At 71.4% G+C, this 48,461-nt stretch carries 54 protein-coding genes and 1 pseudogene (1 of these 55 running past the window's edge); 30 read left to right on the top strand and 25 right to left on the bottom strand.

Annotated features, from left to right (window positions below):
• Positions 1–881 precede the first annotated feature (881 nt).
• Positions 882–1,343: a VOC family protein gene (locus tag ACZ7CF_RS09125; RefSeq protein WP_470369328.1), complete on the top strand. Its 462-nt coding sequence runs from the start codon at positions 882–884 to the stop codon at positions 1,341–1,343.
• Positions 1,344–1,562: 219 nt separating this feature from the next.
• Positions 1,563–2,249, top strand: coding sequence for a nitroreductase (locus tag ACZ7CF_RS09120; protein ID WP_470369327.1), 687 nt, complete (start codon positions 1,563–1,565; stop codon positions 2,247–2,249).
• A 6-nt stretch (positions 2,250–2,255) separates the two neighbouring features.
• Here ACZ7CF_RS09120 and ACZ7CF_RS09115 read toward each other — a convergent pair whose 3' ends face one another.
• Complete coding sequence (locus ACZ7CF_RS09115) at positions 2,256–3,158, bottom strand: AraC family transcriptional regulator (protein ID WP_458432183.1); 903 nt, start codon at positions 3,156–3,158, stop codon at positions 2,256–2,258.
• Positions 3,159–3,170: 12 nt separating this feature from the next.
• A complete protein-coding gene (locus tag ACZ7CF_RS09110; protein ID WP_360396566.1) occupies positions 3,171–3,464 on the bottom strand; it encodes a putative quinol monooxygenase in 294 nt (97 codons plus the stop codon).
• Between the two features lie 189 nt (positions 3,465–3,653).
• Between ACZ7CF_RS09110 and ACZ7CF_RS09105 the strand changes: the two genes are divergently transcribed.
• Positions 3,654–4,022, top strand: coding sequence for a MerR family transcriptional regulator (locus tag ACZ7CF_RS09105; protein ID WP_360396568.1), 369 nt, complete (start codon positions 3,654–3,656; stop codon positions 4,020–4,022).
• A 6-nt stretch (positions 4,023–4,028) separates the two neighbouring features.
• Here the strand turns inward: ACZ7CF_RS09105 and ACZ7CF_RS09100 are convergent, their stop codons facing one another.
• A complete protein-coding gene (locus ACZ7CF_RS09100) occupies positions 4,029–4,955 on the bottom strand; it encodes an NADP-dependent oxidoreductase (RefSeq protein ID WP_470369326.1) in 927 nt (308 codons plus the stop codon).
• Between the two features lie 316 nt (positions 4,956–5,271).
• Here ACZ7CF_RS09100 and ACZ7CF_RS09095 point away from each other — a divergent pair, with 316 nt between their 5' ends.
• Positions 5,272–5,508, top strand: a complete 237-nt coding sequence (locus tag ACZ7CF_RS09095; protein ID WP_360396571.1) for a hypothetical protein — start codon at positions 5,272–5,274, stop codon at positions 5,506–5,508.
• Positions 5,509–5,758: 250 nt separating this feature from the next.
• On the opposite strand, the gene ACZ7CF_RS09090 is transcribed toward ACZ7CF_RS09095, so the two are convergent.
• From ACZ7CF_RS09090 to ACZ7CF_RS09075, 4 genes are read right to left on the bottom strand one after another with little or no spacing between them, the layout of a single operon-like run.
• Positions 5,759–6,751, bottom strand: a complete 993-nt coding sequence (locus tag ACZ7CF_RS09090) for a serine hydrolase domain-containing protein (RefSeq protein ID WP_470369325.1) — start codon at positions 6,749–6,751, stop codon at positions 5,759–5,761.
• 47 nt (positions 6,752–6,798) lie between these two features.
• Complete coding sequence (locus tag ACZ7CF_RS09085; RefSeq protein ID WP_470369324.1) at positions 6,799–7,458, bottom strand: response regulator; 660 nt, start codon at positions 7,456–7,458, stop codon at positions 6,799–6,801.
• Positions 7,455–8,690: a sensor histidine kinase gene (locus ACZ7CF_RS09080; RefSeq protein WP_470369323.1), complete on the bottom strand. Its 1,236-nt coding sequence runs from the start codon at positions 8,688–8,690 to the stop codon at positions 7,455–7,457. Before ACZ7CF_RS09080 ends, ACZ7CF_RS09085 begins: the two co-directional genes overlap by 4 nt.
• A complete protein-coding gene (locus ACZ7CF_RS09075; RefSeq protein WP_360396578.1) occupies positions 8,687–9,805 on the bottom strand; it encodes a glycosyltransferase 87 family protein in 1,119 nt (372 codons plus the stop codon). Before ACZ7CF_RS09075 ends, ACZ7CF_RS09080 begins: the two co-directional genes overlap by 4 nt.
• Positions 9,806–9,994: 189 nt before the next feature.
• Between ACZ7CF_RS09075 and ACZ7CF_RS09070 the strand changes: the two genes are divergently transcribed.
• Complete coding sequence (locus tag ACZ7CF_RS09070; RefSeq protein WP_470369322.1) at positions 9,995–10,774, top strand: IclR family transcriptional regulator; 780 nt, start codon at positions 9,995–9,997, stop codon at positions 10,772–10,774.
• Between the two features lie 34 nt (positions 10,775–10,808).
• On the opposite strand, the gene ACZ7CF_RS09065 is transcribed toward ACZ7CF_RS09070, so the two are convergent.
• Positions 10,809–11,468, bottom strand: coding sequence for a GntR family transcriptional regulator (locus ACZ7CF_RS09065; RefSeq protein ID WP_360396581.1), 660 nt, complete (start codon positions 11,466–11,468; stop codon positions 10,809–10,811).
• 68 nt (positions 11,469–11,536) lie between these two features.
• Here ACZ7CF_RS09065 and ACZ7CF_RS09060 point away from each other — a divergent pair, with 68 nt between their 5' ends.
• The 7 genes from ACZ7CF_RS09060 to ACZ7CF_RS09030 all read left to right on the top strand — a co-directional run bounded on the left by ACZ7CF_RS09060 (position 11,537) and on the right by ACZ7CF_RS09030 (position 17,971).
• Positions 11,537–12,766: a sarcosine oxidase subunit beta family protein gene (locus ACZ7CF_RS09060; protein WP_470369321.1), complete on the top strand. Its 1,230-nt coding sequence runs from the start codon at positions 11,537–11,539 to the stop codon at positions 12,764–12,766.
• Positions 12,767–12,945: 179 nt separating this feature from the next.
• Positions 12,946–13,227, top strand: a complete 282-nt coding sequence (locus ACZ7CF_RS09055; protein ID WP_360396584.1) for a sarcosine oxidase subunit delta — start codon at positions 12,946–12,948, stop codon at positions 13,225–13,227.
• Positions 13,224–16,040: a 2Fe-2S iron-sulfur cluster-binding protein gene (locus ACZ7CF_RS09050; RefSeq protein WP_470369320.1), complete on the top strand. Its 2,817-nt coding sequence runs from the start codon at positions 13,224–13,226 to the stop codon at positions 16,038–16,040. Before ACZ7CF_RS09055 ends, ACZ7CF_RS09050 begins: the two co-directional genes overlap by 4 nt.
• Positions 16,030–16,647, top strand: a complete 618-nt coding sequence (locus ACZ7CF_RS09045) for a sarcosine oxidase subunit gamma (RefSeq protein WP_470369319.1) — start codon at positions 16,030–16,032, stop codon at positions 16,645–16,647. Before ACZ7CF_RS09050 ends, ACZ7CF_RS09045 begins: the two co-directional genes overlap by 11 nt.
• 73 nt (positions 16,648–16,720) lie before the next feature.
• On the top strand, positions 16,721–17,077 hold the full coding sequence (locus tag ACZ7CF_RS09040) for an OsmC family protein (protein WP_470369318.1): 357 nt from the start codon (positions 16,721–16,723) through the stop codon (positions 17,075–17,077).
• 90 nt (positions 17,078–17,167) lie between these two features.
• Entirely contained in the window at positions 17,168–17,503 is a 336-nt protein-coding gene (locus tag ACZ7CF_RS09035) for a hypothetical protein (RefSeq protein WP_470369317.1), read from the top strand.
• A gap of 9 nt (positions 17,504–17,512) precedes the next feature.
• On the top strand, positions 17,513–17,971 hold the full coding sequence (locus ACZ7CF_RS09030) for an outer membrane protein assembly factor BamB family protein (RefSeq protein ID WP_470369316.1): 459 nt from the start codon (positions 17,513–17,515) through the stop codon (positions 17,969–17,971).
• A gap of 14 nt (positions 17,972–17,985) precedes the next feature.
• Here ACZ7CF_RS09030 and ACZ7CF_RS09025 read toward each other — a convergent pair whose 3' ends face one another.
• A complete protein-coding gene (locus ACZ7CF_RS09025; RefSeq protein ID WP_470369315.1) occupies positions 17,986–19,608 on the bottom strand; it encodes a RecQ family ATP-dependent DNA helicase in 1,623 nt (540 codons plus the stop codon).
• Complete coding sequence (locus ACZ7CF_RS09020; protein WP_458432197.1) at positions 19,605–20,372, bottom strand: esterase/lipase family protein; 768 nt, start codon at positions 20,370–20,372, stop codon at positions 19,605–19,607. Before ACZ7CF_RS09020 ends, ACZ7CF_RS09025 begins: the two co-directional genes overlap by 4 nt.
• Positions 20,373–20,558: 186 nt before the next feature.
• On the opposite strand from ACZ7CF_RS09020, the gene ACZ7CF_RS09015 reads away from it, so the two are divergent.
• From ACZ7CF_RS09015 to ACZ7CF_RS08980, 8 genes are all read left to right on the top strand, one after another.
• Complete coding sequence (locus ACZ7CF_RS09015) at positions 20,559–21,434, top strand: hypothetical protein (RefSeq protein ID WP_470369314.1); 876 nt, start codon at positions 20,559–20,561, stop codon at positions 21,432–21,434.
• Positions 21,421–21,828 (top strand): phage holin family protein, encoded by a 408-nt coding sequence (locus tag ACZ7CF_RS09010; RefSeq protein WP_360396600.1) that lies wholly within the window; start codon positions 21,421–21,423, stop codon positions 21,826–21,828. The genes ACZ7CF_RS09015 and ACZ7CF_RS09010 overlap by 14 nt, the downstream gene beginning before the upstream one ends.
• Entirely contained in the window at positions 21,804–22,469 is a 666-nt protein-coding gene (locus tag ACZ7CF_RS09005) for a DUF3618 domain-containing protein (protein WP_360396602.1), read from the top strand. Before ACZ7CF_RS09010 ends, ACZ7CF_RS09005 begins: the two co-directional genes overlap by 25 nt.
• 43 nt (positions 22,470–22,512) lie before the next feature.
• Positions 22,513–22,764: a hypothetical protein gene (locus ACZ7CF_RS09000; RefSeq protein ID WP_360396604.1), complete on the top strand. Its 252-nt coding sequence runs from the start codon at positions 22,513–22,515 to the stop codon at positions 22,762–22,764.
• Positions 22,765–22,882: 118 nt separating this feature from the next.
• Positions 22,883–23,158 carry a hypothetical protein gene (locus ACZ7CF_RS08995; protein WP_360396606.1) on the top strand — a complete coding sequence of 92 codons (276 nt, stop codon included), beginning with the start codon at positions 22,883–22,885 and terminating at the stop codon, positions 23,156–23,158.
• 92 nt (positions 23,159–23,250) lie between these two features.
• On the top strand, positions 23,251–24,468 hold the full coding sequence (locus ACZ7CF_RS08990) for an extracellular solute-binding protein (protein WP_360396608.1): 1,218 nt from the start codon (positions 23,251–23,253) through the stop codon (positions 24,466–24,468).
• On the top strand, positions 24,468–25,364 hold the full coding sequence (locus ACZ7CF_RS08985; RefSeq protein WP_470369313.1) for a carbohydrate ABC transporter permease: 897 nt from the start codon (positions 24,468–24,470) through the stop codon (positions 25,362–25,364). The genes ACZ7CF_RS08990 and ACZ7CF_RS08985 overlap by 1 nt, the downstream gene beginning before the upstream one ends.
• Entirely contained in the window at positions 25,361–26,182 is an 822-nt protein-coding gene (locus ACZ7CF_RS08980) for a carbohydrate ABC transporter permease (protein ID WP_458432200.1), read from the top strand. Before ACZ7CF_RS08985 ends, ACZ7CF_RS08980 begins: the two co-directional genes overlap by 4 nt.
• A 1-nt stretch (position 26,183) precedes the next feature.
• Here ACZ7CF_RS08980 and ACZ7CF_RS08975 read toward each other — a convergent pair whose 3' ends face one another.
• Both ACZ7CF_RS08975 and ACZ7CF_RS08970 read right to left on the bottom strand, forming a co-directional pair.
• On the bottom strand, positions 26,184–26,354 hold the full coding sequence (locus ACZ7CF_RS08975) for a hypothetical protein (protein ID WP_470369312.1): 171 nt from the start codon (positions 26,352–26,354) through the stop codon (positions 26,184–26,186).
• Positions 26,351–26,698 (bottom strand): hypothetical protein, encoded by a 348-nt coding sequence (locus ACZ7CF_RS08970; RefSeq protein WP_360396615.1) that lies wholly within the window; start codon positions 26,696–26,698, stop codon positions 26,351–26,353. Before ACZ7CF_RS08970 ends, ACZ7CF_RS08975 begins: the two co-directional genes overlap by 4 nt.
• Before the next feature lie 69 nt (positions 26,699–26,767).
• Between ACZ7CF_RS08970 and ACZ7CF_RS08965 the strand changes: the two genes are divergently transcribed.
• Positions 26,768–27,262: a DUF2231 domain-containing protein gene (locus ACZ7CF_RS08965; protein WP_470369311.1), complete on the top strand. Its 495-nt coding sequence runs from the start codon at positions 26,768–26,770 to the stop codon at positions 27,260–27,262.
• Positions 27,263–27,463: 201 nt separating this feature from the next.
• On the opposite strand, the gene ACZ7CF_RS08960 is transcribed toward ACZ7CF_RS08965, so the two are convergent.
• From ACZ7CF_RS08960 to ACZ7CF_RS08945, 4 genes are read right to left on the bottom strand one after another with little or no spacing between them, the layout of a single operon-like run.
• Positions 27,464–28,288 carry an SDR family NAD(P)-dependent oxidoreductase gene (locus ACZ7CF_RS08960; protein ID WP_470369310.1) on the bottom strand — a complete coding sequence of 275 codons (825 nt, stop codon included), beginning with the start codon at positions 28,286–28,288 and terminating at the stop codon, positions 27,464–27,466.
• Positions 28,289–28,292: 4 nt separating this feature from the next.
• The gene (locus tag ACZ7CF_RS08955) at positions 28,293–29,330 is read right to left on the bottom strand and encodes a type III polyketide synthase (protein WP_360396621.1); all 1,038 of its coding nucleotides are present in this window, start codon (positions 29,328–29,330) and stop codon (positions 28,293–28,295) included.
• A complete protein-coding gene (locus ACZ7CF_RS08950; RefSeq protein ID WP_458432202.1) occupies positions 29,327–30,469 on the bottom strand; it encodes an acyl-CoA dehydrogenase family protein in 1,143 nt (380 codons plus the stop codon). Before ACZ7CF_RS08950 ends, ACZ7CF_RS08955 begins: the two co-directional genes overlap by 4 nt.
• 3 nt (positions 30,470–30,472) lie before the next feature.
• Complete coding sequence (locus ACZ7CF_RS08945) at positions 30,473–31,237, bottom strand: methyltransferase domain-containing protein (protein WP_470369309.1); 765 nt, start codon at positions 31,235–31,237, stop codon at positions 30,473–30,475.
• On the opposite strand from ACZ7CF_RS08945, the gene ACZ7CF_RS08940 reads away from it, so the two are divergent.
• The gene (locus ACZ7CF_RS08940) at positions 31,202–32,041 is read left to right on the top strand and encodes a UbiA family prenyltransferase (RefSeq protein WP_458432204.1); all 840 of its coding nucleotides are present in this window, start codon (positions 31,202–31,204) and stop codon (positions 32,039–32,041) included. The two genes, ACZ7CF_RS08945 and ACZ7CF_RS08940, sit on opposite strands and share 36 nt — an antisense overlap.
• Here ACZ7CF_RS08940 and ACZ7CF_RS08935 read toward each other — a convergent pair.
• Positions 32,034–32,276, bottom strand: coding sequence for an acyl carrier protein (locus ACZ7CF_RS08935; RefSeq protein WP_470369308.1), 243 nt, complete (start codon positions 32,274–32,276; stop codon positions 32,034–32,036). The two genes, ACZ7CF_RS08940 and ACZ7CF_RS08935, sit on opposite strands and share 8 nt — an antisense overlap.
• Before the next feature lie 119 nt (positions 32,277–32,395).
• Between ACZ7CF_RS08935 and ACZ7CF_RS08930 the strand changes: the two genes are divergently transcribed.
• A complete protein-coding gene (locus ACZ7CF_RS08930) occupies positions 32,396–32,794 on the top strand; it encodes a hypothetical protein (protein WP_360396631.1) in 399 nt (132 codons plus the stop codon).
• The gene (locus tag ACZ7CF_RS08925; protein ID WP_360396633.1) at positions 32,791–33,960 is read left to right on the top strand and encodes a zinc-dependent alcohol dehydrogenase; all 1,170 of its coding nucleotides are present in this window, start codon (positions 32,791–32,793) and stop codon (positions 33,958–33,960) included. The genes ACZ7CF_RS08930 and ACZ7CF_RS08925 overlap by 4 nt, the downstream gene beginning before the upstream one ends.
• A gap of 41 nt (positions 33,961–34,001) precedes the next feature.
• On the opposite strand, the gene ACZ7CF_RS08920 is transcribed toward ACZ7CF_RS08925, so the two are convergent.
• Positions 34,002–34,328, bottom strand: a complete 327-nt coding sequence (locus ACZ7CF_RS08920) for a DUF8129 domain-containing protein (RefSeq protein WP_360396635.1) — start codon at positions 34,326–34,328, stop codon at positions 34,002–34,004.
• Positions 34,329–34,422: 94 nt separating this feature from the next.
• On the opposite strand from ACZ7CF_RS08920, the gene ACZ7CF_RS08915 reads away from it, so the two are divergent.
• The 3 genes from ACZ7CF_RS08915 (at position 34,423) to ACZ7CF_RS08905 (ending at position 38,402) form a co-directional block, all read left to right on the top strand.
• Positions 34,423–35,514, top strand: coding sequence for an amidohydrolase family protein (locus tag ACZ7CF_RS08915; RefSeq protein WP_470369307.1), 1,092 nt, complete (start codon positions 34,423–34,425; stop codon positions 35,512–35,514).
• 102 nt (positions 35,515–35,616) lie between these two features.
• Entirely contained in the window at positions 35,617–37,887 is a 2,271-nt protein-coding gene (locus ACZ7CF_RS08910; RefSeq protein WP_470369306.1) for a proprotein convertase P-domain-containing protein, read from the top strand.
• Positions 37,888–37,970: 83 nt separating this feature from the next.
• Positions 37,971–38,402 carry a GNAT family N-acetyltransferase gene (locus ACZ7CF_RS08905; protein WP_458432209.1) on the top strand — a complete coding sequence of 144 codons (432 nt, stop codon included), beginning with the start codon at positions 37,971–37,973 and terminating at the stop codon, positions 38,400–38,402.
• Positions 38,403–38,596: 194 nt separating this feature from the next.
• Here the strand turns inward: ACZ7CF_RS08905 and ACZ7CF_RS08900 are convergent, their stop codons facing one another.
• A complete protein-coding gene (locus tag ACZ7CF_RS08900; RefSeq protein ID WP_360396643.1) occupies positions 38,597–38,986 on the bottom strand; it encodes an HPF/RaiA family ribosome-associated protein in 390 nt (129 codons plus the stop codon).
• 202 nt (positions 38,987–39,188) lie between these two features.
• On the opposite strand from ACZ7CF_RS08900, the gene ACZ7CF_RS08895 reads away from it, so the two are divergent.
• Together ACZ7CF_RS08895 and ACZ7CF_RS08890 are read left to right on the top strand one after the other, a co-directional pair.
• Positions 39,189–39,899 carry a ThuA domain-containing protein gene (locus ACZ7CF_RS08895; protein WP_470369305.1) on the top strand — a complete coding sequence of 237 codons (711 nt, stop codon included), beginning with the start codon at positions 39,189–39,191 and terminating at the stop codon, positions 39,897–39,899.
• Positions 39,869–41,017, top strand: coding sequence for a Gfo/Idh/MocA family protein (locus ACZ7CF_RS08890; RefSeq protein WP_458432211.1), 1,149 nt, complete (start codon positions 39,869–39,871; stop codon positions 41,015–41,017). Before ACZ7CF_RS08895 ends, ACZ7CF_RS08890 begins: the two co-directional genes overlap by 31 nt.
• On the opposite strand, the gene ACZ7CF_RS08885 is transcribed toward ACZ7CF_RS08890, so the two are convergent.
• Positions 40,941–42,428 carry a flavin-containing monooxygenase gene (locus tag ACZ7CF_RS08885; protein ID WP_360396648.1) on the bottom strand — a complete coding sequence of 496 codons (1,488 nt, stop codon included), beginning with the start codon at positions 42,426–42,428 and terminating at the stop codon, positions 40,941–40,943. The two genes, ACZ7CF_RS08890 and ACZ7CF_RS08885, sit on opposite strands and share 77 nt — an antisense overlap.
• A 93-nt stretch (positions 42,429–42,521) precedes the next feature.
• On the opposite strand from ACZ7CF_RS08885, the gene ACZ7CF_RS08880 reads away from it, so the two are divergent.
• Entirely contained in the window at positions 42,522–43,157 is a 636-nt protein-coding gene (locus ACZ7CF_RS08880) for a TetR/AcrR family transcriptional regulator (protein ID WP_470369304.1), read from the top strand.
• A 186-nt stretch (positions 43,158–43,343) separates the two neighbouring features.
• Here the strand turns inward: ACZ7CF_RS08880 and ACZ7CF_RS08875 are convergent, their stop codons facing one another.
• The 5 genes and pseudogenes from ACZ7CF_RS08875 to ACZ7CF_RS08855 form a co-directional block, all read right to left on the bottom strand.
• Positions 43,344–44,597: a cation:proton antiporter domain-containing protein gene (locus ACZ7CF_RS08875; RefSeq protein ID WP_458432213.1), complete on the bottom strand. Its 1,254-nt coding sequence runs from the start codon at positions 44,595–44,597 to the stop codon at positions 43,344–43,346.
• Between the two features lie 279 nt (positions 44,598–44,876).
• Entirely contained in the window at positions 44,877–45,953 is a 1,077-nt protein-coding gene (locus ACZ7CF_RS08870; protein ID WP_458434397.1) for an NAD(P)-dependent alcohol dehydrogenase, read from the bottom strand.
• 39 nt (positions 45,954–45,992) lie between these two features.
• Positions 45,993–46,382: pseudogene (locus ACZ7CF_RS08865) on the bottom strand (SRPBCC family protein); the annotation flags it as partial.
• Positions 46,379–47,950 carry an aldehyde dehydrogenase family protein gene (locus tag ACZ7CF_RS08860; RefSeq protein ID WP_458432214.1) on the bottom strand — a complete coding sequence of 524 codons (1,572 nt, stop codon included), beginning with the start codon at positions 47,948–47,950 and terminating at the stop codon, positions 46,379–46,381. The pseudogene ACZ7CF_RS08865 and the gene ACZ7CF_RS08860, both read right to left, overlap by 4 nt.
• Positions 47,947–48,461: the 3' portion of an FAD/NAD(P)-binding protein gene (locus ACZ7CF_RS08855; protein WP_470369303.1), read on the bottom strand. It continues 931 nt past the right edge of the window; the window shows 515 of its 1,446 coding nt (coding positions 932–1,446); its start codon lies beyond the right edge, outside the window; it ends in the stop codon at positions 47,947–47,949. The genes ACZ7CF_RS08860 and ACZ7CF_RS08855 overlap by 4 nt, the downstream gene beginning before the upstream one ends.

The following is a 48,461-nucleotide window of genomic DNA, read 5'->3' as shown; positions in this document are numbered from 1 at the left end:
GCCGGTGTCGTCGCAGCTCTCGCGTTCTGACCGTGTTCTGACCATCCCGAAAGGACAGTTTCGATGACGCAGTACGTCCTCGCCGTCGACCAGGGGTGATGTGGAGGCTAGCAGTGCCGTGCTGGTGGTGTTGCCCAGATCGTTGACCCGGTAATTGGTCTTCCGCGCTGACCGGGCCAGGCTGGTCCCGCTTGTCGAGTGCGGAGGTGGCCATGGCTTGTCGCCTGGGCGTGTTCGTCCGCATGGAACGGGGCGACCGGAGACGATCGGTGACCGGATCTGCCTGATCGGCCGGACGTCCCCCGCCGACTGGGGCATCACCGCGTTCTCCACCTGGTCGCTGAGCACGCTGTGCGCTCCACCTGCTCGACCGCGGCACCGTCGCCGCGATCAGCCGGGAGACCCTGCGCCGAGATGCACCGTGTCCTGGACCTCTACGAGTGCATCACGATTCATGCTGAAAGGCCCGGCTCATCCGTGAACCAAGTCCAGATTCCAGAGGCGATGATACGAAACCATCAGACGCGACGGCTTCAATGATCCAGAAGTGAACCGGATCTGCGCCGATGATGGCGTCGGGCATGACATTGGCAAGATCGATGTCGATGCCGAGCGCTCGTAGTCGCGTGCTGGGGTACAGGCGTTTCTCGCGCCACTCATTCGCCGCTTGTTCGAAGTCTTCGTCGGTGAGACCGGATCGAACAAGTCCGCAAAGTCATTCGGCAGCGCCTATCGAGACGCAAGGAGAGGACGGTGACCCGTCCAGTGGTGCGCTTACGGCTGTACTCCTCCGTCGAGTGTGGACAAGATCTTGCACAACACATTATGTTGCGCTTGATCGTCCCCCGCGACCGCATCGAACGCCCGGAGGTGCGCACGCCATGGAAGTCCGCCTGAGCTACGCCAAGATTGTGGTCAGCGATCTGGAACGGTCCATCGACTTCTACACGAAAGCGATCGGATTGTCAGTGCTGCAACGGGTCGAGTTCACCGCACCGGACGTCACCGAGGTGGTGCTCGCCGACGCGAGCGGTCAGGGCAGGGTGGTGCTGATGTGCGGCGACAGCATGCCGGTCCAGTCCGGCGCGCCCGCGTGGACGCCGTTCGTCCTCACCGTCGACGACGCCGCGGCAGCCGCCGCCGAGATCGCGGACGCGGGCTACGCCCTCGCGTGCGACCCGCCGCTGAAGGTCGGCGGCATCACCATCACGCTGGCCCCGGACCCCGACGGCTACCTCATCGAGGTCATCTCGTTCCCGTCGGACCCGTCGGGCCACCCACCGGTGCCCGAGGGCAAGGTCCCGCACCCGCTCCCGCAGTTCCACGACCGCGTCCTGAACTGAGGACGCCCGGAGGTGGTGGTCCCGCCCGCTGGCGACCCATCGCCCCGCCTCGGCGGACCGGCCGGCCACTCCTCGGGGCGCTCAGCCCCCGAGCCGACCTCCGCACTCGACAAGCGGGACCAGCCTGGCCGGTCAGCGCGGAAGATCAATTACCGGGTCAACGATCTGGGCAGCACCACTGGCTTCGGCCGGGAGATCGACACCGCCGCGGAGGTCGCAGTGAGCACGACGACCGGGTTGCACGAGGCGCTGCGGCGGTTGCTGGACGAGAGGTGGACCTGCCGGCAGTTCCTGCCCGACCCGGTCCCGAGGTCCACGATCGAGCAGCTGCTCGCGCTCGCGCAGCGCACCCCGTCGTGGTGCAACACCCAGCCGTGGCACGTGGTCGTCACCGAGGGCGCCGGCACCGAGCGGTTCCGCACCCGGCTGCTCGGACACCTGCGGGAGCACCCCGGTCAGCCGGACTTCCCGTTCCCCGTCCAGTACACCGGGGTCTACCAGGAACGCCGACGGGAATGCGGTAGGCAGCTCTACACCAGCGTCGGCGTCGAACGCGGTGACCACGAGGGCGCCGCGCGGCAGCTGCTGCGCAACTTCGAGCTGTTCGACGCACCGCACGTCGCGATCATCACGACCGAGGCGGACCTGGGAGTCTACGGCGCCGTCGACTGCGGCCTCTACCTCGGTTCATTCCTGCTCGCCGCCCAGAGCCTCGGCCTGGGCGCCGCACCCCAGGCCGCCCTCGCCGGGTACAGCGACTTCCTGCGCGACCACTTCGAGCTCCCCGCGACCAGGCGGGTGGTGGCCGGCGTCTCGTTCGGCCACCCCGACCTCGCGCACCCGGTGAACGGCTTCCGCACCTCCCGCGCGGACGTCGGCAGCGCCGTCACCTGGCACTCCTCGTAGCGCGCTTCAACGCCTTGCTTTCCGGAGACTTCCGGGCGATCTCCCCGTCGAGCGCTTGAACGCGACGTTGAACGCGCTCGATGACGAATATTCAAGATGTCGCGCAATCTGGTCGACCGACATCTCCGTGGTTTCCAAGAGGCTGAGTGCCAGCTGCATCTTCCACTGCAACACGTACGAGGCGGGAGGAATCCCGGCACTTTCGCGGAACTTTTCGATGAAGACCGTCCGCGAAAGCCCGCAGGCGCGCGCCAACTCGCCGACCGACAGGGCGAATTTGCGCTCGTGGTGGATCAGTCTCACGGCAGGGCTGAGCACCGGGTCTGCAAAGAGGTGGATCCAGCCGGCGGGGAGTGCCAAGCCGGCCGACAGCCACTCGCGCATGACGTGTATGAAGAGGATCTCCAAAACGTGTTCGGAGGCGCGGTGAGATGCGGGCAGCCGGTGCTTCATCTCAACGTCCAGCTGCCGCAGCAGCCATCCCATGGCCGGGCCGGCGTTCGAATCAGCGGAAACGTGGGTGACGGCTGGCACGGCTTGTTGCAGGAACAGATCAGCCCCGCCTCTCAGGTCGACGTGCGCGGTGACGCACACGGTCTCATCGTCAGGCGAGGGCGAGATGTCCCGCTCGCCGAGGACGGCCTGCGTGGGTGCCATGTCGAGCTTCGTGCCGAACACGAACGGAGACCGGCCATCCAGGACAAGCGCTTCACCGGCTGCTACTTCGAGCCACTCCGGCTCCTTGCCGAGGCGGAACTTGATCTGCCCTCGCGTCACCGCCAGGACCTTGACCCTGCCTGGCGGTGGCGATTGGATCAACCAATCGCCCGAACCGGACCGATGACCGGCAAGGACGCAACTGAGACGCAATGTGCTCATCACGTCGGAAAAAATGTCTTCGCCGGTCATGACTCTCCGGTGTCAGGCGTTGATCTCATCCCACCACTCCAGCGAGAACGAGTCGATCATCTCGCTGAAAGCCTCGCTGACTTCCGGTGTGGTGGCGCGCCAGGCGGCGTAAGCGGCCTGGTCCTCCTTGGAATCCCACTGCTCGATCAGCATGAAGTTGTCGGGGTTTTTCGCCTCGCGCACCACGCGAAGCCCGATGAGTCCCGGACGGGAGCGCGTGGCAGCCAGCGTGACCCGGTAAAAATCGATGACGTCTGACGCGCGGCCGGGCTTGGCCGTGACTTTCAGCAGAGCGGTGTGTGCCATGAGGAGCCTTCTTCTGGGGGAGTGGCCGGTTCGGCCTGGAACTACCTGTCGCAGGTCGCTCAGCCAAGCTACAGGCTCCGATGCGGACCGCAGTCGTCATTCTGACCGCCGTTGTTGTCAATGCGTACGGGTTGGGCAGTCGAATGACGCGGCTACGAGATCCGCATGCCACCCGCCTAGGCTGGTGGCATGCGGATCGGAGAACTGGCCCGGCTGACCGGGGTCAGCGCCCGCTCGCTGCGCTACTACGAGCAGCAGGGCCTGATGCACAGCACGCGGTCCGTCGGCGGGCAGCGGCACTACCCGCCGACGACGGCCGTGCGCGTCGAGATCATCCGGCGGCTGTTCGACGCGGGCCTGAGCAGCAAGGTGATCGCGCGGCTGCTGCCCTGCGTGGACAGCGACAGCAGGGCCGTCGCCGAGGACGCCTTCACCACGATGACCGGCGAACGGGACCGGCTGACCGCCGACATCGCCAGGCTCGTCGAGGCCAGGGCCGTCCTCGACGAGCTGATCGAGATCAACACCAGCTACCGGCAGGGGACCGCCACCGGCTGAGCGCCGTCAGCGGCTCAGGTCGACGACGAGCTTGCCCGTGGCGTGCCGCGACTCGACGAGCGCCAGCGCCTCCTGCGCCCGCGCGAGCGGGTAGGTGCCGGTGATGTGCGGGTCGAGCCGCCCGGCGACCATCAGCTCCGCCACGCGTTCGAGCCCCGCCCGGTCCAGCCGCCGCCGGACCGCCGCGCCACCCAAGTCTGCCACCGACGGGTCACCGACGGAGACGAGCGCCTCCGGCTTCACCGCGAGTGCGGCCACCGCGCGCAACGACTCGCCGCCGACGGTGTCGACCACCGCGTCGAACCCGTCGGGCGCCAACTCGCGCAACCGCTGCACGACATCGCCCCCGGTGTAGTCGACGAAGGTCGCACCGGTCTTCGCGACGAGCTCCCGCTTGGCCGAGCTCGCCGTGCCCGTCACGACCAGGCCGCGGTCACGCGCGACCTGCGCCAGCGCGATGCCGACACCGCCGCCGATCCCGTTCACCAGCAGCGAGGAACCGGCGGGCAGGTCGAGCTGGTCGACCACGTCCAGCGCCGTGGTGCCCGCGACGGGGATGGTCGCCGCCCACGTCGCCGGCAGCGCGTCGGGGATGCGGGCCGTGGACTCGGCGAGCAACAGCGTTGTCTCGGCGTAGGTGCCCGCGAACGTGAGCGCGAACCCGGTGACCCGGTCACCGACGGCCAGCCCGGTCACGTCGGCGCCTACAGCGAGGACCGTTCCCGCTGCCTCCATGCCGAGCACCTGCGGAAAGGGCACGTCGCCGTTCATCGCGGTCACGCGCCCGGAGCGCAGCAGGTGGTCGAGCGGGTTGACCCCGGCGGCCTCGACGCGGACGAGGACCTCCGCCGGACCGGGCACCGGATCGGGCCGCTCGAAGAACTCCTGGACCTCCGGTCCGCCGAAAGCCTTGTAGCCCAACGCAGTGCCCATCGCGGATCTCCTCCACCGGTGGCGTTCCGGCCTTCGGAACGCGCTGCCCCGACGCTAGGTGCTGACACCGGTGTCAACTTCCACCCGATGTGACGCGGGCAACTCGGGGAGGGCGGGAACCACCTGAAACGGACGACACGGCGCAAACATCAATTGCGCGAAACAACCCGATGGTGTGGTGATCGGCCGACATTCACACCATCGCGTGATCATGGATTTCTGGGTCCCGCACCGGTCTGGCTACGGTGCTGCGAGGTTCCGGCTGAGCGGTTGCTCGCCGAGTCCCGAGTGAACACAACCATTCTTAGGAGATTTCGTGCTGAAGAAGGCAGGAGCGGCCGTCGCCATCGCGGGCGCTTTCCTCGGTTTCGGTTCGCAGGCCATGGCCGCCACCCCCGAGCTGGACCTCACCCACCAGGTCGGCCTCGTCGACCTCGACGACACCGAGATCGCCAGCGACATCAACGCCTGTTTCATCGACGTCAACGTCATCGCCGTGCCGGTCCTGTCGGACAACGACAGCGGCCTCTGCGGCAACCCGGACGACAAGTAGGCGGTGGGCCGGGCGCCTGGGCGGCGCCCGGTCTGCCCCGCCGGTGCCGGAAGTCGGCGCGCGGGCTGTGACGGCTGGTACTTCGGGGATCGGCCGCCTGTCCGCCGCGCCGGCGCCGGTGCGGCGCTCGCCACCGGGAGGTGCGGGCCGGCAGCAGCTCCGGTGCTCCTCGCCGCACTGTCCATTCGGAACAGACTGCCGGTGGTGTCGGACTGCGCCATCGCGAAGGCCGACGACGCCGGCCACTCGATCACCATCGTCCGTCGGCCATGGCGCGAGCGATCGGCCAGGCGCCGGGGGAGGTGTTGGACAGCACCGTGCAGGTGGTGCCGGTGTGCGGGTCGTGAGTCGACTTGAACGACACCCCGGCGTCGCTGCCGACGAGCATCACCGTGTCGGTGCCGCCGCGCAGCCAGAAGCCCAGCGCGTACTGCACCGGTTCGTCCTCGGGCACGTCGAACCGCGGGCGCACGACCTCCTCGACGTCGGGCACGATCCGCCCGGCGAACAGGGCGCGCCAGAACGCCGACATGTCCGCCGCGGTGGTGTGGATGCCGCCGTCGCCGGTGGCCAGCACCGGCAGGTGGAAGACGTTGGAGCGGTCCACGCCGTCGATCGGCAGGTAGCCGACGGCCGCGTCGCCGGGCAGCTCGTCGGAGCGCAGGAAGTCGGTCCTGGTCATGCCGGCGGGCCGCAGGACGCGTTCGCGGACCAGGTCGTGGTAGCCGGTGCCGCTCGCGCGTTCGGCGAGCAGGGCGAGGACGACGAACCCGCTGTTGCAGTAGCTGAACCGTTCGCCCGCGGGGAACTTGGCCGGGTGGCCGTCGAGCAGCGGCAGGAACGCCTCGGTGGTCGTCAGCTCGTGCGCGGCGCCGACGACGTAGTCGGTGAGCTCGTGGCCGGCTTCCTCGTCGAGGTAGTCGCCGATGCCGGAGGTGTGGGTGAGCAGGTGCTCGACGGTCACGTCGTCCGCGATCAGCGGCAGGTCGCCGCCGAGCAGCGAACGGGCCGCGGTGTCCGGGGAGAGCTTGCCCTCGTGCACCAGCGAGAGCACGGCCAGCGCGGTGAAGCCCTTGCTGCCGCTGGCGATGCCGAACCTGGTGTCGACGGTGTTGGGCACCCGGTGGGCGCGGTCGGCGAGCCCGTAGGCGCGTGCGATCTCGACCTCTCCGCCGTGGTCGAGCCACGCGACCCCGGAGAAGTCCTCTTCCTCTGCTGTGCGGTCGATCTCCCCCTGCACCATCCAGGCAGGGTAGGTCCGGTGAACGCGCCGGACGAACGATTTACCGCTCACTCACCGGGGACCACGATGCCCATCTCGTAGGCGGCCACGATCGCCTGCGCCCGGTCGCGCACGCCGAGCTTCGCGAACACCCGGCTGACGTGCGTCTTCGCCGTCTGCTCGACGATCACCAGCGCGGCGGCGATCTCGGTGTTCGAGAGGCCGCGCGCGACCAGCCGGAGCACCTTCAGCTCCTGCGCGGTCAGCCGGTCGGCGCGTTCGGGCCGCACCGCGCCCGGGCGGCGGGCGGCGAACTCCGCGACCAGCCGGCGGGTCACGGCGGGCGCGAACAGGGCGTTGCCGGCCGCCACCACCCGCACGGCGTTGACGAGGTCCTCCAGCGGGGCGTCCTTGAGCAGGAAGCCGGAGGCGCCGACCCGCAGGGCGCCGTAGACGTACTCGTCGACGTCGAACGTGGTCAGCATCAGCACGCGCGTGCCGAGGTCCGGGGTGCCGAGGATCAGCCGGGTGGCCTCCAGGCCGTCCATCACCGGCATGCGCACGTCCATCAGCACGACGTCGGGGCGGTCGCGGACGGCCGCGTGCACGGCGTCGGCGCCGTTGCTCGCCTCGCCGACCACGGTCATGTCCGGCTGTGCGGCGAGCACGGCGCGGAAGCTCTGCCGGACCATCGTCTGGTCGTCGGCGATCAGCACTGTCGTGTTCACGGCTGGTCCTCGTTCCCGGCCAGGGGCAGCGTGACCGCCACGACGAAACCACCCCGTTCGCCCGGACCCGCGACGATCGTGCCGCGCAGGGTCGCGACCCGCTCCCGCATGCCGAGCAGGCCGTGCTTGGCCCGGTCGTCCGTCGGCGGCCCGGGTTCGGCGGCGGCGCTGTTGCGCACCACCACCCGCAGGTCGGCGTCCGCCGTGACGCGCACGTCCACAGTGGACCCCGGGGCGTGCCGGACGGCGTTGCTCAGCGCCTCCTGCGCGATCCGGTACGCCGACAGCGCGACACCGCCGGGCACACCGCTCACGTCGCCGTCGAACCGCACGGTCACCGCGACTCCGGCGCTGCGCAGGCGGTCGACCAGCTCGGCGATCTGCTCCACGCGCGGCTGGGGCGCGGTCTCGGCCTCGCCGTTCTCGTTGCGCAGCACGCCGAGCAGCCGCCGCATCTCGGTCAGGCCCTCCCGCGCGGTCTCCTGCATCTCGGCGAACTCGCCCTCCAGCTCCGCCGACAGACCGGGGAACCGGTACCGCGCGCTCCCGGCCCGCAGCGCCAGCACGGACATGTGGTGCGCCACCACGTCGTGCAGCTCGCGGGCGATGACCGCGCGTTCCTGCAGCGTGGCGGCGCGGACCTCCTCGACCTCGCGGCGCCGGGACTGCTCGTTGCGGTCGGCCTCGGCCACGCGCCGCAACCGCATCGCGTTGCCCACGACGAGCACACCGCCCACGATGGCACCGACCAGGAAGATGTCCCGGTAGTCCCACATGTGCGCCCACACGACGACCATCGAGAAGAAGAACACCCACACGAGCACGGTCTGCCGGTAGGCCTGGGCGGTGGTCAGCAGTGCCGCCGCGGCTGCGAGGACCGTGCCGGGCGTCCACGGCCAGCCCCACGCCGAGCGGAAGTCGTGCAGGACCACCGGTTCGAACACCATCACGACCGCGAGCATCCGCCACGCCCACAGCGGGTGGACCTGCGTCAGCAGCACGGCGGCGACGGCGAGACCGGTGAACCACCACGCGGGGATCGACGAGTAGGTGAACCGCAGCTCGGCCGGGCCGACCACGTTCAGGAAGACCACCCAGGACGCGACGCCGAGCACGAGCACGATCCGGAGGCGCCGCCAGCCCGCCGACGCCGGCGTCCTGACCAGCCTGCTCGCCGAGAACAACGTGAACACGCCGGCGGCGAGGAACTGCCGCACCACGGCACCCCTCATCCGCCCCACCGCCCCGGAAGATCATCCACTCGCGCCGAACCTACTCCACCCCCGGACAGGAGGCCGCGCCACGCGAGCACCCCACCGACGACCGCGACCAGCACGTAGAGGTTGTCCAGCACGGCGTTCCCCGTCGGCACCAGCAGCGGCCACAGGACGAAGACCGCCCAGACGGGCACCTGCGCGGCACCTGGCCCGCGCAGGAGGAACGCCACCAGCGGCACGACCCACACCCAGTGGTGCGACCACGAGATCGGGCTGACCAGCAGCCCGCAGAACGCTGTGACCAGCAGCGCCCCCAGGGGCTCACCGCGCAGGTGTGCCCGCCGGGCCAGCACCGCCGCCGCGGCCACGCAGCCCAGGCAGAGCGCCGCGACCAGCAGGGGAGCCCACGGTGCCGCACCGGTCAGCCGCTGCACCGCACCGGAGATCGACTGGTTGGCGAGGTGCCCGTTGCCCGTCGCGTCGTTGCCGCGGAGGACCGCCGACCCCCAGTACCGCAGCGAGTCACCGGGCAGCAGCAGGAAACCGAGCAGCTGCAGACCGCCGAACACCGCCAGCGCCCGCCCCGCGTCCCGCACCCGCCCGGTGACCAGCAGGTGCAGCACGAACACCAACGGCGTCAGCTTCACCGCCGCGGCGATCCCGACCAGCACGCCGGAGAACCGGCCCTGCCGCAGCACGTCGACCACGACGACGGCCATGAGCAGCACGTTGACCTGTCCGTACCCGACGGTCCGCCACACCGGTTCGAGACCGAACACCGCCGCGAACAGCAGCGGTGACGGCGTCCGGCCGGTGGTCCACCGCAGCACCACGCCCACGCCGAACGCGGTGGCGGCGGCGAACACCGCCCACGTGAGCTGGGTCGGCAGCACCGCCAGCGGCGTGAACAGCACGGCCGCGACCGGCGGGTAGGTGAACGGCAGGTCGACCGCCCACTCCGGTGTGGCGGTGAGGTGGTCGTACAACGCCTCACCGCGGAGCACGGCCAGCGCGCCGGAGCGGTACACCGCGCTGTCGAGGCCCAGCGGCAGCCGCAGCGCCCACCCGGCCAGTCCGAACAGGACGAACGAACCGGCGAGGAGCACCGGGGCGGAACGGGAGCTGAGCACATCGGGAACGCTAGGGGGACGGCGCCGTGGCGTCGTCGTACCCCGGCGCCCACCGCGAGCGCTACCGCGGTAGCGGGTGTTCCGGCGTGCTACCGGGGTAGCACGGAACGCCCTCACCACCGACCGTCCTCACGCAACAGCCCGGTGACGGACGCCGGGGAAGCCGGTCGAAAGCGTTACCTTGGCTTCATGAGCAACAACGGGGAGGGGCGCGACGGAGCGCTCGTGCAGTCCGTCGACCGGGCCATCGCCGTCCTGGAGCTGTTGGCGCGCAACGGCGAGGCCGGCATCACCGAGATCGCGGCCGAGCTCGGCGTGCACAAGTCCTCCGCGTCCAGACTCGTCTGCACCCTGCGCGCCCGCGACCTCGTCGAGCAGAACGGGGAGCGCGGACCGTTCCGGATCGGACTGGGCATGCTCCGGTTCGCGGGCGCCGTCACCGGCCAGCTCGACTACGCCCGGCTGGGTGGCCCGGTCTGCTCGGCGCTCGCCGACCAGCTGGGGGAGACGGTCAACATCGCCGTCCTCGACGGCGACAACGCGCTCAACGTCAGCCAGGCCCGCGGCAGCTCCGCCGTGGCGGCGCAGAACTGGGTCGGCCAGCGCACGCCGCTGCACGCCACGTCCAGCGGCAAGGTCCTGCTCGCCGGTGCGTCCGGTGCGGACCGGGAACGCGTGCTCGGCGGTGACCTGGAGGCCTGCGCGCCGCGCACGATCACCGATCCGGTGCGGCTGCGGGAGGAGTTGCGGCGCACCGCCACGGACGGTTACGCGACCTGCTTCGAGGAGCTCGAACCCGGCCTGCACGCGGTCGCCGTCCCGGTGTTCGGCGCGCACGGCGACGTGGTGGCCGCGATCAGCGCCGCCGGACCGGCCTACCGGCTCTCGCAGAAGCGCGTGCCCGAGGTCGTCGAGGAGCTGCGCGCCGCGTCCCGCGACCTCTCGGCCCGCCTGGGGCACCCCGCCTGACCGACCCCGCCCGCCGCGGCGACCGGCGCCAAGGTCAGATCAGGGCCCGGATCGCCCGCTCGAACCCGATGACGTGCTGGGAGGCCAGCTCGGCCGCCTTCTCGGCATCGCCCTCGACGATCGCGGTCAGCAACGGCACGTGCTCGTCGACGTGCCCGGCCATCCCGGACAGGCGCGGCAGGAACACGCACCAGATGCGGGTGGCGAGGTTGTCGTAGGAGATGAGCGTGTCCTCCAGGAACGGGTTGTGCACGCACCGGTAGATCGCGCGGTGCACGTCCACGTCGGCGCGCAGCAGCGCGGTGTTGTCGCCCGGCCGGGCTGCGGTCTCCAGCTGGGACCGCAGCCCGGTCAGGGCGGCCCGGTCCGCTGCGGTGGCGCGCTCGGCCGCGGCGGCGGCGGCCAGCGGTTCGAGCGTGCGGCGCACCTCGGAGACGTGGGAGAGGTCGGAGATGTTCACGTCGGTGGCGAACGTGCCGCGGCGGGGGAAGGCGACGACGAGCCGTTCCTGCTCCAGGCGCTTGAGCGCCTCGCGGATCGGTGTGCGGCCGACGCCGAGCTCCGCGCGCAGCCGGTCCTCGTTGATGGGCTCGCCCGGCCTGATCTCCAGCATCACCAGCCGGTCGCGCAGCACGGCGTACGCCCGTTCGGTGAGCGAGACGGCCGCCGGCTCGTCGTTGACCCGTGCGTTCATGTGACCTACGGTAACCCACAGACTGATATACCAGAAGTCGACCAGGTGATTCCCGCTGGAGGCGTCGCATGACCAGCCCGCCAGGAGCCCATCTGCCCGAGCACCCGGACTTCCTGTGGGAGAACCCGGAGCCGAAGGCCTCCTACGACGTCGTGGTCGTCGGCGGCGGGGGCCACGGCCTGGCCACCGCCTACTACCTCGCGAAGGTCCACGGCATCACGAACGTGGCGGTGCTGGAGAAGGGCTGGCTCGCGGGCGGCAACATGACCCGCAACACCACGATCATCCGGTCGAACTACCTGTGGGACGAGAGCTCCGGCATCTACGAGCACTCGCTCAAGCTCTGGGAGGGCCTGGAGGACGACCTCGGCTATCCGGTCCTGTTCGACCAGCGCGGCGTGCTGAACCTCGCGCACAGCCTCCAGGACGTCCGCGACAGCGTCCGGCGGGTCAACGCCAACCGCCTCAACGGCATCGACGCCGAGTGGGTGGACCCCGACGGCGTCGAGGAACTCTGCCCGATCGTCAACACCTCGCCGGACGTGCGCTACCCGGTGCTGGGCGCGACCTACCAGCCGCGTGCGGGCATCGCGAAGCACGACTACGTGGCCTGGGGCTACGCGCGGGCCGCGCACGCCATGGGCGTCGACCTGATCCAGAACTGCGAGGTCACCGGCCTGGAAACGGCTCACGGCCGGATCACCGCGGTGCGGACGTCGCGTGGCCGGATCGCCGCGGGCAAGGTCGCGTTGTGCGCGGCCGGCCACAGCTCGGTGCTCGCGCAGATGGTCGGCCTGCGGCTGCCGCTCGCCTCGCACCCGTTGCAGGCCCTGGTGTCCGAACTGCTCGAACCAGTGCACCCGACCGTCGTGATGTCCAACGCGGTGCACGTCTACGTCTCCCAGGCGCACAAGGGCGAACTGGTGATGGGCGCGGGCATCGACAGCTACAACGGCTACGGCCAGCGGGGTTCGTTCCACGTCATCGAGGAGCAGATGGCCGCGGCGCTGGAGCTGTTCCCGGTGTTCGCGCGGGCACACCTGCTGCGGACGTGGGCGGGCATCGTCGACGTCTCGCCGGACGCCTCGCCGATCGTCGGCCTCACCCCGGTCGGCGGCCTGTACCTCAACTGCGGCTGGGGGACCGGCGGGTTCAAGGCCACGCCCGGTGTCGGCGACTGCTTCGCGCACACGGTCGCGCACGACGAACCGCACCCGTACAACGAGCCGTTCACCCTCGACCGCTTCACCACCGGCGCCCTCGTCGACGAGCACGGCGCCGCCGCCGTCGCGCATTAGGGCCTGTGTCGAGGTCCGTGTTCGCGATAGCCGGGCCTGAGGCGGCCCCTGGGGGCACGGGCGGACAGCCCACATAGAACACCGCGGTATGCGGGCTGTCCGCCCGCACCGCCAGGAACCACCTCAGGCACGACTCTCATCGAACGGGACCTCGACACAGGCCCTGGCAGGAGCTGACGATGCAACTCATCCCGTGCCCGTGGTGCGGACCGCGCGAGGAAGCCGAGTTCCACTACGGCGGCCAGGCCCACGTCGCCTACCCCGAGGACCCGTCGGCGCTGACCGACGAGCAGTGGGCGCAGTACGTGTTCTTCCGGGACAACCCCAGCGGCCCGTTCGCCGAGCGCTGGAGCCACAGCGCCGGGTGCCGCCGCTGGTTCAACGCCGTGCGCGACACCCGCACCCACGAGCTCCTCGCCACCTACCGGTCCGGCGAGCCGATGCCGGAGGTGGCCCCGTGACGTTCCGGACCCCGACCGGCGGCGAGGTCGACCGGACCACGCTGCTGCGCTTCACGTTCAACGGACAGGACTACACCGGCCACCCCGGCGACACGCTCGCCTCCGCGTTGCTGGCCAACGGTGTCCACGAGATCGGCACCAGCGTGAAGCTGGGCCGCCCGCGCGGGATCGTCGCGGCCGGGTCGGAGGACCCGACGTCACTGGTGCAGGTCGAGGCGCCGTTCCCCGAGCCGATGCTGCTCGCCACGACCGTCGAGCTGTACGACGGCCTGGTGGCGCGCGGCCTGGCCGGGCAGGGACGGCTCGCCGCCGAACCTGACCCGGCGCGCTACGACGCCAAGCACGTGCACTGCGACGTGCTGGTCGTCGGCGCCGGACCGGCGGGGCTGATGGCCGCGCTGACCGCCGCCCGCAGCGGTGCCCGCGTGGTGCTGGTGGACGAGCAGAACCGGCCCGGCGGCGCGTTGCCGGTCTTCGAGGAGCACCTGGACGACCGGCCGGCGGCCGCGTGGGTCGCCGACGTGGTCGCGGAGCTCAAGGGCACGCCCGGTGTGCTGGTGCTGGACCGCACCACCGCGTTCGGCATGTACCAGGACGGGTTCGTGCTCGCGTTGCAGAAGCGCACCGACCACCTCGGGTTCGCCGCACCCGCCGGCGTCGCCCGGCAGCGGGTGTGGCGGATCCGCACCAAGCAGACAGTGCTCGCCACCGGTGCCCACGAACGCCCGGTCGTGTTCCCGGACAACGACCGGCCCGGGATCATGCTGGCGTCCTCGGCCCGCACGTTCCTGCGCCGCTACGGCGTGCTGCCCGGTTCACGCGCGGTCGTGTTCACCACCCATGACAGCGCGTACTGCGCGGCGATCGACCTCGCGGAGTCCGGTGTGGACGTCGCGCTGGTGGTCGACGCCCGGCCGGAGGTACCCGCCGCGCTCGCGGCCGAGTGCGCGGCGCGGGGGATCGAGGTCCGCGCCGGGCGGGTGGTCACCGGCACGGAGGGCGAGGGACGGATCACGGCGGTGCACGTCGGCGACGAGGTCGTCGCGTGCGACACCCTGCTGGTGTCGGGCGGCTGGAACCCGGTGGTGAGCCTGTTCAGCCAGGCCGGCGGCACACTGCTCCACGACGACGGGCTCGGCGCGTTCGTGCCGGGACCGGCCGAGCCGACGGTGCGGGTCGCCGGTGCGGCGAACGGGAACCTCGACCTCGCCCGGTGCCTGGGCGACGGCAGCGTCTGCGGTGCCGAGGCGTCGCTCGGCGCCGGGTTCGACCCCCGGACGATGGTGCCGCGACCGGTGCCGGACGCGCGGTGCACGGGCCGGTCCGGTCTGGTGCTGTGGCGGGTGCCCGGCTCCGACGAGACGAGCTTCGTCGACCTGCAACGGGACTCGACGGTCGCGGACGTGCTGCGCGCGACGGGCGCGGGGTTGCGGTCGTTGGAGCACATCAAGCGGTACACGACCATCGGCACCGCGCACGACCAGGGCAAGACCTCGGGCATGATCGCGGCCGGCATCGTCGCGGAGGCCCTCGGCGTCGAACTGGCCGAGCAGCGGCCGACGACGTTCCGACCGCCCTACACCCCGGTGTCGTTCGCCGCGCTGGCCGGGCGCAACCGCGGCGAGCTGCACGATCCGGTGCGGGTCACGGCGATCCACCCGTGGCACGTCGCGCACGGGGCGGTGTTCGAGAACGTCGGCCAGTGGAAGCGGCCCTGGTACTACCCGCGGCCGGGTGAGGACCTGCACACGGCCGTGCTGCGCGAATGCCGGGCCGCACGCGAGGGCGTCGCGCTGATGGACGGCTCCACGCTGGGCAAGATCGACGTCCAGGGCGCGGACGCCGGCGAGTTCCTCGACCTGCTCTACACCAACCTGATGAGCACGCTGAAGGTCGGCCGGATCCGCTACGGCGTCATGTGCGGCGTGGACGGCATGGTGATCGACGACGGCACCGTGATCCGCGTCGGCGAGGAGCGCTACCTCGTCACCACGACGACCGGCAATGCCGCCAAAATCCTCGACTGGATGGAGGAGTGGCTGCAGACGGAGTGGCCGCACCTCGACGTGCACTGCGCGTCGGTCACCGAGCACTGGGCCACGATCCCGCTGGTGGGGCCGAAGTCCCGTGCGGTGCTCGCCGCGGTGGCGCCCTCGCTCGACGTCTCGAACGCGGCGTTCGAGTTCATGACCTGGCACGACACCGAGGTCGCCGGTGTGCCCGCGCGGGTGTGCCGGATCAGCTTCTCCGGCGAGCTGGCCTACGAGATCAACGTGACCGCCTGGCACGGCATCGCCGTGTGGGAGGCGCTGATGGCGGCGGGGGAGGAGCACGGGATCACGCCGTACGGCACCGAGACCATGCACGTCCTGCGCGCCGAGAAGGGCTACCCGATCATCGGCCAGGAGACCGACGCCACCGTCACACCCCAGGACCTCGGCATGTCGTGGGCGGTGTCGAAGAAGAAGGCCGACTTCATCGGCAAGAGGTCCTTCGCCCGTGCGGAGAACAACCGCGCCGACCGCAAGCAGCTCGTCGGCCTGCTGCCCGTGGACCCGCAGGTGCTGCTGCCGGAGGGCGCGCAGGTCGTCGAGACCGACCGGCTGCCCGAACCGCCGGTGCGCATGCTCGGCCACGTCACCTCCAGCTACCCCAGCGCGGCGCTGGGCCGCACCTTCGCGCTCGCCCTCGTGCGCTCCGGCCGCGACCGCATCGGCGAGACCCTCCACGTGCCGGTCGGGGACGCGCTCGTCCCGGTCACCGTGACCGGCTCCGTGCTCTACGACCAGGAAGGAGCCCGCCGTGACGGCTGACCCGGTGAGCCCGCTGGCGGCCTGGACCGACCGGCTGACCGCGCTCGCACCCGCGCTGGGCGTGCGCGAGGTGCCGTTCCGCTCCCAGCTCACGGTGCGGGTGTCCAACTCCGGCGCCATCGCGGCCATGGGCGGCGCGCTGGGTGTGGTGTTCCCGGCGGATGCGTGCACGTTCACCATGGACACCGGCCCGTTCGGTGCCGTGGAGGTGCTGTGGCTGGGGCCTGACGAGTTCCTGGTCGTGGCCGGACCCGATCTGCAGGCGGTGGTCGAGGAGGTGCTGCGTGGCGCGCTCGGTGGTGAAAGGGGGTCCGTTGTGGACACTTCGGCTCAGCGCACGACCGTGGAGCTGGAGGGTCCGCACGTCCGCGACGTGCTGGCTCACGGATGTGCCGTGGACCTGCACCCGGCTGCGGCTCCCGTCGGCACTTGCGTGCAGACGCTGCTCGCACGCACAGGGATCATCCTGCAGGTGACCGGGCCCGACCGGGTCGCGCTGCTGGTGCGGTCGTCGTTCGCCGGGTACCTGGCGGCGTGGCTGGCCGACGCGTGCACCGAGTACCTGGCGGTGCCGTTCGACGGCAGCGGCACGGTCGTGTTCCGCTGACCCCGATCGCGGTTGAGCCGCCACGCCACGGGTATGCGCGGAGGGTTCACACCCGTCGACGAAGCAGGTGGCGATGAAGGTCGAAGAGGTCGAGGCGGTCTCCCGGAACGACGAGGTCGAGGTGTCGGGGTCCGCGCTCCCCGTCGGTGACGGGTCCTGGGACCCCGAGAAGCTGTACGCCGCGGCGCTGGCCACGTGCCTGCACCAGGCCGTGGTGCTGGCGGCCTCCACCGGCGACCTCGACACGACCGGCAGCGCCGTGCGCGCACGGGTGGCGCTGAACCACGGCACCGCCCAGGACTACACCGTCGACGCGTCGCTCTCGGTCGCACTGCCCAACGTCCCGAGCGCACGCCGGGCCGGCCTGCTCGACCAGGCGGTCCGGCACTGCCCGCTGGTCGGTGACTGGCCCGTCGCCCTGGACGGCTGATCCTGTTTTCGGCGGGTGCGCGGTGGGTAGGCACTGCGCATGGCCGACAGTTCAGCAACCACGGTTCGTTGTCAGGTCTCGCAGGCTGAGGTGACGCTGCGGTCCAAGACGGTGCTCCTGGACCTGGTCGGAGAGTGCCGCGTCGAGGGCGGCGCGGTGGCCGTCCTGCGGCTGTCCGCGGACCTGCCCGACGCGGGCGGGCCCGAGGACGGCGGCACCGTCGTGCTGGAGCAGGACGGGGACGGGCTCACCGCCGTGGTGACGCAGCCCGGCGGTGAGGTGCGGCTGAGGAGCGAGGAACCCGTGCGCTGGACCGGGAGCGGATCGCGGTTCGAGACGGGGGAGCTGACGCTCGTGCTGGCCGAGGCACCGGACGCGCCGGTGCTGTCCGCGCCGGGGTTGGAGCTGCGGGTGGAGGGGCAGTAGCGCCGGGTCGTGTGCTCGGCGACGGCGGTCGACGGCGTTCAGGTGCACGCCGACGGGAAGCAGGCGTGGAGCCGCACCACCGCCGGGGCCGTCCAGGGGCTCGCCACCGACGCGAACCACCTCTGCGCGACGGTCGGCATCACCCGGCAGGGGTCGTCGAGCGGGCAGGCCGTCAGGTACGAAGCGGCCACCGGTGAGCTCGGCTGGCAGCACAGCTTCGACGCGCTCGTGCAGGCGGCACCGGTGGTCGTGCGCGGCCAGCTCGTCGTGTCCGACATCGGCGGCACGGTGCACTCGCTCGACGTGCGCAGCGGCGCCGTGCGGTGGACCAAGGACATGACGACCGCGGTGCCCACCACCGCGCACTGGGCGGCACGACCGGTGCTGGGGGACAGGGCGGTCTTCCTCGGGTACGGCGACATGCAGACGTCCAGCACGAACGGCGACCTGTACGCGCTCGTGCGCTGAGCCGCCGGTCGTGCTCAGGCGGAGTCCAGGACCCCGGCCTCCTCCACCGCCGCCAGCGACAACGTCTTGTACCCGACCTCGTCGAACAGCACCATCAACCGGTCACCGTCCTGCTGCACCACCGTGCCGCGCCCCCACAGCTCGTGCCGCACCTCGGAGTCCGGCCGGTGCTCAGCGGCCACGCCGGCCGCGTCGGCTTCCTCGGGCAGCCCCTCGTCGCACCGGTCGCAGTGACCGCACGGCCCGTCGAGCTCCTGCCCGAAGTACCCCAGCAGGAACCGGCGGCGGCAGCCGCGGGTGCCGGCGTACTCGCGCATGACCTCGACCCGTGACCGGTCGCGTTTCAGCTGCCGCTCGGCTTCTTCCTCGACGACCGCGACCGACTTCGCCGGCGTGGGTGCACCGTCCGCGTACCGCACGCCGTCGCGCGTGATCTCCACGATTCCGGCGCTCTCCAAGAGGTTCACCGTGCCGGTGACCTTCCGGCGCGAGCACTCGACCCGGTCCGCCAGCGCGGTGAGCGTGATGCCGGGCTGCTCGCGCACGAGCGCGGCCACCTCGCGGGCGCAGTCGAGGTCGGCGCGGCGGGTGTTGAGGAACCGTTGCAGGCCCTCGTCCTCCTGCCGGTGGAACAGGACGGCCTCGGCGGGCTCGCCGTCGCGGCCGGCGCGGCCGATCTCCTGGTAGTAGGCGTCGAGCGAACCGGGGGTGGCCGCGTGCACCACGAAGCGCACGTCGGGCTTGTCGATGCCCATGCCGAACGCGGAGGTGGCCGCGACGACGTCGAGGCGGTCGGCCATGAAGTCGTCCTGGACCCGTTTGCGGTCGGCTGCCCTCATGCCGGCGTGGAACGCGGCCGCCCGCAGTCCCTTGGCGGCGAGGGTCTCGGCGTAGCGCTCGGCGTCTTTGCGGGTGGCCGTGTAGAGCAGGCCTGGGCCCTTCCGCTCGACCACCCGGTCCACAACGGACCGGGAGCGGTCGTCCTCGTCGGTGCCGAAGCGCACGGACAGGTGCAGGTTGGGCCGGTCGAACCCGGCGACCACCACGGCGGGGTCGCGCAGGCCCAGGTGCTCTACCACGTCGCCGCGGACCGGGCCGCTCGCCGTGGCGGTCAGCGCGAGCACGACGGGGTGGCCGAGGCGGTCGACGACCTCGCGCAGCCGCAGGTAGTCGGGCCGGAAGTCGTGACCCCACGCCGACACGCAGTGCGCCTCGTCGACCACGAACAACGACGGCCGACGGCGGTCGAGTCGGTCGAGCACGTCGGGGTTCGCGAGCTGTTCGGGGGAGAGGAACAGGTACTCCGTCCGCCCCTCCGCGAACTCCCGCCACGCGTCCTCGTTGGACTCCGCCGAACGTGTTGAGTTCACGGCCGCAGCCGGGGGAGCGCCCGCCGCGCGCAGTGCCGCGACCTGGTCGCGTTGCAGCGCCACCAACGGCGAGACCACCACCGTCGGGCCGTCGAGCAGGATCGCGGGGACCTGGTAGATCGCGGACTTGCCCGCGCCGGTGGGCATCACGACCAGCGCGTCGCGTCCGTCCAGCACGTGCCGCATCGCGCACAGCTGCTCGGGCCGCAGCTCGGTCCAGCCGAAGACGTCCTCCGCCGTGCGCACCAGCCGGTCGTGCGAGCTCATCCGGTCGCCCGCAGGTCGTAGCGCTGGGCCGCCCACTCGGCCAGCCGCGGCCGCAGGACCTGGTACACGTCCGGATCGAGCGCCATGCCGGTGTGGGTGCTGTGCACCTCCACGCACTCGGCCGACGGGTCCTGGCACAGCTGCCACGGCACGATGCCGTCCGACCTGGAGTAGATCGACACGGCGGGCAGTTCCGGCGGCAACGGCGCGGCGGCGGCCTGGACGTTGTCCTCGAAGCAGTCACCGGCGAGGCACTCCGGGTCCATCAGCCCCGGCACGCCGACGCGGGACAGCTGCGCCAGCGCCCGTGCCGCGAGCAGCACCTGCGGGTGCGCGCCCATCGGGTCGAGCACCGGGCTGCCCATCATCACCAGACCGCTCACCACGTCGGGCCGGCGGGTGGCGGCCACCCTCGCGAGCCCGCCGCCGCGGCTCTGCCCGAGCAGCACGACCGGGCCGCCGGTGGCCTCCGCGTGCTCGACCAGCCGCTGCTCGACCCGGTCGACCAGCTCGGACGTGCAGCCCACGGTGAACCCGGTGCCCGCGCCGGTCGGGACGTAACCGCGGTCGCGCAGCCACGTCGTGGTGAAGGTGAGGCTCAGGTCGCTCGCACCGAAACCCGGCACCAGCACGACGCCGAGACCGGCTCCCTCGTGCGGGTTCGCGTCGCGCCACACCCGGTGGCGCAGCAGCCGCGGGATGGTCAGCGCGGCGACGGCGACGTGTTCACGTGCGAGTGAACGCAGTTGTCCAGCAGGGGTCATCCGTGGTCTCCGCTTCCAGTTCGTGCGCGTGCGGAGGAATTAGCCCGGACGGGCGTCGGCAAACACGGACAGCGGTCACGTTTTCGGTTCAGCAGCTTTTGAAAATGATCAGAACCGAGTCGTTTGCGACGGATTTCGACGGGTAGCTCGTAGGCCAGGACACGACTACGAGCTGAGGAGTCAGCCGTGACCGAGAACCAGATGGGTGGAGTGCGCACCGCGGCCCGGGACGAAGGTTCCCAGGTCGCGCAGCACGCCAAGGAAGCAGCCGGCGAGGTCGGCGGCACAGTGCGCGACCAGGCCGCGCACGTGGCGCAGGAGGCGAAGCAGCAGACCCGCCACGTCGTCAACGACGTGCGCGACCGCGTCGCGGCGGAGGCGGAGCAGCAGGCCCAGCGGGTGTCGAAGCAGCTCGGCCGCATCGCCGACGAGCTGAGCGAGATGGCCGGCGGCGCGTCGTCCGACTCGATGTCGGCGGGTGCGATCCAGAGCGCGGCCGACACGAGCCGCCAGGCCGCGCGGTTCCTCGACGAGCGAGGAGCGCAGGGGCTGCTCGACTCCGCACGGGACTACGCGCGGCGCAAGCCGGGCACGTTCCTGCTGGGCGCCGCGGTGGCCGGGTTCCTCATCGGCCGTGTCGCGAAGAGCGCGACCGGTGGCGGCCAGAGCGGGCAGCGCTCCGGCGGCGTCGTGCCGGTGACGTCGGAACGCGCCGACCTGGCACCGGGCTACACCGAGCCCACGGGATACCCGTCCACGCCGGGCTACGGCTCGACGCAGGGTTATGCGGAGTCCCCGGGCTACGGCTCGACGCAGGGTTATGCGGAGTCGCCGGGCTACGGCTCGACGCAGGGCTATGCGGAGTCCCCGGGCTACGGCTCGACGCAGGGCTACACCGGGACGCAGGGCTACACCGAGAGCTCCGGGTACGCCGGGACCACGGGTCAGCAGGTGACCGGTGAGACCCCCGGCTACGGCGCGACGCCCGACTACGGTGCCCCGGCCACGTCGAACCCGGCGCCCGGTCGGCCCGCGGCGGGGGTGCCGCATGTCGAGCCCTGAGTACCCGCAGGCCCGCACCGAGGAGTCGCTCGGTGACCTGGTCAGCGAGCTCACCGGTGACCTGTCGAAGCTGATGCGCCAGGAGCTCGAGCTGGCGAAGGCCGAGCTGCGGCAGGAGGCGAGCAAGGCCGGCAAGGCCGGCGGCATGCTCGCCGCCGCCGGGTTCGCCGGGTACCTCACGACGGTGCTGCTGAGCTTCGCGCTCGTGTTCGCGCTCGGCGCGGTCATGCCGCTGGGCTGGGCCGCGCTGATCGTGGCCGTGCTGTGGGGCATCGCCGGCGCGGTCCTCTACACCAGCGGGCGGGCCAAGCTGCGCACCGTCAACCCGAAACCCGAACGCACCGTCGAAACGCTGAAGGAGGACGCGGAATGGGCGAAACACCCGACCAAATAAGGCGTGACATCGAAGTCACCCGCGCCGAGCTGAGGGCCGACGCGAACCGGCTCGTCGACCACACCAGCCCGAAGCGCATCGCCGAACGGCGGGTGCAGGGCGTGCGACGGGGACTGACCGCGATGAAGGACAGGGTGATGGGAACCGCGAGCGACACCGCCCAGAGCGTGCGGGCACAGGGGCAGAACACCGGGCAGGCCGTGGCCGAACGGGCCGAGCAGGCCGGTCAGGCCGTTGCGGACCGCGCGCAGCAGGCCGCGCAGGTGGTGCAGGAGGCCCCGCAGCGGGTCGCCCGCCAGACGCAGGGCAGTCCGCTCGCGGCCGGCCTGATCGCGTTCGGCTCCGGACTGCTGCTGGCGGCCGTGCTGCCCCGCACCGACGCCGAACAGCAGGCGGTGCAGCAGCTCTCCGACACCTTCAGCGATGCGATCGAACCGGCCAAGGAGGCGCTGACCGAGTCCGCTCAGCACCTGAAGGAGGACGTGACGTCCTCGGTGACCGACGCCGCCGGTGAGGTCAGGCAGGTCGCAGCGGACGCCGCGCAGACCACCGCCCAGCACACCCGTGAGGCGGCGCAGGACGTCGGCGGCCACGCCAAGGAGTCCGGTCAGCGCGTGGGCAACGAGGCCACCGGTCACTGACCGCCCGCACATCGCCGTTGTGGCGCGACGAGAGGAGAACGACGTGCCCGTTCCCGTCGAAGACCTGAGGAAGCTGCTCGACTCGCCGCGCCACAACGCGATGCTGGTGCACGTGGAGGGCCGGTACGTGGTGGCCGGCAGCACCGAGCTCGACCGGCCCGACCTGCGCGGCGCCCTGCCCGTGGTGTCCAGGGACGACCTGCTGGACCGGGCCGGTGGCGAGCCGGTCTCGGACCGGGCGCTCGCCGAGGCCGCCGCGGCACTGAGCTCCGCGGTCGACAACCGCGGCGGCTGATCGGGGGACACCGCGACTTTCCCGCGCACAACCCGTTTGCCGCCCGTGAACCGCGGGTAGCCGGGATCGGCGTCAAGCAGTCGGCGCTCCCGTTCCCGACTGTCCGAAGGTGGCCACCGTGCAGCACCGCTCCCTCGACCAGGCCATCTGCGACGCCCTGGTGCTCCTCCGCGCGACCGGCGGCGCCGACCTGGCGCTGCAGGCGGAACAGGCCCGCAAGTGCCTGGCGCGCGCGGTGCTGAGCGCACCTGCGGCGCCGCAGCAGGCGCTGGCCCACGTCGCCGCCGCTGACGACCACCTGGAATACGGTGAGCTGATGGAGGCGCGGACGCTGCTGACGGCGGCGCGCAACCACCTCCGCGGCCGTCGCGCCGTGGTCGCCGCCCGCGCATGAGGGGGCCGGCCTTAGCACTGGCCGTTCTGTTCGTCGCGGGCTGCGGAGGCCTCGGGCCCAGCGCGGCCGATCGGCCGAACACGCTCGTCACCATGGGTTTCGGCCTGCCGGACGAGCACGCCACCGCCCGCGTGGCGGTCTTCAAGGCTGACCGGCCCGAGGTCGACCTGCGGGTCAACGAGGGCGTGTTCGACGAGCAGCAGTTCCTCTCCTCGGTGGCCGCGGGCGACCCGCCGGACCTGGTCTACGCCGACCGCCGCAAGCTCGGCGGGTACGCGGCCAGGGGAGCGGTGCAGGACCTCGGGCCGTGCCTGGCCCGCCACCGCGTCGACCTCGCCGGTTACCGCGAGGCGGCGGTGCGGCAGGTGACCTACGAGGGCACCGTGTACGGGGTGCCGGACTTCTTCACCGTCCGGGTGCTGATCCTCAACAACCCGGTGCTGCGCGAGAACGGCGTCGACCCGGCCCGGCTGTCCACAACGGACTGGAACGCCCTCGCCGAGGTCACCGCGCGGCTGGCCCGCGTGCAGGACGGCCGGGTGCAGCGCATCGGGTTCGACCCGCGCATGCCGGAGTTCGTGGCCATGTGGGCCAAGGCGAACGGCGCCGACCTGCTCGGCGACGAACCGCACCTGGACGACCCGCGCGTGGTCGAGGCCGTCCGCTACACCGCCGGGCTGGTGCGCGAGCAGGGCGGCTGGGCGGCGTTCAAGGCGTTCCGCGACACGTTCGACTCCTTCGGGGCGAAGAACGAGATCGCCACCGGCCAGGTCGCCGCCATGGCGATGGACTCCTGGTACGTCAACACCCTCGCCGCCAACTCGCCGGACGTCGACGTCACGATCGCGCCGTTGACCGACCGGCGCGGTGCCCCGCTGACCGAGGCAGGAGGGCAGGCCTGGGCGATCCCGAAGGGCGCCCGCCACCCGGACCTCGCCTGCGACTTCATCACCACCATGACCGCGACCGACACGTGGGTCACCGCCGCGAAGGCCCGCAGGGACGCGCTGGCCGCGAAGGGGAAGCCCTACAGCGGCACCTTCACCGCCAACCGCGCCGCCGACGAGAGGATCTTCGCCGAGGTCTACGACCCGCGCGGCATCCGGGTGCTCGAACAGGGCGTGCGGGTGCTGCAGTCCGTGCAGGACAAGGCCTTCGCACTGCCACCGAGCCCCGCTGCCAGCGACCTCGTGCGGTCGTGGGAGGCCGCGGTCACCAGGGTGCTGCTCGGTCAGCAGAGCCCCGAGGAGTCGATGGCGCAGGCGCAACGCGAGGCCGGCCGGGCGCTGACCCGCGTCGGAGGACGCTGATGACGACCGCGCGGGAGGCCCGCGCGGGCTGGTTGTTCGTGCTGCCGTGGGTGCTCGGGTTCCTGCTGCTCACCGCCGGGCCGATGCTCTACAGCCTGTACCTGTCGTTCACCCACTACGACCTGCTCAAGCCCGCGCGGTTCACCGGGCTGTCGAACTACCGGGAGATCCTGACCGACGACCGGGCGGCGACCGCGTTGTGGAACACGGTCTTCTTCACGCTGCTGCACGTGCCGCTGCAGATCGTGCTCGCTCTCGGGCTGGCCTCGCTGCTGCGCCGCGCCGGCCGGTCCGCCGGGTTCTTCCGCACCGTGCTGTTCCTGCCCACGATGACCCCGCCGGTCGCGCTGGCGGCGTTGTTCCTGTTGCTGCTCAACGGCCAGAACGGCGCGGTCAACGCGGTGCTGGGCTGGTTCGGGTTCACCGGTCCGCAGTGGACGACCGACCCGGACTGGATCAAACCGGGCCTGGTGCTGATGAGCCTGTGGACCGTCGGCAGCACCGCCGTGCTGTACCTGGCGGCGCTGACCAGGGTGCCGGGGGAGCGCTACGAGGCAGCCAGGCTCGACGGCGCCTCGCCGTGGCGGCAGTTCTGGCACATCACCCTGCCCGGCATCAGCGGCACGGTGTACTTCACGGTCATCGTCAACACCATCGCGTCGCTGCAGGTCTTCACCGAGGCCTACACGATGTTCTTCGGCGCCCGCCCGTCGTCACCGGCCGAGGGCGACGCGGCGCTGTTCTACGTGATCTACCTGTTCCAGGAGGCGTTCGGCTCGCTGCGCATGGGCTACGCCTCGGCGCTGGCGTGGGTGCTGTTCCTGGTGATCGCGGCGATCACCGCCGTGCAGGTGCGGCTCTCGCGCGACTACGTGCACTACGAGGACCGGTCATGACCCGCAGGCTGCCCGTGGTGCTGGCGCTGGTCGCCGTCGGGGTGCTGTTCGCGTACCCGTTCTGGTGGCTCGTCAGCGCGTCGCTGAAGGACCGCTCGCAGGTCTTCGACAACGCCCTGCTGCCCGAGGTGCTCCGGCCGGAGAACTACGCCGAGGTCTGGCGGGCCGTGCCGTTGCTCGCGTGGGTGGGCAACAGCGTGGCGGTCGGGTTCGCGGCCGCCGCGGCGGCGACGGTGTCGAGCGCGGTCGTGGCGTTCGGCTTCGCCCGCTTCCGGTTCCGCGGCCGCGGTGTCCTGTTCGGGCTCGTGCTCGCCACGATGATGCTGCCCGCCGCCGTCACGATGGTGCCGGTGTACCTGGAGTGGCACGCGGTCGGCCTCGCGACCACGCAGGTCCCGCTGTGGGCGGGCAACCTGTTCGGGTCGGCGTTCTACGTGTTCCTGCTGCGCCAGTTCTTCCTCGGCCTGCCCGCGGAGGTGTTCGACGCGGCACGGGTCGACGGCGCCGGGCCGTGGCGGCAGTTCCGGTCCCTCGCACTGCCGCTGGCCCGGCCCGGCTTGATCGTCGTGTTCGTGTTCGAGCTCAAGGCCGCCTGGACGGACCTCATCCGGCCGCTGATCTACCTGCGCGAGCCGGAGCTGTACACGTTGCCGCGCGGGCTGAAGGCGGTGCTGGACCGGTTCGGCCAGGGCGGCGAGGCGCAGTGGGAGCTGGTGATGGCGGCCAGCGTCGTCGCCACCGTGCCGATGATCCTGCTGTTCCTGGTGGCCCAGCGGTACTTCGTGCGCGGCACGGTCACCCAGCAGGTCGAGGAGTGACTCACGGGTCCATGCCGCCCTCGTCGTCGGGCTCGGACTCGTCGGGTCCGCGGTGCGGGCCGCCGGGGTTCTCGTCGGCGTAGGTGGGCCGGGTGTGCTCGCCGCCGATGTCGGCTTCCTCCAGCTCGCTCTCGGCGGTCACCCGGTCGGGCTCGGGCGCGCGGCTCGTCATCGCCACTCCTCCTGCCAGTCGTGGTGCTCGTTGTAGGCGGACGCGACCAGCCGCAGCACCGCCTCGTCCTCGGTCTGCTCCACCTCGGTGCGCAGCAGGCCGACCTTCTCCGGGAACGGCACCGTCGCCCGTTCCTCCGCCGCCTGCACCGGGCCGGGCAGCAGGAGCAGCCCGGCGCCGTCGTCGGAGCGCACGACCCGCAACCGGCCGCGGCGCTCGGCGTCGTCGAGCCGCGGCAGCTCCTCGTCGGCCAGGCGGCGTTCGTCCTCGTCGAGCCGGTCCAGCACGAACCGCCGCAGTTCCTCGATCGGCACGCCAGGGGTGTTCACGCCAGAGTTGTTCATGAGAGAGGGGTATCCGCTCCGCCGCCGGGTACGCCTGCTGGCAGCAGTCGCTTCCGGAAGGAGCACCTCATGCGCAGTCGCGTCCGCGCCGCGGGCCACGCCGTCCACCCCATCCTCATCGTGTTCCCGTTGGGCCTGCTGACCACCGCGGTCGGCTTCGACGTGCTGTACCTGCTCACCGACCGGGTGAGCTTCGGGTTCACCGCCGCCCACCTCATCGCCGCGGGCGTGCTGATGGGGGTGGTCACCGCCGCCACGGGCTGGCTCGACTGGGCGCTGGTCGTCCCGCGCGGCACCCGAGCGCGGCGGATCGGGTTGCTGCACGGCCTGTCGAACGGCGTGGTGCTGGTGGCGTTCGCGATCAGCTGGTTGCTGCGCCTGGGCGAGCCGGACTGGCACCCCACCTGGCCCGCGATCGTCGTGGCCTGGCTGGGTTTCCTGGCCGGCGGCCTCGGTGGCTGGCTGGGCGGGGAACTGGTCGAACGCCTCGGCGTCAGCGTCGAGGAGAACGCCCACCCCGACGCACCCAGCTCCCTGAGCGGTGCGGCCCCGTCCCGGCGCTAACCGCCCCTTGGCTTTTCTGGCATCTGCAAGTACCCCCAACTCAACATCAACAGGCACTTTCCTACTACCAACAGCGTTTCCCGCCACCTGCGCACGCCGATCCGGTCCGGCGGGCGGCGACCATGTTGGTAGTGGTCAGCGGCGGTTTGATCATGAGTTGGTGGTACTTGCAGATGCGTGGGGCGACAACGGAGGGGCGGGCTAGGGGCTCAGGTGGCGGCCGTAGCGTCGGGCGGCTCGGACGATCGTGGTGGAGGCGGGTGCGACCACGAGGTCCAGCACCCGGCTCACCGGCGCGAGAGCACCCAGGCGTGCGACGGCCCACCAGCGCGGCGCGGCCACCGTCCTGGAGGTCCGCGCGGTCAGGCACCGCTCGACCGCGCGGGCCACGGCCTCCGGCGCCGAACCCGCGGACAGCCGGTTCGGGGCCTCCTGCTCGGACGGACGGCCGTTGAGGTCGCGGGAGAGCCACTCGGTGCGGATCGGACCGGGGCAGACCGCGTGCACCTTCACGCCTCGCGGCACCTCGCGCCGCAACCCGACCGCCAGCCCCAGCACACCGGCCTTGGTGGCCGAGTACAGCGACAACGGCGGCACGGGCACCCACGCGCCGATCGACGACATCATCACCACGTGCCCGCCACGGGACTCCAGGTGCGGCAGCACCAGCCGGGTCAGCTCGACCACCGCCGTGAAGTTGACCTCGACGAGGCTGGTCGCCTGCTCGGCGTCCAGCTCGGCGAGCTTCGCGACCCGGCCCTGACCCGCGTTGTTCACCAGCGCGTCGATGCGGCCGAACCGGTCGACGACACCGCGCACCAGCTCCTCGCGCGCCCGCGGATCGGTGACGTCGCAGCACATGCCCCAGGCACCGGGCAGCTCCTGCACCGCGGCGGTGAGCCGGTCCTGGTCACGGCCGCAGATCGCCACACGGGCACCGCGACGGGCGAGCCGCCGCGCGGTCACGCGGCCGATGCCGGCCGACCCGCCGGTGATGAGCACGACCTGACCTTCGACGGAGCGCACGGCGTCACCTCGCGGACAGCAGAGTGGTGTACAGGGTCAGACCGGGGCCGAACGCCATCGCCACCACCGGGTCACCCGGTCGCAGCCCAGCGCCCCGCACCAGCTCGTCGAGCACCAGCAGCACGGTCGGCGACGAGCAGTTGCCGTGCTCGCGCAGCACCCGCCGGGACGGCTCCAGCGCGTCCGGCGGCAGCCCGAGCTCGTGCTCGACGGTGTCGAGGATGCGCGGACCACCGGGGTGCACGGCCCAGCCGCGCACCTGCGGCACGGTCAGGCCGTGTTCGGCGAGCAGCCGTTCCACGGCGTCCCGCACGTGCTTGCCCAGCACGTCGGGCACCTGCGGGGACAGCGTCATCCGGAACCCGTGGTCGGTCACGGTCCACGTCATGTGGTCCGCGGTGGCCGGATCGGTGACGGCACCGGTCCCGACCACCTCCAGTCCGCCCTGACCGGGCAGCACGACCAGCGCGGTGGCCGCGTCGCCGAACAGCGCGTGCGTGACGACCTGCTGGAGGTCTTTCGTGGAAGGTTGGACGTGCAGTGACGTGAGCTCCAGGCACAGCAGCACCGCAGGACGGCGGTGCACGGTCACGTAGTCGGCCACGGAGCTGAGCGCGGGGAGCGCGGCGTAGCAGCCCATGTGCCCGACGAGCAGCCGCTGGGCGTCTTGGGGGAGTTCCAGCGACGCGGCCAGCTGCACGTCCAGGCCCGGTGCCGTGTAGCCGGTGCACGACACGACGGTGAGCTGACCGACGTCGGACGCGTCGAGACCGGCCGACCGCAGCGCGGCGGTCACGGCCTGGTGCCCCAGCGGCCGCGCGTGCTCGTCGTACAGGCGCATCCGCTCACCGGTCGTCCACGCCGACACGTCGAGCTCCAGCGGGCTCACGACGGCATGCCTGCGCTGCACGCCGGCCGCCGCGAAGATCCGCCCGGCCGCCCTGCTGCCGTCCAGCAACGGGCTGAAGTGGTGCTCCCACACGGCGTCCTGCTCGATCACCGGCGGGAACGCGGTGCCGATCGCGGCGATGTGCGCGGTCACCAGCGCGCCACCTCGTCCGGGTTGTCGCCCAGTGCGCTCGCGCCGAGCCAGTCGGCGCACACGTCGGACGTCGCCGGTTGCAGCGCACCGCAGCGGGCGTCGCGGTAGAGCCGTTCCAGCGGGTGCCCGCGCCGGGTCGCCGACGCCCCCGCCGCCTCCAGCACGGAGAACGCCACCTGCGCCGCCGTGTCTCCAGCGGTGAGCTTCGCGCGCCACACCCAGCGGTTCGTCTCCGGGCTGCCGGGGTCGTCGGTGACCTGCCGCGCCGCCCTGCGCACGACCAGCTCGGCCGCGGCGACCGCCACGTCGGCCCGCCCGAGCCGGGCGCGCACCATCGGCAACGTGTGCAGCCCGCGTTCCCGCAGGTGCGCCACGCCGTGCCGCAGCACGGACTGCGCGACACCCACGTAGACCGCGGCGTAGGAGGCGACCAGCCACTGCGGCATCACCTGGGCCAGCAGCAGCGCGGCCCCCTCGATCCCGCCGACCAGCGCGTCCTCGCCCACCTCGACGTCGAGGTCGAGGTCGTGGCTCGTGGTGGCGCGCATCCCGAGCGCGTCCCAGGTGGGCCTGACCTCGACGCCGGGGCCGGCCGGCACGAGGAAGTACGACACCTTCGGTTCCTCCGACGTGCTGTCCCGCGCGGCCACGAGGTAGGCGTCGGCGTGTCCCGCGCCGGAGACGAACGTCTTCGCGCCGGTGATCCGGAAACCGGAACCGGTGCGCTCGTAGGAGGTCCGCACCTGCGACAGCCGCGAGCCGACGCCGCGTTCGCTCATCGCCACCGCGTACAGGGCGCCTTCCGCGGCAGCGGCCAGCACCCGGTCGCGGGAGGCGAAGAAGCTCTCCGGCGCACCGAACTGGCGCACCAGCTCGTCGGGGGTGTGAGCGAGCGCACCGGTGACCGACGCGTGCATGTTGAAGATCAACGCCGTCGCCCCGGCGCCACTGCCCAGCTGCACGGCGACGTCGGTGTAGTCGGCGAACGAGGCACCCGTGCCACCGAGCCGCTGCGGCACCATCAGGCCGAGCAGGCCCGCGGAGCGCAGGTCGGCGAAGTCCTCCTCGGGGAACTCCCCGGCCACGTCGTACTTCGACGCGCGGCCGGACATGCGGTCAACCAGTGCGGGGAGGTCCACGGATCATCCCTTCTTGCGGCCGGCGCCCTGGAAGAGCACGGCCGTGGACGCGGTCGGCACCATGCGGACGGACCGACCGCGGCGCGCGAACCACGTGAGCAGGTCGGGCAACGAGGGGCGGATACCCCGCAGAACCAGGCGCACACCGTGCCGGGTGCACTCGCGCACCAGCAGTGCCCGGTCGACGAACAGCGCCGGGTCGTGCACCCCGCGCGGCGCCAGGCCGAGCACGCGTTCCGCCACCCCGACGGCCACCAGCCGGCACAGCGCGGTGTCGGCCAGCGTGTCGAGCACCAGCAGGCCACCGGGGCGCAGCACCCGGCAGGCCTCGGCGACGGCCGCGGGCAGGTCGGGGACGTGTTCGAGGATCTCGCCGGCGACGACGACGTCGGCGCACCCGTCGGGCAGCGGCACGGCGAGCACGTCCGCGCGGACGGGCAGCACGCCGCGTTCGGCCGCCTGGCGCAGTGCTTCGTGGGAGAGGTCGATCCCGATGTGCCGGTAGCCGCGCACGTGCGGCGCGAGCAGGCCCGCACCGCAGCCCAGGTCGACCAGCACCGCACCGGGAACGGCCGGTGGAACCAGGGCGGCCCGTGCGGCGGCGAGCCAGTGCAGCATCACGAACGCGCCGCTCGGCCGCCACCACTCGGCGGCCAGCCGTTCGTACAGCTCGGGGTCGTTCGGTTCAAGATCGTTCTGCGCGGTGGCCGCCCGCTGGCAGACTGGAGGCCCATGGGTCGCCTCGAAGCTCTCGCGCGTTCCTGTCATCCGCTGCCCTCCGTCGCGGTCACCGTGGTGGCCACCGTGCTGGCCGCGGCGGTCGGTCGGTCGGCCGCCGGACTGGTGGCCGTCGCGGCGGCGGTGCTGGCCGGGCAGCTGTCCGTCGGCTGGCTCAACGACCTGCTCGACGCCGGCCGGGACGCGCGCGTGGGCCGCGCGGACAAACCGGTCGCCACCGGCGTGGTGTCGAGGCGGGTGGTGGCGGTCGCGACGGTCGTCGCCGCGGTGGCCGCGGTCGGACTGTCGTTGCTGTCCGGTGTGGACGCAACGCTGCTGCACGTCGTGATGCTGTGTTCGGCGTGGGCGTACGACCTCGGGGTCAAGGCCACGGCGTTCTCCGTTGTGCCGTACGCGCTTTCGTTCGGGTTGCTGCCCGCATTCGTGACGCTGGGCGGTCCGGACGGGCGGTGGCCACCGCTGTGGCTCATGGCGGCGGCCGCCGTGCTCGGCAGCGCCGCCCACTTCGCCAACGTCATCCCGGACCTCGACGACGACGCGGCGACCGGCGTGCGCGGGTTGCCGCACCGCATCGGCGGAACCGCCAGCGCGTGCGTTGCAGCCGCGCTGGCGGTGATCACCGGAGTGGTCCTCGCGGTCGGCCCGCCCGGCCCCGTCACTGCGGCGGGGCTCGTGGCGGTGCCGTTGTCGGTGCTGATCCTCGTGCTCGGCAGGCTGCGCGGACGACGGCCGGGGTCGCGGGCGAACTTCACCGCACTGCTCGCGGTGGCGGTCCTCGACGTGGCGCTGCTGATCATCACCGGTGGGGTGGAGCTGGGCGGCGCGGTCAGCTGACCGCGGGCCCGGAGTCGTTCGAACCCGACAGCTCCTTGATGAACTCGTGGCACTGCCGGGCGCGGGCGGAGTCCTCCTCCATCACGCGCCGGAAGAAGTCCGCGATGTCCTGACGGCCCGCGTTGTCGGCGTCCCGCACGTACTGGCCGTAGTCGTGACCGGCCTTGAGCGCGTGGTACTGCACGGAGATCAGGTCGTAGGTGACGTCGTCGAACCCGGTTTCACCCGTTGCCATTGATACCTCCAGTGTTTTGTTCGGCACCGGAGTCATACCCGCGCAGATCCGGTCGAACCCGGTTGTTCCGCGCAACGTCGGGTACTCACGGCTCTCGCGCTCCGAGAGAGGCAGAAACCATGAACTCAGCAGGGAAAGCGCTGCTGGCCGCGGGCGTGGTGACCGCGGCGGCGGTGGCGCGGCGCCGGCGGCAGGCGCAGGGGAAGGGGGAGCGGCCGCTGACCGTCACGGTCGACCGCGCTCCCACCGACGTGCAGGCGGCGTTACCGGACCTGACCGGGCCGTGGCGGGACCAGGCCGAGATCAGCATCCGCGCGGCCGCAGGGGACAAGGGCACCGAACTGGTCGCGCAGCCACTGGGCGACGCGTCCCGCGCCGAGTTGCGGGAGGCGCTGCGCAGGGCGAAGTCGGTGCTGGAGGCCGGCGAGGTGGTCGAACCCGACACCGCGCCGACGCACCCCGGCCCCCTGGGCAAGGCGCTGCAGCTGGTGACCGGAAGGGGAGGTGGCCGGCTGTGAAGGCGTTGTGCTGGGAGGGGATCAACGACGTCCGCGTGCAGGACGTGCCGGACCCGCGGCTGCTGAACGACCAGGACATGATCCTCAAGGTCCGGCTGAGCACCGTGTGCGGCTCCGACCTGCACCTGCTCACCGGCCACATCCCGTTCATGCAGGCCGGTGACGTGATCGGGCACGAGTTCATGGGTGAGGTGGTCGAGGTCGGGCCCGGTGTCACGCGGCACCGGCCGGGCGACCGCGTCGTCGTGTGCTCGTTCATCGCCTGTGGCCGCTGCTGGTACTGCCGCAACGAGCTGTACTCGTTGTGCGACAACACCAACACCAACCCGGCGATCACCCAGGGCCTCTGGGGCGCCAACCCCGGCGGCATCTTCGGCTACTCGCACGCGATGGGCGGCTTCCGCGGCAGCCACGCCGAGTACGTGCGCGTGCCGTTCGCCGACCACACCGCCATCCCCATCCCCGAAGCGGTCGACGACATGAGCGCGCTGTTCACGTCGGACTCGGCAGCGACGGGCTGGATGGGCGCCGACCTCGGCGGCGTGAAACCCGGTGACGTCGTCGCCGTGTGGGGGTGCGGCGCTGTCGGGCAGATGGCTGCCCGTGCGGCTCAACTGCTCGGCGCGGAACGGGTCCTGGTGATCGACCGGTTCGACTACCGGCTGCGGCAGGCGGAACAGCTGTTCGGCGTCGAGACCATCAACTACGAGAACACCTCCGTCGGTGACGCGCTGCTGGAGGCCACCGGCGGGCGCGGACCGGACGTGTGCATCGAGGCGGTCGGCTGCGAGGCGCACTCGACGGGGCCGCAGTACGCCTACGACCAGGTGAAGAGCAAGCTGAAGCTCGAAACGGACCGGCCGATCGCCGTGCGCGAGGCGATCTACAACTGCCGCAAGGGCGGGTCGGTGTTCGTGCTGGGCGTGTTCACCGGGTTCGTGGACAAGTTCCCGCTGGGCGCCATGATGAACAAGGGTCTGACCGTGCGCGGCGCACAGCAACACGGCCAGCGCTACATCCCGGCGCTGCTCGACCGCATCGCCACCGGCGAGCTCGTCACGAACCACCTGGCGACCCACGTCATGCCGTTGAGCGAGGGCGCACACGGCTACGACATCTTCAAGAAGAAGGACGACGGCTGCGTGCGGTCGGTCTTCAAGCTGTGAGCAGGTCCCGTGGGGGTGCGGTCACCGCACCCCCACGGGCATCAGCGGCCACGGGCCGGTGTCTGCTGGTACACGCCGTGCCGCAACGGGGTGTTGCCGTCCGGGGACTGTTGGGGCGACACCGGCGACCCGCCGGCCGTGCCGTCCGCCGGCGGCGTGTTGCGCTGGTCGCCGCCTGCCGGTTCGGCGCCGTCCGCGAGCTGCCGCAACCGTTCGTCGACGACCTCCAGCACCGGTGTGCGGTTGCCGTGCGCCTCCTCGTGCTCGCGCACCCGCCGCAGGTCCTGCTCGTCCAGCGACCGGATGCGGTGCTTGAGGTCGCCGAGCGTCAGCTGGTCGTAGCCGGAAATCGGGAGTTGTTCGCTCATGTGCGTCGGCTACCCGGCCGGGTCGGGGAAAAACGACCGGAGTTTGCCCGTGACCCCACCGGGCATTCGCGCACGGACAGGAACGGGGTGAGGTGTGTACGCAGACGACCTGGTGCGGCCGTGGTGGGAGGCGCTCGGGGAGACGGCGCCGTTGTTCGACATCCACACGCACGTGGGCACGAACGACCCGAGCGGGTTCTCCTGCACCTTCGACCAGCTGCTGGACGCCCTGTCCGAAGTGGACGCGGCCGCGGCGGTGTTCCCGCTGACCGAGCCGAAGGGCTACCGCCGTGCCAACGACGCGGTGATCGCCGCCGCGCGGTCACCGGTGGTCGCGTTCTGCCGGGTGGCGCCCGGTGACGACGCGGAGGCGGAGGCGCTGCGGTGCGTGCGGGCGGGTGCGCGGGGGATCAAGCTCCACCCGGCCAGCGACGAGTTCGCCCTCGACGACGACCGGTTGCACGGGGTGTTCGGCCTGGCGCACGAGCTGACGCTGCCCGTCGTGGTGCACGCCGGACCCGAGATCGACCCGTTCGGCGACACGCTGCTCGCGGTGCTGCGCCGCTACCCCCGTGCCCGGTTCGTGCTGGCGCACGCCGCGCTCACGGACCTGGCGTGGCTGTCCGGGCACCCGGTGGACAACCTGTACCTCGACACGTCCTGGTGGAGCCCGACCGACCTGGTCGTCGCGCTCGCCACGATGCCACCCGGACGGGTGTTGTTCGGCAGCGACGTGCCGTACTCGACGGCGCTGTGGGGCGCGCACGCGGCCGCACGCTGCGCCCGGTACGCCGGCCTGGACGACGAGCAGGTCGCGGGCGTGCTGGGCGGCAACGCGCTGCGGCTGGTGGAACGGCGGGACGCCCCCGACCTCGGTCCGGCGCCCGGCCGGGTGCCGGTGCTGGACCCGTTGCTGGAACGCCTGTACGTGTACCTCGCGGCCGGGGTGGAGGCCACCAAGCGCGGCGAGTCGCCCGGCCAGATGCTCGACCTGGCGCGGCACTGCTGCGGTGTCCGGCCGGAGCACCCCGACCGCGCGGTCTTCGACTCCGTGCTCGAACTGCTCGACCGCTACGAGAAGCACGCACCGCACCTGGAGACCGGCAACGAGTACGCGCCCGGCTGGGACCTGATCGCGGCCGCCGCGCTGGTCGCCCGCACCCCCGGCACGGCGCTGCCGGGCTGAACCCGCACCACAACCCTCCGAACGACCGGATGTCGTCAGCGCTCCGCGGAGCTACCTTCGCCAGACCCTGCAAACCTGCAGACCCTGCGAAGGAGCTCCACCGTGCGAAGAAGACCCCTGCTCGGCACGGCACTGGCGGCAATCGTCGCCGCGGCGGTCGCCCTGCCCGCCTCCGCCACGGCCCAGGCCGGCTGTTCGGGCACCAACGACGGTGACGTCGCGATCGGTGACAACACCACCGTCGAGTCACCGCTCACCATCACCGACTGCCCCTCGGCACCGTCCGCCACCAGCACGGTCCCGGTGAAGATCGTCCACACCTACATCGGCGACCTCGCGGTGACGCTGGTCGCCCCGGACGGCTCCACCTACCCCCTGCACAACCGCAGCGGTGGCTCCGCGGACAACATCGACCAGACCTACACCGTCGACCTGTCGGCCGAGACCTCGAACGGCACCTGGAAGCTGCGGGTCAACGACAACGCGGCCAACGACGTCGGCCGGATCGACTCCTGGTCGCTGAACCTCGGCGGCTCCACACCGGCCGACGACTTCTCCGTCGCCGTGTCGCCCACGTCCGGCTCGGTCGCCGCGGGCTCGTCGGCCTCGGCCACCGTCTCGACCCAGACGACGGCCGGCCAGGCGCAGACCGTGCAGCTGACCGCCACCGGCCTGCCCTCCGGCGCCACCGCGTCGTTCAGCCCGGCCTCGGTCACCACGGGCGCGAGCTCCACGCTGTCGGTCAGCACCACGTCCTCGACCGCGTCGGGCACCTACCCGATCACCGTCCGGGCCGCGGGCGGCACCACCAAGACCGCGACCTACACCCTGACGGTCACCGGCGGCACCGGTCCGCAGATCCCCGACGTCGACGTCGCGGCGGTCAAGGCGCACCTGACCCAGTTCGCCACCATCGCCTCCCAGAACGGCGGCAACCGCCGTTCGACCACGGCCGGCTACCGCGCCTCGGTCGCCTACGTGAAGGACAAGCTGACCGCGGCCGGGTTCACGGTGTCCGAACAGGCCTGCACCTCCGGCTGCTCCACCGGCGCCGGCCCGAACGTGATCGCCGAGTGGCCCGGCGGCAACGCGAGCAACGTCTACATGTTCGGCGCCCACCTCGACGGCGTGTCCGCCGGTCCCGGCATCAACGACAACGGCTCGGGCTCCGCGGCGCTGCTGGAGACCGCGCTCGTGCTCTCCCGCAGCAACCCGGCGATGCTGAACAAGGTCCGGTTCGCCTGGTGGACCGACGAGGAGCAGGGCCTCAACGGCTCGCGCTTCTACGTCTCGCAGCTGCCGTCGACCGAACGTTCGAAGATCAAGACCTACCACAACTTCGACATGGTCGGTTCCGTCAACGGCGGCTACTTCATCAACAACATCAACTCCACCCAGTCCGTGCACATGAAGGCCTACTGGGACTCGCTGGGCCTGCAGCCCGAGGAGAACACCGAGGGCCGCAACCGGTCCGACGACGCGTCGTTCACCAACGCGGGCATCCCGGCCTCCGGGTACGCGATGGGCGCCAGCGCCACCAAGACCTCGGCCCAGGCGACGAAGTGGGGCGGCACCGCGGGCCGCGCGTTCGACCCGTGCTACCACTCCTCCTGCGACACGACGGCCAACATCAGCGACACCCACCTCAACCGCGCGGTCGACGGCATCGCCTACACCCTGTGGAAGTCCGCGGTCGGCAGCAGCACCCCCGGCGCGGACTTCTCCGTCGCCGTGTCGCCGACGTCCGGCTCGGTGGCGGCGGGTTCGCCGGTCTCGGCCACCGTCGCGACCCAGACGGTGAGCGGCAACGCGCAGACCGTGCAGCTGTCGGCCTCCGGCCTGCCCTCGGGCGCGACGGCGTCGTTCAGCCCGGCGTCGGTGAGCACCGGTGGCAGCTCGACGTTGACGATCAACACCACCGCGTCGGTCGCGTCCGGCACCTACTCGGTCACGGTCACCGCGGCCGGTTCGGTGTCGCGCACCGCCACCTACGGCCTCACGGTCACCGGTGGTGGCGGCGGGAGCTGCAACGGCACCAACGGCACCGACCTCGCCATCCCCGACGCGGGCGCGGCCGTGGACAGCGACCTGGTGATCTCCGGCTGCTCGGCCACGCCCTCGGCCACCGCGACGGTCGCCGTGCGGATCGTCCACCCCTACATCGGCGACCTGACGGTGTCCCTGATCGCACCGGACGGCACGGCGTACGTGCTGCACAACCGCAGCGGCGGCAGCGCGGACAACATCGACCGCAGCTACACCGCCGACCTGTCCGCTGAGACCGCGAACGGCACGTGGAAGCTCCGCGTGCGCGACCTGGCCTCGTCCGACACCGGCACCCTCGACACGTGGAGCCTCAACCTGACCCCGTAGTCACCTGTTGGGGAAGTGGCCTCTCAGAAATCTTGTGGACTGGGCCTTCTGGGAGGCCACTTCTTGCCGTGATGATCGTCGGCATGACGACGCACACCGTTGCCGAGCTCGACGACGAGAACACCGCCCTGGCCTTCGAGGCGATGCGGGAGCTGCGGGCGCACCTCGCCTCCGCGGACGAGTTCGTGGCGGCGGTGCGGGTGCAGCGCAAGGAGGGCTACCGGCTGGTCGGTTCGTTCGACGCGGACGGGAAGGTCGTCGCGGTGGCCGGGTTCCGTCCGCTGACGAACCTCTACGTGGGCTACCACCTCTACATCGACGACCTGAGCACCCTGCCCGCCGCGCGCAGGCAGGGCCACGGGGGAGCGCTGCTGCGCTGGGTCGACGAGGAGGCCCGCCGGCTCGGGTGCGGTCAGGTGCACCTGGACTCCGGCACGCACCGGCACGAGGCCCACAGCCGCTACTTCTCCGCCGGGTACGTGATCCCGGCGTTCCACTTCAGCAAGCCGGTCTGAGCACCCGGCCAGAAGCCTTTCCCGCCCCCTCGTTGCTGCCCAGGCGTCTGCAAGTACCACCAACACTTGATCAAATCGCCGCCAACTACCACCAACCTGTTCGCCACCTGTCGAATCAGGTTGATGTTGAGTTGGTGGTACTTGCAGACGCCGGCAAAGGCAGCGGCCCGGAGGGGCGGCCGGAGATGCGCCGATCAGCCCTTGGGCTCGTCCTCGATCACGCCGACCAGCTCCGGGTCCTCGGGAGCGGGCATGTGGCGGATGCTGTCACTGCCCTTGTGGTCGCGGGCGCGGGCGTAGCGGGAGTCCAACGCCCTCACCAGCTTCTGCGCCGCGCCGGCGTACGCGTCGTCCACGGTGGTCGCGTGGTGGGTGACCGCGACCGGCTGCTTGCCCTTCGGCCGCGCGTCGATCACGCACTTCTTGTCCTCCGGGGTGGTGCCCCCGTCCTCGCTGAGGTGCACCTCCACCCAGGTCAGCCATTCGCTGAACCGGGACAGGCCGCTCTCCAGGTCGGTGGTCACATAGGCGGCCAGTCCTTCGCCACCGTGGATGTTGTGGTCGGTGTTGACCTGGATCTGCATGAGCACCCTCCATACGGGAAACAAATGGTCCTGGTCGATACCACGGGAGCGGCCGGTTCAAACGCGGCGCCGTTCAGCGCAGGGGAGCTGCCCGGCAGCCGTTCTCGGCGCCGACCGGTGCGGAGGCTGGGAAGTTCTTGACCACCGGTGCCGTTCGAGGCACTGTTCAGCCAGGTGTGGAAAGCGGTTACCAGGGGGTGGCGTGGCACGGCCGAGTGCGTTGGTGGTCCGCGGTGGCTGGGAAGGCCACCAACCGGTGGAGGCCACCGAGTTGTTCATCCCCTTCCTGGAGGACAGCGGTTACGCCGTGCGGGTCGAGGAGTCGACCGAGGTGTACGCCGACGCCGCCGAGATGGCGCGCACCGACCTCGTCGTGCAGTGCATGACGATGTCGGAGATCACCGACGAGGAACTGAGCGGGTTGCGCTCGGCGGTCGAGGCCGGCACCGGGTTCACGGGATGGCACGGCGGCATTGCGGACTCGTTCCGCGCGTCGGCGGACTACCTGCACCTGGTGGGTGGGCAGTTCGTCACGCATCCGGGCAAGGAGCCGTGCGAACGCCAGGGTGGGCCGGAGGACAACTTCCTGCCGCACGAGGTGACCATCACCGCGCTCGGCCGGGAGCACCCGATCACCGCGGGCGTCGAGGACTTCGAGCTGGTCACCGAGCAGTACTGGGTGCTGCACGACGACCTGGTCGACGTGCTGGCCACCACCACCCACCCGGTCCGGCCGTGGCACCCGTGGCACCGGCCGGTCACCTGCCCGGCGATCTGGACGCGGCGGTGGGGTGCAGGGCGGATCGTGGTGACGACGCCGGGGCACAGCCTGGACGTCCTGCGGCACCCCGCTGTCCGCACCGTCATCACGAGGGGGATGTCGTGGGCGACCCGCACCGCGTCGGAATCGTAGGGCTCGGGTTCATCTCCGGGCAGTACCTGGACACGCTCCGCGACCACCCGGCGGTGCGCGTCACCGCGGTCGCCGATCTCGACACCACCCGCGCGGCGGCGGTCGCGGCCGAGTTGCCGGGTGCCGAGGCGGTCAGCGTCGAGGGCCTGCTCGGCAGGGCGGACGTCGACACGGTCCTCAACCTGACCGTGCCCGCGGCCCACGCGGAGATCGCGTTCCGGGCGATCGACGCGGGCAAGAACGTCTTCGGCGAGAAACCGCTCGCCGTCACCTTCGCGGACGGCCGGGCGATCGTCGACCGGGCCGCCGCGGCCGGTGTCCGGGTCGGGTGCGCGCCGGACACCGTTCTCGGCACGGGCACGCAGACCGCGCGGGCCGCGATCGACAGCGGACTCATCGGTCGCCCGCTCTCCGCGTCGGCCGTGATGGTCACGCCGGGGCACGAGCGCTGGCACCCCAACCCCGACTTCTACTACACCGCGGGGGGCGGTCCGCTGGCGGACATGGGGCCGTACTACCTCACCGCGCTGATCCACCTGCTCGGCCCGGTGCGCGCGGTGGTCGGCGCGGTCAGCCGCCTGCGCAGCGAGCGCGTCATCGGGTCCGGGCCGCGGACCGGTGAGCGGGTCCCGGTCGAGGTAGACACCCACGTCTCCGGCGTGCTCGAACACGTCAGCGGTGCGCTCTCGACCATCACGACAAGTTTCGACGGGGTGACCACCACCGCCGTGCCGATCGAGGTGCACGGTGAGACCGGCACGCTCGCGGTACCCGACCCGAACCACTTCGACGGTGAGACCCGCCTGTTCCCGCTCGACGGCACCGGGTGGCGGACCCTTCCCGCCGCTGCGGGCTACACGGGAGCAGGGCGCGGAGTCGGCCTGCTCGACCTCGTCGCAGCCGACGGGCAGCGGGCGCCGCGCGCCGGCGACGAGCTCGCGCTGCACGTGCTCGAGACGATCACGGCCGTGCTCCGGGCGGGGGAGGAGGGGCGGCGGATCGAGCTGACGACCACGGCGGAGCGGCCGCCGTTGGTGCCCCTCACGCCCGTGGCCGGGCTGACACCGCGAACCGGTAGTGCTCCAAGGGAAAGCGCCCCGCAGCCCGGTGCGCGTTGATCGTCGAGGTCGGTCGCAGCAGCGTCGCCTCGCCGTGCTGGTTGAAGTAGTAGCTGCGCGAGGTGGCGCACTGTCCCAGTGAGAACACGGAGTTCTCCGCGACCCGCGTCCGCATCCGGTGCAGGAACTCGTCGTTGGCCCGCTGGGTCACCTCGAAGACGTCCGCCCCGCGTGACCGCATCGCCGTGAACAACCGGGCCATGTGCTTCATCTGGCTCTCGATCGTCGTGAAGTACGACAGGCCGCTGTAGGAGTAGGGGCTGTTGAGCGACACCAGGTTCGGGAACCCCGGCACGGTCACGCCCTCGTAGGCCTGGAACCGGTTCTCCCGCCACCACGTGCCCAGGTCCCTGCCGTCCCGTCCGAGCACCTCGAACGCGGGGAAGTTGACGTCCCACAGGTTGAAGCCGGTCGCGAGCACGAGCACGTCGATCTCGGTGCGCCCGGCGGCGGTGACGATGCCGGACGAGTCGACCCGCGTGATCGGCGACGTCTCCAGGTGGACGTGGGGACGCGTGAACGTGCGGAAGTAGTCGTTGGAGAACGTCGGCCGCTTGCAGCCGAAGGAGTAGTCCGGGGTGAGCGCGCGGCGCAGCCCGGGGTCGCGGACCTGGCGGTGCAGGTGCGCCCGGCACCACCGCTCTGCCAGCCGGTTGGCGACCCGCAGCTGCCGGTAGTGCACGACACCGGAGATCATCATGAGCTCCAGCACCGAGCTGCCGAGCCGGCGCACGGCCCGTTGGACGACCGGCAGCCGCGCGAACAACCGCCGCACCGGCGGCGGGATGCGGTAGTCCGGTTTGGGACTCACCCAGATCGGGGTCCGCTGGTACACGGTCAGCGCCGCCGCCGTCCTCGCCAGCTCCGGGACCAGCTGGACCGCCGTGGCGCCGGTGCCGATCACCGCCACCCGCTCGCCGGTCAGGTCGACCGGCTCCCACGCGGCGGTGTGGACGACCCGGCCGGCGAAGGTCTCGATGCCGGGGACGTCCGGCGTCCTGGGCATCGACAGGAACCCGGTCGCCGTCACGAGGTACCGCGCCGCCACGACCGAGCCGTCCGCAGTCCGCACCTCCCAGTGGTCGTCCCGCCAGACCGCACCCGTGACGGTCGTGCCGAACCGCATCGACCGGCGCAGGTCGTACTTCGCGGCCACGTGCTCGGCGTAGCGCTTGAGCTCCTCGCCCGGCGCGAAGAGCCGCGACCAGTGCGGGTTCGGCTCGAACGAGTAGGAGTACGTCGGGGAGGGGATGTCGACCGCGAGGCCGGGGTAGCGGTTGACGTGCCAGGTGCCGCCGAGGTCGTCCTCCCGCTCCAGGACCAGCAGGTCGCGCATCCCCAGCCGCCTGAGCTGGATCGCGGCACCCATGCCGCCGAACCCGGCACCGACGACGACCGCGTCGTGGACCATCGGGAACCTCCTCACGGAATCGCGTGTCAGCTTCGGAACCGTATGTCAGTTTTGTGGTGATCACAAGGGATCGCACGTCATAGACTCGGCGTCATGACGTCCAGCGCCCACCCGGTCAGCCGCGCCGAGCGCAAGAAGCAGGAGCTGCGCCGCGAGATCATCGACGCGGCCTTCGACTGCTTCGCCGAGACCGGCTACCACGCCACCGGCATCGCCGACGTCGCCGCGCGCCTGGGCATCGGGCACGGCACCTTCTACCGCTACTTCCAGAACAAGCGCGACATCGTCGACCACGTCATCGACGACCTCGTCGCCCGCGCCACCGGCGCCCTCACCGCGGAGAACGCCCCGGACGCCGTCTCCACCCTCGACGAGTACCGCGCCCAGTCCGCCCGGATCGGGGAGTCGCTGGCGCGGATCTTCACCGCGGACCCGCGGGTGCCGCGGCTGCTGCTGTTCGAGGCTCCCGGCATCGACCGCGCCATGGCCGACCGCGTCCTCGACCTCTTCGAGCTGGCCGACTCGCTGACCGCCGCCTACCTCTCCCACGGCGTGGAGCTCGGCTACCTGCGCGCGGACCTCGACGTCGCGAACACCGCGCGGGCCGTCAACGGCATGATCCTCGGCTCGGCGATCGCGTCGTTGCGCGCGCCGGGGGAGCAGGAGCAGCGGCGGTTGAGCGAGGCGGTGCGGCGGGTGATGTACGACGGGATCGCGGCACGCGGCTGACCGCGTCCTGATCGAAGCTCAAGCCTTCCCCAAATGAGATGCGCGTCACTCGTGCGGTCCCTAACCTCGGTTCATGAAACTGCTGCTCTGGTTCGCGCTGGCGTGCATCTGCGCGCTCAGCGGTGACCACGCGCTCGCAGCGGTCACCGTGATGCTGCTGGTCGCCTGCGCGACCGACCGGGTGCGTCACTGACCCTTCGACAGGAGCCGGGCCGTCGGCCTGGCCCCGATGCCGTGCACCAGCACGCTGCCGAGCACGCACACGATCGTGATCACCAGGATCGTGTCCGCGGCGTCGCCCTCCGGCAGCTTGTTGAACGCGAGCAACCCGAACACCACCGTGGTCGTCCCGCGCGGCCCGAGCGCGCCCACCAGCACGCGCTCGCGGCCGCGCAGCCGCGACCCGCCCAGCGCCAGCACCACCGGGACGAGCCGCACCACCGTGAGCACCGCGAGGCAGAACAGCAGGACCTGCCACGACACGCCGAGGGAGAAGGTCAGCACCGCGGCGATGCCGACGACGAACCACATGGTCATCGTCAGCAGCCCGGTGACGTCGTCCAGCAGGTGCAGGTCGTTGTTCAGCACGTCGGCCCTGATCTCCGCGCGGTCGGCGGCACCGGCGCGGACCCGGCGCGCCTTGAGCAGCCGGTGCACGTACCGGAAGGCGATGCCGCACACGAACGAGGCGACGAACCCGTTGCCGTCGATCGCGACCGTCGCGGTGTAGGTGAGCAGCGGTGCCAGCAGCACCGCAACGCGCCCGGACTGCGCCGTCACCCAGCCCGCCCGGTGCGCCCGGTCCATCAGCCACCCCAGCAGCAGGCCGAGGACCACGCCGGCGACCACGGCCTTGACCGCGAACGGCAGCACCGTGGCCAGCGCCTCGACCGGCGAGCGCTCCTGGGTGTGGTCGCCGGCCAGCACGAGCGCGAACAGGAACAGCGGGGAGACGATGCCGTCGTTGTAGCCGCTCTCGACGTTCAGCGTGCTGCGCACCCGCACCGACAACGCCGGGTCGCGCACCACCCGCTCGGCCGCGGCGAAGTCCGTCGGCACCGTCACGCACGCGACCAGCAGCAGCACCGCCCACGACAGCGACGGGAACAGCAGCCAGCCCAGCACCGCCGCCAGGCCCAGGCTCAGCGGCATCGCGACGAGCAGCACCCGTGCCGCGGCACCGGGGTAGGCGCCCCACAGTCGGCCGGCGCGCACCTCGGTGGCGTCGGCGAACAGCAGCACCGCGAGGATGATCTCGGCGACGTGCTGGGCCGCCTCGGTGTTGAAGACCGCGGCGATGGAGTTCTCGTTGGCGAGCCCGACCGCGACGCCGGCGAGCACCATCACGACCGGTGCGCCGAGGTTCCAGCGGTCCAGCCGGGACGCCGCCAGTGAGCGGACGACCATGGCGAACGCGGCGGCGAGCAACAACGAGTTCATGCCGCCATCTTGGCCCAGAAGTCCTAAGAGGACCCTGTTCGGTGCGAAGTGGGACGACCTCGTGTCCACGGTGAAGTCGATGGGCGCCGGGATTCGCCTGGAGCGCGCATCGGATAGTAAATAACCTCTATAACTTCAGTGGTATCTAAAACCAACCCTCTGCTCCGGGTGCCGCAAGTCCAGTCTTGTACGCCAACAAGACCGCCTGTACGTGGCCGACCAGCGGGTGGTGAGCCCGTTCACCGGACGGTAGATCGCCCGGTGAACGGGCTCACCGGGCTACCTCTGAGCGGTCATGGTGGCCGTGTCGATCACGAACCGGTACCGCACGTCGCCGGCCACCACCCGTTCGAACGCCTCGTTGATCTGCGCGGCGTCGATCACCTCGACCTCCGCTCCGATGCCGTGCTCGGCGCAGAAGTCGAGCATCTCCTGGGTCTCGGCCATGCCGCCGATCTGCGAGCCGGCGAGCGAGGTGCGGCCCTGCAGCAGGGAGAACACGCTGACCTCCATGGACTCCTCGGTGATCCCGAGGCAGACCATGGTGCCGCCGTTGGCCAGCAGCGTCAGGTGGGAGTCTACATCGGACAGTCCGGAGACCGTGCACAGGATCAGGTCGAACGTGCCGGCGAGCTGTTCGAACGTCGCCGGGTCCTCGGTCGCGTGGTAGTGGGCGGCGCCGAGTCGCAGGCCGTCGTCCTTCTTGCGCAACGACCTCGACAGCACGGTCACCTCGGCGCCCATCGCGTGTGCGATCTTCACCGCCAGGTGTCCGAGCCCGCCCAGGCCCACGACCGCGACCTTGCGGCCGGGTCCGGCCTGCCAGTGCTTGAGCGGGGAGTAGGTGGTGATGCCCGCGCACAGCAGTGGTGCGGCCTGCTCCAGGGGCAACGCGTCCGGGATGCGCAGCACGAAGTGCTCGTCGGCCACGATGTGCGTGGAGTAGCCGCCGCGGGTGCGTTCGCCGCCCTGGTAGCTGTCCACGTCGGAGTAGGTCTCGACCGAGTCCGCGCAGTACTGCTCCATCCCGTCGGCGCACTTGTCGCACGACCGGCACGAGTTGACGATCACGCCCACCCCGACCCGGTCTCCGACGGCGTGGCGGGTCACCTCGGGGCCGATCTCGGTCACGACGCCGGCGATCTCGTGGCCGGGCACCATCGGGAACAGCTCCCTGCCCCAGTCGCCGTTGACCTGGTGGACGTCGGAGTGGCACACCCCGCAGTAGCGGATGTCGATCGCCACGTCGTTCGGGCCGAGTGGGCGGCGGGGGATGGTGGTCGGTTGCAGCGGGGCGCCGGCTGAGGGGGCGGCGTAGGCCAGTGCCGTGTGCTCGGACGGTTTCTGGTCGGTCAGGGCGCCGGAGACGAGCTCCGCCGGACCGGCCAGTGCGTCGACGACGTCGGCGGCGGCGCGCAGCAGCACGCGGGCGAGCACCGGTTCGATCGCGCCGGCCAGGTGCGGCACGCTCGTGCGGAACGCCACCCGGTGCACGACGCGGCTGCCGGTGCCGTCGGGTTCGACCTCCCATGCGCCGCCGAAGTCGACGAAGTCGCCGCTGACCTGTTGGAACCGCACGACTCGCGCGTCGCGGTCGGTCTCGGTGCGCTGTGTCCAGCGGGCCAGTCCGCCGCGGAACCGCAGGGCGTACCGGTCGCCGTCGTCCGACGGTGCCACGGACTCGATGTCGGTGGCGGCGTCGGCGAAGCGGCCGGGGTGCAGCAGTTGGTCGAAGACCTCGTCGGCCGGTCGTGGTGTGCGCAGGACGACGCTGTGCTCGTTCACCGTGCTCCTCCCCGGTTGATGTTCACGCCCTGCAGGTGGGTCGTGCGCAGCATGAGGTAGTTGGCCTCGCCGAACACGCCGCCGGTGAGGCCGGTGCCGCCGTGGGTGGGCAGGAACGGGCGGAACGCGGAGTGCGAGTCGTTGACGTTGACCACGCCGCCGGAGGTCACTCCGGCGGCGACTTCGGCGACCAGCGCTTCGTCCTGGACCCAGAAGGAGTTGCGCAGGCCGTAGCGGTTGGCGTTGACGAACCGCACGATCTCGTCGAACAGTCCGTCGTGCTCTTCGGGGACGACGACCGGCAGCAGCGGTGAGAACGTTTCCTCCCGCACCGCGGGCATGTCGCGGGCGCGGTCGAAGCCGTCGACCCGCAGCACGGCGGGTTCCACGAAGAAGCCCGTGTCCGATGGTGTCCCGTCGACTTCGAGTCGTCGTCCGCCGTGCAGCAGTGTCGCGCCTCGGCGCACGGCGTCGGCGATGTCGGCGAAGTAGGCGTCGGCCATCAGCACCGGTGTGAGCACCACTCCGGGTTCGTCGGGGTAGCCGGGTTTCGTGGCGGCTGCGGCGGCCACCAGTTTCTCCAGCAGCGCGTCGGCGATGGCCGGGTGTGCGATGACGTGGTTGGGGATGTTGCAGATCTGCCCGGATTGGCGGAAGTTCTCCGTGATCGCCGCCGCCGCGCTGTCGAGGTCGGCGTCGGCCCACACGACCACGCAGTCGTTGCCGGCGAGCTCCAGCACGGGTTTCTTGCCCGCGGCGATGGCGGCGCGTTCGAACTCCAGGCCCTTGGCGCTGCCGCCGACGTAGACGATGTCGTTGACGTGCGGGCTTGTGAGCCACAGGTCGGTCATCGGTGGTCCGCAGAGGATGTTGAGCACTCCGGTGGGTGCTCCGGCTTCTTCCAGCACGGGTACGACGACCTCGCGCAGTGCGTGGGTGGTGGCCAGTGGGACGCCGCGGGGGGCGCGCACCACCACGGCGTTGCCCGCGAGCAGTGCGGTTGCGCCGAACAGGGCGTTCGGGGTCGAGGCGTTCTGCGGTGGGTTCACGCACACCACGCCGTCGGGTACGCGTCGCACGATCGCCTGTCCGCCGCAGCCGCGGTGCTTGGTGGTCTGCATCTGCGATGCGCACCAGGTCAGCGTCTCGGCGCTGAAGTCGGCCCGCCAGTACTCGTCCAGTGTCGGGCCTGCCAGGTCGCGGGGCTGTCCTTCGGCCACCAGGAGTTCGACGATGTCGTCGCGCTTCTCCCGGAGTCGTTCGCCGATGCGCATCCCGATCTCCAGGCGGTCGCGCAGTGGCACCCGTGCCCACTCCGGTGCCGCTCGCGCTGCTGCTTCCAGTGCGTCGGTCGCCATCCGGTCGTCCGCCAGGGCGCATCCGCCGACCACGGCGGGTCCGGCGGTGCGCGGGTCGGTCAGACCGGCGTCGAGGTCGCGTTTGAGCGCGAGCGCCGGCATCGTGTCTTCCAGCACGGCCCGTGCCGTCACCGTGTGCACGTACCGGCCCTGTGGGTGCTCGACGTCCTTGCCGTCGATGTAGGCCGGGTACATCAGCAGGTCGTTCATGTCATCACCCCTCGTCGCACGTGCGCGGCGATCTCCGCCGCCTGCGCCCGGATCTCCGGTACCGCGGTGCTCTCGAACTCCTCGCCCCGGCGCAGCGCGCCGAGTGTGAACACCCGTCGTGGCGTGCCCCACCGGTCCAGCACGCGGCCATCGGTGCCGGTCCGCACGCCGAGCCCGACCGGGTCGGGTCGCGCGGTGCCTTCCGCGACCAGCTCCCGCACCAGTGGGCCACCGTCGCGGCGGAAACCGGTCGCGTTGACCAGCCACCCCACCCGCAGCGCCTGTCCGCCGGTCAGGACGACTTCGAACCCGTCCTGCACGGGTGTCAGCGCTTCCACGCGGCCGCGGTGCAGCCGCAAGCGTCCTGAGGCGAGCAAGGCCCGCACCGCGCGGTGGGTGTCGGGTGCGGCTCGGTGCCGGTGCACGTTCCAGTAGTGGTGCACCCGTTCCAGGAACCGCCGTTGTTCTGCCACTCCCAGCTGTCGCCACAGCCGGCGGGTGTGCGGCCGGA

The organism is Lentzea sp. NPDC036955 (genome assembly GCF_055608005.1).
The sequence above is the reverse complement of the archived record's forward strand: the minus strand, read 5'-3'. Positions and strand labels throughout refer to the sequence as shown.

Excerpts from the sequence above, each read along its gene's own strand:
- ACZ7CF_RS09055 (WP_360396584.1), top strand. The coding sequence starts at position 12,946 with ATGCAACTCATCCCGTGCCCGTGGTGCGGACCGCGCGAGGAAGCCGAG.
- ACZ7CF_RS09010 (WP_360396600.1), top strand. The coding sequence starts at position 21,421 with ATGTCGAGCCCTGAGTACCCGCAGGCCCGCACCGAGGAGTCGCTCGGT.
- ACZ7CF_RS09065 (WP_360396581.1), bottom strand. The coding sequence starts at position 11,468 with ATGAACGCACGGGTCAACGACGAGCCGGCGGCCGTCTCGCTCACCGAA.
- ACZ7CF_RS08880 (WP_470369304.1), top strand. The coding sequence starts at position 42,522 with ATGACGTCCAGCGCCCACCCGGTCAGCCGCGCCGAGCGCAAGAAGCAG.
- ACZ7CF_RS08970 (WP_360396615.1), bottom strand. The coding sequence starts at position 26,698 with ATGAACAACTCTGGCGTGAACACCCCTGGCGTGCCGATCGAGGAACTG.
- ACZ7CF_RS09005 (WP_360396602.1), top strand. The coding sequence starts at position 21,804 with ATGGGCGAAACACCCGACCAAATAAGGCGTGACATCGAAGTCACCCGC.
- ACZ7CF_RS09060 (WP_470369321.1), top strand. The coding sequence starts at position 11,537 with ATGACCAGCCCGCCAGGAGCCCATCTGCCCGAGCACCCGGACTTCCTG.
- ACZ7CF_RS09090 (WP_470369325.1), bottom strand. The coding sequence starts at position 6,751 with ATGGTGCAGGGGGAGATCGACCGCACAGCAGAGGAAGAGGACTTCTCC.
- ACZ7CF_RS09070 (WP_470369322.1), top strand. The coding sequence starts at position 9,995 with ATGAGCAACAACGGGGAGGGGCGCGACGGAGCGCTCGTGCAGTCCGTC.
- ACZ7CF_RS09125 (WP_470369328.1), top strand. The coding sequence starts at position 882 with ATGGAAGTCCGCCTGAGCTACGCCAAGATTGTGGTCAGCGATCTGGAA.
- ACZ7CF_RS08980 (WP_458432200.1), top strand. The coding sequence starts at position 25,361 with ATGACCCGCAGGCTGCCCGTGGTGCTGGCGCTGGTCGCCGTCGGGGTG.
- ACZ7CF_RS09105 (WP_360396568.1), top strand. The coding sequence starts at position 3,654 with ATGCGGATCGGAGAACTGGCCCGGCTGACCGGGGTCAGCGCCCGCTCG.
- ACZ7CF_RS09100 (WP_470369326.1), bottom strand. The coding sequence starts at position 4,955 with ATGGGCACTGCGTTGGGCTACAAGGCTTTCGGCGGACCGGAGGTCCAG.
- ACZ7CF_RS09025 (WP_470369315.1), bottom strand. The coding sequence starts at position 19,608 with ATGAGCTCGCACGACCGGCTGGTGCGCACGGCGGAGGACGTCTTCGGC.
- ACZ7CF_RS08860 (WP_458432214.1), bottom strand. The coding sequence starts at position 47,950 with ATGAACGACCTGCTGATGTACCCGGCCTACATCGACGGCAAGGACGTC.
- ACZ7CF_RS09020 (WP_458432197.1), bottom strand. The coding sequence starts at position 20,372 with ATGACCCCTGCTGGACAACTGCGTTCACTCGCACGTGAACACGTCGCC.
- ACZ7CF_RS08920 (WP_360396635.1), bottom strand. The coding sequence starts at position 34,328 with ATGAGCGAACAACTCCCGATTTCCGGCTACGACCAGCTGACGCTCGGC.
- ACZ7CF_RS08985 (WP_470369313.1), top strand. The coding sequence starts at position 24,468 with ATGACGACCGCGCGGGAGGCCCGCGCGGGCTGGTTGTTCGTGCTGCCG.
- ACZ7CF_RS08885 (WP_360396648.1), bottom strand. The coding sequence starts at position 42,428 with ATGGTCCACGACGCGGTCGTCGTCGGTGCCGGGTTCGGCGGCATGGGT.
- ACZ7CF_RS08945 (WP_470369309.1), bottom strand. The coding sequence starts at position 31,237 with ATGACAGGAACGCGCGAGAGCTTCGAGGCGACCCATGGGCCTCCAGTC.
- ACZ7CF_RS08975 (WP_470369312.1), bottom strand. The coding sequence starts at position 26,354 with ATGACGAGCCGCGCGCCCGAGCCCGACCGGGTGACCGCCGAGAGCGAG.
- ACZ7CF_RS08875 (WP_458432213.1), bottom strand. The coding sequence starts at position 44,597 with ATGAACTCGTTGTTGCTCGCCGCCGCGTTCGCCATGGTCGTCCGCTCA.
- ACZ7CF_RS08900 (WP_360396643.1), bottom strand. The coding sequence starts at position 38,986 with ATGCAGATCCAGGTCAACACCGACCACAACATCCACGGTGGCGAAGGA.
- ACZ7CF_RS08990 (WP_360396608.1), top strand. The coding sequence starts at position 23,251 with ATGGGTTTCGGCCTGCCGGACGAGCACGCCACCGCCCGCGTGGCGGTC.
- ACZ7CF_RS08905 (WP_458432209.1), top strand. The coding sequence starts at position 37,971 with ATGACGACGCACACCGTTGCCGAGCTCGACGACGAGAACACCGCCCTG.
- ACZ7CF_RS09110 (WP_360396566.1), bottom strand. The coding sequence starts at position 3,464 with ATGGCACACACCGCTCTGCTGAAAGTCACGGCCAAGCCCGGCCGCGCG.
- ACZ7CF_RS08940 (WP_458432204.1), top strand. The coding sequence starts at position 31,202 with ATGGGTCGCCTCGAAGCTCTCGCGCGTTCCTGTCATCCGCTGCCCTCC.
- ACZ7CF_RS08965 (WP_470369311.1), top strand. The coding sequence starts at position 26,768 with ATGCGCAGTCGCGTCCGCGCCGCGGGCCACGCCGTCCACCCCATCCTC.
- ACZ7CF_RS09115 (WP_458432183.1), bottom strand. The coding sequence starts at position 3,158 with ATGACCGGCGAAGACATTTTTTCCGACGTGATGAGCACATTGCGTCTC.
- ACZ7CF_RS08935 (WP_470369308.1), bottom strand. The coding sequence starts at position 32,276 with ATGGCAACGGGTGAAACCGGGTTCGACGACGTCACCTACGACCTGATC.
- ACZ7CF_RS09080 (WP_470369323.1), bottom strand. The coding sequence starts at position 8,690 with ATGAGGGGTGCCGTGGTGCGGCAGTTCCTCGCCGCCGGCGTGTTCACG.
- ACZ7CF_RS08930 (WP_360396631.1), top strand. The coding sequence starts at position 32,396 with ATGAACTCAGCAGGGAAAGCGCTGCTGGCCGCGGGCGTGGTGACCGCG.
- ACZ7CF_RS09040 (WP_470369318.1), top strand. The coding sequence starts at position 16,721 with ATGAAGGTCGAAGAGGTCGAGGCGGTCTCCCGGAACGACGAGGTCGAG.